General features: G+C 67.8%; 59 protein-coding genes, 1 tRNA gene and 1 pseudogene (1 of these 61 only partly in view). 37 read left to right on the top strand and 24 right to left on the bottom strand.

Going from position 1 to position 54,561, the window contains the following annotated elements:
- Positions 1 to 142: 142 nt before the first annotated feature.
- The 4 genes and pseudogenes from E2E30_RS18605 (at position 143) to coaBC (ending at position 4,873) form a co-directional block, all read left to right on the top strand.
- Entirely contained in the window at positions 143 to 886 is a 744-nt protein-coding gene (locus tag E2E30_RS18605) for a class I SAM-dependent methyltransferase (RefSeq protein ID WP_133191837.1), read from the top strand.
- A gap of 124 nt (positions 887 to 1,010) precedes the next feature.
- Entirely contained in the window at positions 1,011 to 2,546 is a 1,536-nt protein-coding gene (gene ubiB, locus E2E30_RS18600) for a 2-polyprenylphenol 6-hydroxylase (protein ID WP_133191836.1), read from the top strand.
- Positions 2,547 to 2,583: 37 nt separating this feature from the next.
- Positions 2,584 to 3,702, top strand: coding sequence for a hypothetical protein (locus E2E30_RS18595; protein ID WP_133191835.1), 1,119 nt, complete (start codon positions 2,584 to 2,586; stop codon positions 3,700 to 3,702).
- Positions 3,699 to 4,873: pseudogene (gene coaBC / locus E2E30_RS18590) on the top strand (bifunctional phosphopantothenoylcysteine decarboxylase/phosphopantothenate--cysteine ligase CoaBC). Before E2E30_RS18595 ends, coaBC begins: the two are co-directional and overlap by 4 nt.
- A 152-nt stretch (positions 4,874 to 5,025) precedes the next feature.
- Here the strand turns inward: coaBC and E2E30_RS18585 are convergent.
- The gene (locus tag E2E30_RS18585) at positions 5,026 to 5,250 is read right to left on the bottom strand and encodes a DUF3072 domain-containing protein (protein WP_133191834.1); all 225 of its coding nucleotides are present in this window, start codon (positions 5,248 to 5,250) and stop codon (positions 5,026 to 5,028) included.
- A gap of 108 nt (positions 5,251 to 5,358) precedes the next feature.
- Between E2E30_RS18585 and dut the strand changes: the two genes are divergently transcribed.
- From dut to E2E30_RS18555, 6 genes are all read left to right on the top strand, one after another.
- Complete coding sequence (gene dut, locus E2E30_RS18580) at positions 5,359 to 5,817, top strand: dUTP diphosphatase (RefSeq protein WP_133191833.1); 459 nt, start codon at positions 5,359 to 5,361, stop codon at positions 5,815 to 5,817.
- Positions 5,814 to 6,197 carry a hypothetical protein gene (locus E2E30_RS18575; protein ID WP_133191832.1) on the top strand — a complete coding sequence of 128 codons (384 nt, stop codon included), beginning with the start codon at positions 5,814 to 5,816 and terminating at the stop codon, positions 6,195 to 6,197. Before dut ends, E2E30_RS18575 begins: the two co-directional genes overlap by 4 nt.
- A complete protein-coding gene (locus E2E30_RS18570; RefSeq protein WP_133191831.1) occupies positions 6,194 to 6,943 on the top strand; it encodes a HesA/MoeB/ThiF family protein in 750 nt (249 codons plus the stop codon). Before E2E30_RS18575 ends, E2E30_RS18570 begins: the two co-directional genes overlap by 4 nt.
- Positions 6,944 to 6,977: 34 nt before the next feature.
- Positions 6,978 to 8,117, top strand: a complete 1,140-nt coding sequence (gene wecB / locus E2E30_RS18565) for a non-hydrolyzing UDP-N-acetylglucosamine 2-epimerase (protein ID WP_133191830.1) — start codon at positions 6,978 to 6,980, stop codon at positions 8,115 to 8,117.
- A 76-nt stretch (positions 8,118 to 8,193) separates the two neighbouring features.
- Complete coding sequence (wecC, locus tag E2E30_RS18560; protein ID WP_133191829.1) at positions 8,194 to 9,495, top strand: UDP-N-acetyl-D-mannosamine dehydrogenase; 1,302 nt, start codon at positions 8,194 to 8,196, stop codon at positions 9,493 to 9,495.
- A gap of 61 nt (positions 9,496 to 9,556) precedes the next feature.
- Positions 9,557 to 10,297 (top strand): metallophosphoesterase family protein, encoded by a 741-nt coding sequence (locus E2E30_RS18555; protein ID WP_133191827.1) that lies wholly within the window; start codon positions 9,557 to 9,559, stop codon positions 10,295 to 10,297.
- A gap of 156 nt (positions 10,298 to 10,453) precedes the next feature.
- Here the strand turns inward: E2E30_RS18555 and galU are convergent, their stop codons facing one another.
- From galU to rpsU, 4 genes are all read right to left on the bottom strand, one after another.
- On the bottom strand, positions 10,454 to 11,323 hold the full coding sequence (galU, locus tag E2E30_RS18550; RefSeq protein ID WP_133191826.1) for a UTP--glucose-1-phosphate uridylyltransferase GalU: 870 nt from the start codon (positions 11,321 to 11,323) through the stop codon (positions 10,454 to 10,456).
- Between the two features lie 91 nt (positions 11,324 to 11,414).
- Entirely contained in the window at positions 11,415 to 11,972 is a 558-nt protein-coding gene (locus E2E30_RS18545; RefSeq protein ID WP_133191824.1) for an FKBP-type peptidyl-prolyl cis-trans isomerase, read from the bottom strand.
- A gap of 1 nt (position 11,973) precedes the next feature.
- Positions 11,974 to 12,561: an FKBP-type peptidyl-prolyl cis-trans isomerase gene (locus tag E2E30_RS18540; RefSeq protein WP_133191823.1), complete on the bottom strand. Its 588-nt coding sequence runs from the start codon at positions 12,559 to 12,561 to the stop codon at positions 11,974 to 11,976.
- Between the two features lie 79 nt (positions 12,562 to 12,640).
- Positions 12,641 to 12,847: a 30S ribosomal protein S21 gene (rpsU, locus tag E2E30_RS18535; RefSeq protein WP_010162663.1), complete on the bottom strand. Its 207-nt coding sequence runs from the start codon at positions 12,845 to 12,847 to the stop codon at positions 12,641 to 12,643.
- A 153-nt stretch (positions 12,848 to 13,000) separates the two neighbouring features.
- On the opposite strand from rpsU, the gene cysS reads away from it, so the two are divergent.
- Complete coding sequence (gene cysS, locus E2E30_RS18530) at positions 13,001 to 14,428, top strand: cysteine--tRNA ligase (RefSeq protein ID WP_133191822.1); 1,428 nt, start codon at positions 13,001 to 13,003, stop codon at positions 14,426 to 14,428.
- A gap of 203 nt (positions 14,429 to 14,631) precedes the next feature.
- A complete protein-coding gene (locus E2E30_RS18525) occupies positions 14,632 to 15,567 on the top strand; it encodes a D-2-hydroxyacid dehydrogenase (RefSeq protein WP_133191821.1) in 936 nt (311 codons plus the stop codon).
- Positions 15,568 to 15,609: 42 nt separating this feature from the next.
- On the opposite strand, the gene E2E30_RS18520 is transcribed toward E2E30_RS18525, so the two are convergent.
- Both E2E30_RS18520 and E2E30_RS18515 read right to left on the bottom strand, forming a co-directional pair.
- A complete protein-coding gene (locus E2E30_RS18520) occupies positions 15,610 to 15,915 on the bottom strand; it encodes a hypothetical protein (protein WP_133191820.1) in 306 nt (101 codons plus the stop codon).
- A 238-nt stretch (positions 15,916 to 16,153) separates the two neighbouring features.
- Positions 16,154 to 17,422, bottom strand: coding sequence for a hypothetical protein (locus tag E2E30_RS18515; RefSeq protein WP_206365613.1), 1,269 nt, complete (start codon positions 17,420 to 17,422; stop codon positions 16,154 to 16,156).
- Between the two features lie 156 nt (positions 17,423 to 17,578).
- Between E2E30_RS18515 and E2E30_RS18510 the strand changes: the two genes are divergently transcribed.
- Positions 17,579 to 19,165 (top strand): class II 3-deoxy-7-phosphoheptulonate synthase, encoded by a 1,587-nt coding sequence (locus tag E2E30_RS18510; protein ID WP_133191818.1) that lies wholly within the window; start codon positions 17,579 to 17,581, stop codon positions 19,163 to 19,165.
- A 21-nt stretch (positions 19,166 to 19,186) separates the two neighbouring features.
- Here E2E30_RS18510 and E2E30_RS18505 read toward each other — a convergent pair whose 3' ends face one another.
- Complete coding sequence (locus E2E30_RS18505; protein ID WP_010407531.1) at positions 19,187 to 19,333, bottom strand: lmo0937 family membrane protein; 147 nt, start codon at positions 19,331 to 19,333, stop codon at positions 19,187 to 19,189.
- 159 nt (positions 19,334 to 19,492) lie between these two features.
- Here E2E30_RS18505 and E2E30_RS18500 point away from each other — a divergent pair.
- The 3 genes from E2E30_RS18500 (at position 19,493) to E2E30_RS18490 (ending at position 21,141) form a co-directional block, all read left to right on the top strand.
- Positions 19,493 to 19,567, top strand: a tRNA-Glu gene (locus E2E30_RS18500).
- A 171-nt stretch (positions 19,568 to 19,738) separates the two neighbouring features.
- The gene (locus E2E30_RS18495) at positions 19,739 to 19,921 is read left to right on the top strand and encodes a hypothetical protein (protein WP_206365612.1); all 183 of its coding nucleotides are present in this window, start codon (positions 19,739 to 19,741) and stop codon (positions 19,919 to 19,921) included.
- Complete coding sequence (locus E2E30_RS18490) at positions 19,921 to 21,141, top strand: alginate export family protein (protein WP_133191816.1); 1,221 nt, start codon at positions 19,921 to 19,923, stop codon at positions 21,139 to 21,141. Before E2E30_RS18495 ends, E2E30_RS18490 begins: the two co-directional genes overlap by 1 nt.
- A 241-nt stretch (positions 21,142 to 21,382) precedes the next feature.
- Here E2E30_RS18490 and E2E30_RS18480 read toward each other — a convergent pair whose 3' ends face one another.
- Genes E2E30_RS18480 through E2E30_RS18470 form a run of 3 tightly spaced genes read right to left on the bottom strand, consistent with a single transcriptional unit; the run spans position 21,383 to position 23,182 of the window.
- Positions 21,383 to 22,528 carry a glutathionylspermidine synthase family protein gene (locus E2E30_RS18480; RefSeq protein ID WP_133191814.1) on the bottom strand — a complete coding sequence of 382 codons (1,146 nt, stop codon included), beginning with the start codon at positions 22,526 to 22,528 and terminating at the stop codon, positions 21,383 to 21,385.
- Positions 22,525 to 22,935, bottom strand: coding sequence for a hypothetical protein (locus E2E30_RS18475; protein ID WP_133191813.1), 411 nt, complete (start codon positions 22,933 to 22,935; stop codon positions 22,525 to 22,527). The genes E2E30_RS18480 and E2E30_RS18475 overlap by 4 nt, the downstream gene beginning before the upstream one ends.
- A gap of 43 nt (positions 22,936 to 22,978) precedes the next feature.
- The gene (locus tag E2E30_RS18470) at positions 22,979 to 23,182 is read right to left on the bottom strand and encodes a hypothetical protein (RefSeq protein WP_133191812.1); all 204 of its coding nucleotides are present in this window, start codon (positions 23,180 to 23,182) and stop codon (positions 22,979 to 22,981) included.
- A 220-nt stretch (positions 23,183 to 23,402) separates the two neighbouring features.
- On the opposite strand from E2E30_RS18470, the gene E2E30_RS18465 reads away from it, so the two are divergent.
- The 6 genes from E2E30_RS18465 (at position 23,403) to E2E30_RS18440 (ending at position 31,337) form a co-directional block, all read left to right on the top strand.
- Complete coding sequence (locus tag E2E30_RS18465; RefSeq protein ID WP_081476845.1) at positions 23,403 to 23,492, top strand: potassium-transporting ATPase subunit F; 90 nt, start codon at positions 23,403 to 23,405, stop codon at positions 23,490 to 23,492.
- A 13-nt stretch (positions 23,493 to 23,505) separates the two neighbouring features.
- Positions 23,506 to 25,197, top strand: a complete 1,692-nt coding sequence (kdpA, locus tag E2E30_RS18460) for a potassium-transporting ATPase subunit KdpA (protein WP_133191811.1) — start codon at positions 23,506 to 23,508, stop codon at positions 25,195 to 25,197.
- Between the two features lie 14 nt (positions 25,198 to 25,211).
- A complete protein-coding gene (gene kdpB / locus E2E30_RS18455) occupies positions 25,212 to 27,239 on the top strand; it encodes a potassium-transporting ATPase subunit KdpB (RefSeq protein ID WP_133191810.1) in 2,028 nt (675 codons plus the stop codon).
- 10 nt (positions 27,240 to 27,249) lie between these two features.
- Complete coding sequence (kdpC, locus tag E2E30_RS18450; RefSeq protein WP_133191809.1) at positions 27,250 to 27,849, top strand: potassium-transporting ATPase subunit KdpC; 600 nt, start codon at positions 27,250 to 27,252, stop codon at positions 27,847 to 27,849.
- 133 nt (positions 27,850 to 27,982) lie between these two features.
- The gene (locus E2E30_RS18445; RefSeq protein WP_133191808.1) at positions 27,983 to 30,622 is read left to right on the top strand and encodes a sensor histidine kinase; all 2,640 of its coding nucleotides are present in this window, start codon (positions 27,983 to 27,985) and stop codon (positions 30,620 to 30,622) included.
- A 37-nt stretch (positions 30,623 to 30,659) separates the two neighbouring features.
- On the top strand, positions 30,660 to 31,337 hold the full coding sequence (locus tag E2E30_RS18440; RefSeq protein ID WP_133191807.1) for a response regulator: 678 nt from the start codon (positions 30,660 to 30,662) through the stop codon (positions 31,335 to 31,337).
- 46 nt (positions 31,338 to 31,383) lie between these two features.
- Here E2E30_RS18440 and E2E30_RS18435 read toward each other — a convergent pair whose 3' ends face one another.
- The 3 genes from E2E30_RS18435 to E2E30_RS18425 form a co-directional block, all read right to left on the bottom strand.
- The gene (locus E2E30_RS18435) at positions 31,384 to 32,598 is read right to left on the bottom strand and encodes an outer membrane beta-barrel protein (RefSeq protein WP_240698985.1); all 1,215 of its coding nucleotides are present in this window, start codon (positions 32,596 to 32,598) and stop codon (positions 31,384 to 31,386) included.
- Between the two features lie 142 nt (positions 32,599 to 32,740).
- Positions 32,741 to 33,415 (bottom strand): anti-sigma factor family protein, encoded by a 675-nt coding sequence (locus E2E30_RS18430; protein WP_240698984.1) that lies wholly within the window; start codon positions 33,413 to 33,415, stop codon positions 32,741 to 32,743.
- Positions 33,412 to 33,897: an RNA polymerase sigma factor gene (locus tag E2E30_RS18425; protein ID WP_133191806.1), complete on the bottom strand. Its 486-nt coding sequence runs from the start codon at positions 33,895 to 33,897 to the stop codon at positions 33,412 to 33,414. The genes E2E30_RS18430 and E2E30_RS18425 overlap by 4 nt, the downstream gene beginning before the upstream one ends.
- An 87-nt stretch (positions 33,898 to 33,984) precedes the next feature.
- Here E2E30_RS18425 and E2E30_RS18420 point away from each other — a divergent pair, with 87 nt between their 5' ends.
- Both E2E30_RS18420 and E2E30_RS20950 read left to right on the top strand, forming a co-directional pair.
- Positions 33,985 to 35,226: a S8 family serine peptidase gene (locus E2E30_RS18420; protein WP_133191805.1), complete on the top strand. Its 1,242-nt coding sequence runs from the start codon at positions 33,985 to 33,987 to the stop codon at positions 35,224 to 35,226.
- A 69-nt stretch (positions 35,227 to 35,295) separates the two neighbouring features.
- Positions 35,296 to 36,186, top strand: coding sequence for a hypothetical protein (locus E2E30_RS20950; RefSeq protein WP_133191804.1), 891 nt, complete (start codon positions 35,296 to 35,298; stop codon positions 36,184 to 36,186).
- A gap of 383 nt (positions 36,187 to 36,569) precedes the next feature.
- Here the strand turns inward: E2E30_RS20950 and E2E30_RS18410 are convergent, their stop codons facing one another.
- From E2E30_RS18410 to E2E30_RS18380, 7 genes are all read right to left on the bottom strand, one after another.
- Entirely contained in the window at positions 36,570 to 37,349 is a 780-nt protein-coding gene (locus E2E30_RS18410; RefSeq protein ID WP_133191803.1) for an enoyl-CoA hydratase-related protein, read from the bottom strand.
- Positions 37,346 to 37,627 (bottom strand): type II toxin-antitoxin system RelE/ParE family toxin, encoded by a 282-nt coding sequence (locus E2E30_RS18405; RefSeq protein ID WP_165954564.1) that lies wholly within the window; start codon positions 37,625 to 37,627, stop codon positions 37,346 to 37,348. Before E2E30_RS18405 ends, E2E30_RS18410 begins: the two co-directional genes overlap by 4 nt.
- Positions 37,624 to 37,872 (bottom strand): hypothetical protein, encoded by a 249-nt coding sequence (locus tag E2E30_RS18400; protein WP_133191801.1) that lies wholly within the window; start codon positions 37,870 to 37,872, stop codon positions 37,624 to 37,626. Before E2E30_RS18400 ends, E2E30_RS18405 begins: the two co-directional genes overlap by 4 nt.
- Before the next feature lie 32 nt (positions 37,873 to 37,904).
- A complete protein-coding gene (mce, locus tag E2E30_RS18395; RefSeq protein WP_133192191.1) occupies positions 37,905 to 38,321 on the bottom strand; it encodes a methylmalonyl-CoA epimerase in 417 nt (138 codons plus the stop codon).
- A 28-nt stretch (positions 38,322 to 38,349) separates the two neighbouring features.
- Entirely contained in the window at positions 38,350 to 38,904 is a 555-nt protein-coding gene (locus E2E30_RS18390; protein ID WP_133191800.1) for a hypothetical protein, read from the bottom strand.
- Positions 38,904 to 39,926: a cobaltochelatase subunit CobS gene (cobS, locus tag E2E30_RS18385; protein WP_133191799.1), complete on the bottom strand. Its 1,023-nt coding sequence runs from the start codon at positions 39,924 to 39,926 to the stop codon at positions 38,904 to 38,906. The genes E2E30_RS18390 and cobS overlap by 1 nt, the downstream gene beginning before the upstream one ends.
- Before the next feature lie 70 nt (positions 39,927 to 39,996).
- The gene (locus E2E30_RS18380) at positions 39,997 to 40,674 is read right to left on the bottom strand and encodes a winged helix-turn-helix transcriptional regulator (protein WP_240698983.1); all 678 of its coding nucleotides are present in this window, start codon (positions 40,672 to 40,674) and stop codon (positions 39,997 to 39,999) included.
- An 80-nt stretch (positions 40,675 to 40,754) separates the two neighbouring features.
- Here E2E30_RS18380 and E2E30_RS18375 point away from each other — a divergent pair, with 80 nt between their 5' ends.
- Genes E2E30_RS18375 through E2E30_RS18365 form a run of 3 tightly spaced genes read left to right on the top strand, consistent with a single transcriptional unit; the run spans position 40,755 to position 42,655 of the window.
- Entirely contained in the window at positions 40,755 to 41,186 is a 432-nt protein-coding gene (locus tag E2E30_RS18375; protein ID WP_133191797.1) for a VOC family protein, read from the top strand.
- A 25-nt stretch (positions 41,187 to 41,211) separates the two neighbouring features.
- Complete coding sequence (locus tag E2E30_RS18370; protein ID WP_133191796.1) at positions 41,212 to 41,865, top strand: glutathione S-transferase family protein; 654 nt, start codon at positions 41,212 to 41,214, stop codon at positions 41,863 to 41,865.
- A 13-nt stretch (positions 41,866 to 41,878) separates the two neighbouring features.
- Entirely contained in the window at positions 41,879 to 42,655 is a 777-nt protein-coding gene (locus E2E30_RS18365) for a VOC family protein (RefSeq protein ID WP_133191795.1), read from the top strand.
- A 24-nt stretch (positions 42,656 to 42,679) separates the two neighbouring features.
- On the opposite strand, the gene E2E30_RS18360 is transcribed toward E2E30_RS18365, so the two are convergent.
- A complete protein-coding gene (locus E2E30_RS18360) occupies positions 42,680 to 43,300 on the bottom strand; it encodes a J domain-containing protein (protein WP_133191794.1) in 621 nt (206 codons plus the stop codon).
- Positions 43,301 to 43,340: 40 nt separating this feature from the next.
- Here E2E30_RS18360 and E2E30_RS18355 point away from each other — a divergent pair, with 40 nt between their 5' ends.
- The 5 genes from E2E30_RS18355 to E2E30_RS18330 all read left to right on the top strand — a co-directional run bounded on the left by E2E30_RS18355 (position 43,341) and on the right by E2E30_RS18330 (position 46,731).
- Positions 43,341 to 43,655, top strand: coding sequence for a BolA family protein (locus tag E2E30_RS18355; RefSeq protein WP_133191793.1), 315 nt, complete (start codon positions 43,341 to 43,343; stop codon positions 43,653 to 43,655).
- Positions 43,652 to 44,383 carry a glutathione S-transferase gene (locus tag E2E30_RS18350; protein ID WP_133191792.1) on the top strand — a complete coding sequence of 244 codons (732 nt, stop codon included), beginning with the start codon at positions 43,652 to 43,654 and terminating at the stop codon, positions 44,381 to 44,383. The genes E2E30_RS18355 and E2E30_RS18350 overlap by 4 nt, the downstream gene beginning before the upstream one ends.
- Positions 44,380 to 44,823, top strand: coding sequence for an NUDIX hydrolase (locus E2E30_RS18345; protein ID WP_133191791.1), 444 nt, complete (start codon positions 44,380 to 44,382; stop codon positions 44,821 to 44,823). The genes E2E30_RS18350 and E2E30_RS18345 overlap by 4 nt, the downstream gene beginning before the upstream one ends.
- Positions 44,820 to 45,722: a pirin family protein gene (locus E2E30_RS18340; protein WP_133191790.1), complete on the top strand. Its 903-nt coding sequence runs from the start codon at positions 44,820 to 44,822 to the stop codon at positions 45,720 to 45,722. Before E2E30_RS18345 ends, E2E30_RS18340 begins: the two co-directional genes overlap by 4 nt.
- A 121-nt stretch (positions 45,723 to 45,843) precedes the next feature.
- A complete protein-coding gene (locus E2E30_RS18330) occupies positions 45,844 to 46,731 on the top strand; it encodes an alpha/beta fold hydrolase (protein ID WP_133191788.1) in 888 nt (295 codons plus the stop codon).
- Between the two features lie 22 nt (positions 46,732 to 46,753).
- Here E2E30_RS18330 and E2E30_RS18325 read toward each other — a convergent pair whose 3' ends face one another.
- Entirely contained in the window at positions 46,754 to 47,854 is a 1,101-nt protein-coding gene (locus tag E2E30_RS18325) for a DUF2332 domain-containing protein (RefSeq protein WP_133191787.1), read from the bottom strand.
- A gap of 63 nt (positions 47,855 to 47,917) precedes the next feature.
- On the opposite strand from E2E30_RS18325, the gene hisG reads away from it, so the two are divergent.
- The 5 genes from hisG (at position 47,918) to E2E30_RS18300 (ending at position 52,356) form a co-directional block, all read left to right on the top strand.
- Positions 47,918 to 48,580, top strand: a complete 663-nt coding sequence (hisG, locus tag E2E30_RS18320) for an ATP phosphoribosyltransferase (protein WP_133191786.1) — start codon at positions 47,918 to 47,920, stop codon at positions 48,578 to 48,580.
- A 43-nt stretch (positions 48,581 to 48,623) separates the two neighbouring features.
- On the top strand, positions 48,624 to 49,910 hold the full coding sequence (gene hisD / locus E2E30_RS18315; protein ID WP_133191785.1) for a histidinol dehydrogenase: 1,287 nt from the start codon (positions 48,624 to 48,626) through the stop codon (positions 49,908 to 49,910).
- Positions 49,911 to 50,180: 270 nt separating this feature from the next.
- The gene (nusB, locus tag E2E30_RS18310) at positions 50,181 to 50,651 is read left to right on the top strand and encodes a transcription antitermination factor NusB (RefSeq protein WP_133191784.1); all 471 of its coding nucleotides are present in this window, start codon (positions 50,181 to 50,183) and stop codon (positions 50,649 to 50,651) included.
- 2 nt (positions 50,652 to 50,653) lie between these two features.
- Positions 50,654 to 50,830, top strand: a complete 177-nt coding sequence (locus E2E30_RS18305) for a DUF4169 family protein (protein ID WP_133191783.1) — start codon at positions 50,654 to 50,656, stop codon at positions 50,828 to 50,830.
- Positions 50,831 to 50,994: 164 nt separating this feature from the next.
- Complete coding sequence (locus tag E2E30_RS18300) at positions 50,995 to 52,356, top strand: S41 family peptidase (RefSeq protein WP_206365611.1); 1,362 nt, start codon at positions 50,995 to 50,997, stop codon at positions 52,354 to 52,356.
- Positions 52,357 to 53,591: 1,235 nt separating this feature from the next.
- Here E2E30_RS18300 and E2E30_RS18290 read toward each other — a convergent pair.
- Positions 53,592 to 54,561, bottom strand: the 3' portion of a protein-coding gene (locus E2E30_RS18290) for an IS110 family transposase (protein ID WP_133191781.1). The gene runs 86 nt beyond the window's last position; only the last 970 of its 1,056 coding nucleotides appear in the window; the start codon falls outside the window, past its right edge — the gene reads right to left on this strand; it ends in the stop codon at positions 53,592 to 53,594.

Below are 54,561 nucleotides of genomic sequence, written 5' to 3'. Positions count from 1 at the left end.
GGGCGCGCTGACGGAAACAATCAGGCGCTCGTCGGGACGAAGACGCGCTTGGACCGCGGGTCGCTGGATTCACGCGAGACGATTTGTCCGAGCTGCAACGCAGCGGTTTGCGCCGCCGCTTTGCTCGGCTAGAGCGTGCGACATGAACGATCCAAACTCTGGCACCGTCTCCTTCGGCTACGAAGACATCCCCGCCACCGAAAAGACCGCGCGCGTCGGCGGCGTCTTCTCGAGCGTCGCACGCAGCTATGACATCATGAACGATGCCATGTCGGGCGGGATGCACCGCGTGTGGAAGGACCGCTTCGTGCGCCGCGTAAAGCCGCGCGACGGCGAGCAGATCCTCGACATGGCCGGCGGCACCGGCGACATCGCCTTCCGCCTCGCCGAATCGGGCGCGAGCGTCACCGTTGCCGACATCAACCCGCAAATGCTCGAAGTCGGCGTCGACCGCGCGGCCAAGCGCGGGATCGACGGCCTGGTGTGGACCGAGGCGAATGCCGAGACGCTGGTCTTCCCCGACCGCTTCTTCGACGCGTACACGATCGCGTTCGGCATCCGGAACGTGACCGACATCCCCATGGCGCTGCGCGAGGCGAACCGCGTGCTACGGCGTGGCGGGCGGTTCTTCTGCCTCGAATTCTCGACCACGCTGTGGCCGGGATTCGCCGACGTCTATGACGCCTATTCGCACAAGCTCGTGCCAAAGCTCGGCAAGCTGCTCGCGCAGGACGAGGACAGCTATCGCTATCTGATCGAATCGATCCGGCGGTTCCCCGACATGCCGACCTTCGAGGGGATGATCCGCGATGCGGGCTTCGTGCAGACGGGGGTCGAGCCGATGCTAGGCGGGCTGGTCGCGATCCACCACGGGTGGAAGATTTGATGGGGCGCGAAACAAAAGCCCCTCCCCTTCAGGGGAGGGGTTGGGGTGGGGCCGTAACAGGTGCTGCGCTCTGCGAGGCGTCCCCCACCCCCAACCCCTCCCCTGAAGGGGAGGGGCTTACGATATGACCGCCCCCGCAACCCACGTCTGGCGCTTGCTCAAATGGGGCCGCATCCTCGCGCGCCACGGCGCGCTGAGCGGCATCGAGCGCGATCAGAACACCCCGCTGCCGATCCGCCGCCTTGCGCGAATCGCGCGGATCGGCGCGCGCGTGCCGGCGGTGCCGCGCTATGCCGATGCGCTCCAGGCGATCGGCCCCGCCGCGATCAAGCTCGGCCAGACGCTCGCGACGCGCCCCGATATCGTCGGGGAGGCAGCGTCGAACGATCTGATGCGGCTCCAGGACGCGCTCCCGCCCGTCCCCTACGAGACGATCCACGCCGCGATGACGCGCGCCTTCGGGCGCGATCCGGCCGAGCTGTTCGCCTCGATCGATCCCGTGCCCGTCGGCGCCGCGTCGATCGCGCAAGTCCACCGCGGCGTCACCACCGATGGCCGCACCGTCGCGATCAAGGTGCTGCGCCCCGGCGTCGAAGTCGATTTCGCGCGCGCGATCGAGACATATCAATGGGCCGCGGCGCAAGTCGAAGGCTATGGCGGCGAACTCGCACGGCTGCGCCCACGCCTCGTGATCGAAACCTTCAAGCGCTGGACCGCGCGCGAGCTCGACTTGCGGCGCGAGGCCGCCTCGGCATCCGAACTCGCCGACGCGATGACCGCCGAGCCCGATTTCCTGGTGCCCAAGATCGATTGGCAGCGCACCACCGGCAAGGTGCTGACGCTCGAATGGATCGACGGGATCAAGCTGTCGAACCGCCCCGCGCTGGTCGCGGCGGGCTATGACTTGCCGCTGCTCGCCAACACACTCGTCCACGCCTTCCTGCGCCAGGCGATCGCCGAGGGGTTCTTCCATGCCGACATGCACCAGGGCAACCTGTTCGCGCTGCCCGGCAACAAGATCGCCGCGATCGACTTCGGCATCATGGGGCGGATCGACCGGCGCGCGCGCGTCTGGCTCGCCGAGATCCTCTACGGGCTGATCACCGGCAATTATAAGCGCGTCGCCGAAATCCATTTCGAGGCGGGCTATGTCCCGCCGCACCACAGTGTCGCCGAGTTTGCGACGGCGCTGCGTGCGGTCGGCGAGCCGATGCGCGGCATGTCGGTCAAGGATATGTCGATCGGGATGATGCTCGACGGGCTGTTCAACATCACGCGCGACTTCGATATGCAGACGCAGCCGCATCTGCTGCTGCTGCAGAAGACGATGGTGATGGTCGAAGGCGTCGCGACGAGCCTCGATCCCGAGATCAATCTGTGGGACGCAGCGTCACCGTTCGTGCGCGAATGGATCCGCACCGAGCTTGGCCCCGAGGCTGCGGTCGCCGACCGGTTGGTCGCGGATTTCCGCACGCTCGCGCGACTTCCCGACCTGATCCGCAACATCGAACGGCGCTTCCCCAATCCGCCCGGCGCGCCGCCCGAGCCCCCCTTGCGCGAAATCGAGGTCGTGCGGATCGGCGGCGGCTGGCGCTATGCGCTCGTCGCGGTGCTGAGCGCGGGTGCCAGTCTGGGTCTGGGGTGGATGCTGTGGGGGTAAGGCGGCGCCTCCGCTCGCCGCGGCACGACGCGCTGGCGTGAGTCCACGGCCGCCCTTCTGGCTGGCCGAGCCATCGCGCTATGCCGCGCTGTCGCAACCGCGCGCGCGGATCGCCGCGGCTTTGCTCGCCTTGCTGCTGCTCGCGACGCTGCTCGCGCTCGCCAGCCCCGGGCCGCCGCCGGTGAGCCACACGCCCGCGTCGCGCGCCGACGACCAGCGCGACGTCATGCTGTACGAGACGATCGTCCAGGGCATCCGCGGCGGGGGCGATTATTACAGCGTCACCGCGCAGGCGCTGCGCACCGGCGACTATCCGATGCGCCCGTTCGTGACCTTCCGCTTGCCGACGCTCGCGGTCGTCCAGGCCGCGCTGCCGCGCCTTGCGACGATGGCGTTGCTCTACGCGCTCGTCGCTGGCGTCGCCTATGCCTGGTACCTGCGGCTCGGCGGGGTGTTCAATCGCCCCGCGCCGCGCCTGATCGCGCTCGCGCTGCTCGCCAGCGGGCTGATGGCGTTCGTGCAAAGCGATCTCGTCGCCTTCCATGAGATCTGGGGCGGGCTTCTCATCGCGCTGTCGCTCGCGGCACGGCGCGAGGACAAATGGATCGAGGCGGTCGCGATCGGGCTGATCGCGATGCTGATCCGCGAGACCGCCGCGCTCTATGTCGGGGTGATGGTGCTGTTCGCGCTCGCCGAGGGGCGGCGGCGCGAGGCGATCGGCTGGGCGGCGACGCTCGGCGTGCTCGCGATCGTCGTCGCGCTCCACGCGCATGCCGTGGCGATGGTGGTGCGCGAGACCGACCCCGCCTCGCCTGGCTGGGCCGGGCTGCTCGGCTTCGGCTTCTTCGTGAAGACGATGCAGATCTCGACCGCGCTCGATCTTGCGCCGCTGTGGATCGCCGCACCGCTCGTCGGGTTGGCGCTGTTCGGCTGGTCGGCGTGGCGCAGTCCGCTCGCGCTGCGCGCGCTCGGCGTGTTCATTGCCTATGCGCTGCTGCTGGCGCTGTTCGGGCGGACCGACACCTTCTATTGGGGATTGATGATCGCCCCCACACTCCTGATCGGCCTGGCCTTCGCGCCCGACGGCCTGCGCGACCTGATCGCCGCTGCGCGCGAGCCGCGACGGAAAATCATCGTGACGCGGGTGACGCGGTGAAGATCCTGCTGATCGTCGGCGGCGGGATCGCGGCGTACAAGGCGTGCGAGCTGATCCGGCTGTGCCGCAAGGCGGGGATCGGCGTGAAATGCGTGCTGACCGCGGGCGGCGCGCATTTCGTCACGCCGATGACGCTCGCGGCCTTGTCCGAGAACCAAGTCTATACCTCGCTGTGGGATCTCAAGGACGAGGCCGAGATGGGGCATATCCAGCTCAGCCGCGAGGCCGATCTGGTCGTCGTGGCGCCTGCGACCGCCGATTTGATGGCGAAGATGGCGGGGGGAATCGCCGACGATCTTGCGACCACGCTGCTGCTCGCGACCGACAAGGCGGTGCTCGCGGCGCCCGCGATGAACGTGCGGATGTGGCAGCACGCCGCGACGCGCCGCAACGTCGCCACGCTGCGCGGTGACGGGATCACCGTGCTCGAGCCCGACGAGGGTGCAATGGCGTGCGGCGAATTCGGCCCGGGGCGGTTGCCCGAACCTGCGGCGATCTTCGCCGCAATCCAGGTGGCACTCGCCCGGTGAGCGCGCTTGCCGGACTGCATATCCTCGTCACCGCCGGCCCGACGCACGAGCCGATCGATCCGGTGCGCTATCTCGCCAATCGCTCGTCTGGAAAACAGGGCTTCGCGATCGCTGCGGCGCTTGCCGCGCGGGGCGCGCGCGTAACGCTGATCGCGGGGCCGGTGACGCTCGCGACGCCTGCCGGGGTGACGCGAGTCGATGTCGAAACCGCGCTCGAGATGGAGGCGGCGGTGGCGGCGGCACTGCCGGTCGACGCGGCGGTGCTCGTCGCGGCGGTCGCCGACTGGCGCGTCGATAGCGCGGGGCAGAAGATCAAGAAGGGCGCGGGCGGTCCGCCGATGCTCCATCTCGTCGAGAATCCCGACATTCTTGCGGGGCTAGCGCGCAGCCCGCTGCGGCCGCGGCTCCTGATCGGCTTCGCGGCCGAGACCGAACATGTGATCGACCACGCCACCGCCAAGCGCGTGCGAAAGCAAGTCGACTGGATCGTCGCCAATGACGTGTCGGGCGATGTAATGGGCGGTTCGGCGAACACGGTGCATATCGTCACCGCCGACGGTGTCGAAAGCTGGGAGCGGCTGCCCAAGGGCGAGGTCGCCGAGCGGCTTGCCGAGCGGATCGTGGCCGCCCTGACGCACTGACGGGGCGCTTCGCGGTGCGGCGCACCCCTTCCGTCACCCCGGCCCTGTGCCGGGGCCCACCGCGCAACCGCCACAACGGCCAAGGTTCGCGGCACGGTGGACCCCGGCACAAGGCCGGGGTGACGGTTTGTCCGGGGGGGGTCCCCAAACCCTTACAGGTCGAGCTTGCCCTTCAATTCGTCGATCCGCTTCGACGCATCGGCCTTGCTCAGGTCGGGGCTTGGCGGCTCGACATGCGCTTCTTCACTGAGCGTCGTAAGATACGATTCCTGCGCGCCGGTCATTGGGTCACCGCCCGAAACCCACTGGTCGGGGTTCTTCTCGGTGTTCGATCCCGGATGCTCGTCGAGCTTCGGATTGTGCGGGGTGTCGGCCATGGGATACTCGCATGTTTCTGGTATGTTCTGAACCACCGAGACGCCGCGCGGTTCCGTTGCACGCGGCAGGCTTCGACACCGACTGCCAGACTTGCTAAGGCCGTCCGCATGCATACGCCTGCCACGCCGCCGATCACGATTGCGCTCAAGCGCTTGCCGCACGGCGAAGACTTGCCCCTGCCCGCGTATGCGACCGATGGCGCCGCCGGGCTCGACGTCGTCGCCGCCGAGGCGCTGACGCTCGCGCCGGGCGCGCGTGCCGCGGTCGCGACCGGGTTTGCGATCGCGATCCCGCATGGCTTCGAGGTGCAGGTGCGCCCGCGTTCGGGGCTCGCGCTGAAACATGGCATCACGTGCCTCAACACCCCCGGCACGATCGACAGCGATTATCGCGGCGAAGTGAAGGTGATCCTCGCCAATCTCGGGCAGGCGCCGTTCGAGATCGCGCGCGGCGACCGGATTGCCCAGCTCGTTCCGGCCCCGGTTCAACGCGCGATCCTCGACGAAGTCGCCACGCTCGACGATACCGAGCGCGGAACCGGGGGCTTTGGATCGACCGGACGATGATACTTTTCATGCTGCTGCTGCAGGCCGTGGAGCTTCCCGCGGTCCCCGCCGACTGGGCGACGCTCGCGCCGCTGCCCTATGTCGCCGCGCCACGCCTCACGCCGCAATTGACGAGCTTCGTCGCGAGCGAGATCACCGCCAATCGCTGCCCGATGGCCAAGCCCGCCGACGGGCATTACGTCGTCAAGGTCGACGTCGCGACGCTGGTCGGCGCGGACGGGATCGTCCGCCGCACCGTGCCGCACGCGATCAACTGCCCGACGGTCGAGCAATATGCCGCGGGTCTCGTGACGGGGTTCGCGCGCGGCAACCTCGCGCTGCGCGCCGGGACGACCGATCATTGGTACCGCGCGACCATCGTGTTCGACTGGCGCGGATGACGCTCTCCGACGCCGAGCTCGAGCGCTATGCGCGCCACATCGTGCTGCGCGAGGTCGGCGGGGCGGGACAGCTTGCACTCAAGGCAGCGAGCGTCGCGCTGATCGGCGCGGGCGGGATCGGCAGCCCGGCGATCCAGTATCTCGCCGCCGCGGGTGTCGGGCGGCTCGTGCTGATCGACGACGACACGGTCGATCTGTCGAACCTCCAGCGCCAGACGCTGTTCGGCGAAGGTGACATCGGCGCATCGAAAGTCGCCGCCGCAGCGACCGCGGCACGCGCGATCAACGCGCACGTCGCGATCGACGCGCGCCCCGCACGGCTGACGCCCGCCAATGCCGGCGATCTGCTCGGCGGCGTCTCGGTCGTGCTCGACGGCAGCGATTCGTTCGCGACGCGGCTCGCGGTGTCCGACGCGGCACACGCGCTGCGCATTCCGCTGGTGTCGGCCTCGGTCGGGCAGTTCGAGGGCCAGCTCGGCGTCTATCGCGGCTGGGAGCCGGACAAGCCCTGCTACCGCTGCTTCGTCGGCGACGCGCGCGACCGCGCGGGCGACAGTTGCTCCGAGCAAGGCGTGCTCGGCGCGATGGCGGGCGTCATGGGCAGCCTCGCCGCGCTCGAGGCGCTCCGCGCGATCGTCGGCTTCGGCGAGGATAAGGCGGGCAAGCTGCTGCTCGTCGATGCGCTCGCCTTCCGCTTTCGCACGATCGCCTTGCCCAAGGATCCCGGCTGCCCGGGCTGCGGTTAGCAGCACCTTAAGGGTGGCACGCTAGGACAGTCTCATGAAACGCGCGCGCATCCTCGTCATCTTCGGTACCCGCCCCGAAGCGATCAAGCTCTTCCCGGTGGTCGCCGCGCTCAAGGCGGTGCCCGGGCTCGACGTGCGCACCTGCGTCACCGCGCAGCATCGCGGGCTGCTCGACCAAGTGCTGGCGATCGCCGGGCTCACCCCCGACGTCGATCTCGATTTGATGGAGCCGGGCCAGTCGCTCGACCGCCTCACCGCGCGGTTGCTGACCGGCCTGGGCGACGTGATGGACGCCGAAAAGCCCGACCGCGTGATCGTCCAGGGCGATACCGCGACCGCGATGGTCGGTGCGCTCGCGGCCTATTACCGCAAGGTGCCGGTCAGCCATGTCGAGGCGGGCCTGCGCTCGGGCGACATCTACCAGCCCTGGCCCGAGGAAGTGAACCGCCGCATCGTCGCGCCGATCGCCGACCAGCATTTCGCGCCGACGCAGACCGCCGCCGACGCGCTGCTGCGCGAGAATATCGATCCGGCGATGATCCATGTCACCGGCAACACCGTGATCGACGCGCTTCACGCGACGCGCGCGAAGCTTGCGGCGGACCCGTCGCTCGCCGCCGGGCTCGATGACATCGCGACACGCTTTGCGGGCAAGAAGATCGTGCTCGTCACGACGCACCGGCGCGAGAATTTCGGCGGCGGGATGGACAATATCGCGCACGCGCTCGGGCAGATCGCGGAGCGCGGTGACGTTGCGATCGTCTTCCCGATGCATCCCAACCCCAATGTCGTCGAGGCGATGAACCGCGTGCTGGGCGACCGCCCCAACATCGCGCGGATCGATCCGCTCGATTACCCGCACTTCATCCGCGCGCTCGGCTTGTGCCATATCGCACTGACCGATTCGGGCGGGGTGCAGGAGGAAGCCCCCGCGCTTGCCAAGCCCGTGCTGGTGATGCGCGAGACGACCGAACGCCCCGAAGGCGTCGTCGCCGGCACTGCCAAGCTGATCGGCACCGATCCGGAGCGGATCGTCGCCGAGGTCAGCACGCTGCTCGACGATCCCGCCGCCTATGCCGCGATGGCACGCGCGCACAATCCGTTCGGCGACGGCCATGCGAGCGAACGGATTGCCAGCATCGTCGCCAAGGGCTTTGGTGTGGCGACGCCGTGAGCGCACGCCGCGTTTCCGAAATATCAACGCTCCGCGCGCATGAGCCGGAACGTGAGCAAGTAAAGGCGCAGGATCGATGATGTCGCACGCTGACCTGAAGGTCGTTGTCGTTGGTCTGGGCTATATCGGCTTGCCGACCGCTGCGGTGATTGCGCGGACCGGCGCGAGCGTGCTCGGCATCGATGTGTCGGCGCATGTCGTCGAGACGGTCAATTCGGGCAAGGTGCATATCGAGGAGGTCGATCTCGACGGCCTCGTCTCGGGCGTCGTCGCGCGCGGCACGCTGCGCGCATCGACGCAGATCGAAGCCGCCGACGTGTTCGTCATCGCGGTGCCGACGCCGTTTGCCGCCGATCATGCGCCCGATATCGGCTATGTGCTCGACGCTGCGAAATCGATCGCGAGCGTGTTGAAGGCCGGCGACGTGGTGGTGCTCGAATCGACCTCGCCGGTCGGTACGACCGAGAAGGTGCGCGATCTGCTCGCCGAGCTGCGCCCCGATCTCAAGGTGCCCGGCAGGAGCAACGGCGACAGCCCCGACGTTGCGATCGCCTATTGCCCCGAGCGCGTGCTGCCCGGACGAATCCTGGTCGAGCTGATCGACAATGACCGCGTGATCGGCGGCATCACCCCGCGCTGTGCGCGCAAGGCGCTCCAATTCTACCGGCGCTTCGTGCGCGGCGCGTGCGTCACGACGACGAGCCGCGCCGCGGAAATGACCAAGCTCACCGAGAATGCGTTCCGCGACGTCAACATCGCCTTCGCCAACGAACTCAGCCGCGTCGCCGACACGATGGACGTCGATGTGTGGGAGGTAATCCGCCTCGCCAACCGCCATCCGCGCGTCAATATCCTCTCGCCCGGCCCCGGCGTCGGCGGGCATTGCATCGCGGTCGACCCGTGGTTCCTGGTCCATGCCGATCCCGCGAACACGCCGCTGATCCGCACCGCGCGCGAAGTCAACGACGCCAAGATCGATTATGTCGTCGAGCGCGCCGAGGCGATGGTCGCGGCCAATCCCGGCGAGCGCGTCGCCTGCCTCGGCCTCGCGTTCAAGGCCAATATCGACGATTTCCGCGAGAGTCCGGCGTTGAAGGTCGCGCTCGCGCTGGCGGCGCGGTTCGGCGACCGGCTGTGTGTCGTCGAACCCTATACCGACACGCTCCCGCCGAGCTTCGATGGCAGCGGCACGACGCTGATCGACGTGGACAGCGCGATCGAGACGTGCGGGATCATGATCGTGCTGGTCGACCACGACGTTTTCAAATCGGTCCCGCTCGACGAGCGCGCCGACAAGCACGTCTATGACACGCGCGGCATCTGGCCCGATCAGCCGCGCAGCGTTCCGCGCGGCGAAGCGTTACGACTGGCGAGCTGACGCGCGTGACCGCCGATCCGCGCGGTTGCTGCGAGTCGGGTCGCGATGAAAGGTCCAACGATTGCTGACGACTGACCCCCGCCCGCCCAGCGGACCACCCGAATCGCGCGCGTATGCGATCGGCGACGTCCATGGCCGGCTCGACTTGCTCGACGCGCTGCTCGAACAGATCGCGGCGGATCGCCAGGCCCGGCCCTGCGCGCGCGAATTCCTCGTCCTGCTCGGCGACGTGGTCGATCGTGGTCCCGATTCGCAAGGGGTCGTCGCGCGGCTGCGCGGGCTCGATGACCCGACGCTCCACACGGTGTTCCTGATGGGCAATCACGAGGAAATGCTGGTGCGCGCGCTTGGCGCGCAGCCGCAGCGGCTGCGCGACTGGCTCAAGTTCGGCGGCGCCGAATGCGTCGAGAGTTACGGCGTCGATGCAGGCGACGTCGCCGAGCTCGATCCCGCCGCCGCCGCCGCGGTGATCCGCGCTGCGATCCCACGCGGCGACCTCGCCTTTATCGACGGTTTTGCCGACAGCTTCCGCTTCGGCGACTATCTCTTCGTCCATGCCGGCATCCGCCCCGGCATCGCGCTCGAGCATCAGCGGACCGGCGACCTGCGCTGGATCCGCGAGGATTTCCTCGAAAGCCATGTCGCGCACCCACTGTTCGTGGTCCACGGGCATACGATCAGCGAGCGCCCCGACGAGCGAGCCAACCGGATCGGGATCGATACCGGCGCCTATGCCAGTGGCGTGCTGACGGCGCTTTGCATCGAGGGCACTGGGCGACGGTATCTAGCGACTGGGAGCTGACAGCGGGCCATCGCTCAGCTGAAGTGCTAGGCCCTTTCGTCACCCCGGCCTTGTGCCGGCCCCCACCGGGCAGCGTATACTCCGCAGACAGCATGTGCGTCTCGGTGGACCCGGGACGAACCCGGGGTGACGAAGCGTTGGTGCCGTGGATCGCCGCTAGCGCAGCAGATCCACCGCGAACGCGCGTACCGTTTCGCCGATATCCTCGCGCCCGATCGCGACCGACAGATTGGCAGTGACGTACCCGGCCTTGTCGCCGCAATCATAGCGCTTGCCGTCGAAGGTCAGCCCGTGGAACGGCTGGTCGCCGATCATCCGCGCCATCGCATCGGTCAGCTGGATCTCGCCGCCCGCGCCCTTCTCCTGATTTTCGAGCACGCGCATCACCTCGGGCTGGAGGATGTAGCGGCCGATCACCGACAGGTTCGACGGCGCTGTCCCCTTGGCGGGCTTCTCGACCAGCCCCTTGACCTCGGTCAGCGCGCCATTGCGCACGCCGGGGGTGATGACGCCGTACATGTGCGTCTGGTCCTCGGGGACTTCCTGCGCGCAGATCAGATTGCCACCAACCTGCATGTACGCATCGACCATCTGCTTGAGGCAGCCTGGCTTGCCGAGCATGAAATCGTCGGCAAGCAGCACCGCGAACGGCTCGTCGCCGACGATGTCGCGCGCGCACCACACCGCATGGCCAAGCCCCATCGGCTCCTGCTGGCGGACATAAGCGACCGCGCCCGGCGCGAGACGCGTCTGATCGAGCACGTCCAACGACTTGCCGCGCGCCGCCATCGTCGCCTCGAGCTCATAGGCGATGTCGAAATGGTCCTCAATCGCGGACTTGCCGCGCCCGGTGACGAAGATCATCTGCTCGATCCCCGCCTCGAGCGCTTCGTCGACCGCATATTGGATCAGCGGACGATCGACGATCGGCAGCATTTCCTTTGGCATCGCCTTGGTCGCCGGCAGGAAGCGCGTCCCAAGCCCGCCTACGGGAAAAACGGCCTTACGCAGGGGTTTAATCGGCATCGATGTCTTTCGAATTCAAAGCACTTGGTACGCTTGATACGCCGCGTCCGACGCCAAGGAAAGCAACGACGCGCAGTCCGTTGCGGAGCGCTCAGGGCGCGGCGGGCGCTGGCGCGGCAGCCTGTTGCTGCATCTGCTGGAATTGCGCGCCGGAGACGAAATCGAGCAGTTCGATATCGAACGCCAGTACCGATCCAGCCGGGATCGGCCCGGTCGCCCGGTCGCCATAGCCGAGGCTCGGCTTGATCCAGACGCGGTACTTCGCACCCTTCGGCATCAGCTTCAACGCTTCGCTAAAGCCCGGGACGACACCCGAAACGGGCATCGGCGTCGGGCGCGCGCTCTGGTCGAAGGTCCTGCCGTCGATCAGCTTGCCGACATAATTGACCAGCGTGACGTCCGCATCGGTTGGCTTGGCGGGGCCGACGCCGGGGGTGAGCACGCGATATTGCAGGCCCGACGGCGTCGTCACGACGCCCCGCTGCTTGCCGTTGCTGGCGAGGAAGGCTTCAGCCGGGTTCAGCGGCACGGCCGTCGCAGCGGGCTTCGCCTTGACCGCACGGTCCACCACCTTGTGGGTCGCCGCGTGCAGTGGCGCCGCTGGGACAAGAATCGCGCCGATCACGCCGGCAATCGCGAGGTTGCGCATCTCAGCGGCCGGTCGGCGGTCCGCCCGCACCCGGCGGCATGCCACCGGCCCCACCCTGCTGCTGCATCATCTGTTGCTGCTGCTGGATCTGGCGATAGGTGCTCATCGGGATGAATTCGAGCATCTCGACATCGAAGGCGAGCGTCGAATTGGCCGGGATGCCGGGAGGCGATTTGTCGCCATAGGCCAAGGTCGGCTTGAGCCAGATGCGATACTTCGCACCCTTGTGCATCAGCTTGAGCGCCTCGCTGAAGCCCGGCACGACGCCCGCGACGGGCATCGGGGTCGGCTGCTGCGACTTGTCGAATACCGTGCCGTCGAGCAGGCGGCCTTCATAGTTGACCAAAGCGACATCGTCGTCGGTCGGCGACGCGCCGGTCCCCGGGGTCAGTACCTGATACTGCAGACCAGACGGCGTGGTCATGACGCCCGCCGCACGCGCGTTGCGCGCCAGGAAGCTGGTCGACGGATCGACCGGCGTCTGGAACGCCAGCGCGATCGCGGCGATCACCAGCACGGCGATGCCGATCCACAGGTACACCAAAATACCCCGCTTCACGGGCTTTAGCGGGACAGCGGTGATCGACATGGTGGCTCCCGGGCGGGGGTCGTGAGGTCTTTACGGACTTGGGGCAGGCAAAGCGGGCACGACGGCCCGCTTTAACGTCTTACCGTGCGCCGTCGCGTTCCATGCGCTTGCGCTCGAGCTTGCGTGCGCGACGAACCGCAGCGGCACGCTCACGGGCGCGCTTCTCGCTCGGCTTTTCGTAATGCCGGCGCAGCTTCATCTCGCGATAGACGCCCTCGCGCTGCAGCTTCTTCTTGAGCGCGCGCAGCGCCTGGTCGACATTGTTGTCGCGTACGATGATTTGCATAAAACCGAACAGCTCCGAATCGATAGAAAAGCGCCGCCGCAAACCCACGGCCCGCGTCGCAAGGCAGGCGCCCTACACGGGAGGTGCCCAACTTTCAAGCGATCCGTCACCTTTTACGTGACTTTGGGCTCGCCCGGTCTGTAAGCGAGCGGGATGACCGCAACCCCGCTCACGCTCTACAACAGCCTCACGCGCAGCCTGACGCCGTTCGTCCCGATCGATCCGGCGCTGGTGCGGGTCTACACCTGCGGGCCGACGGTCTACAATTATCAGCATATCGGCAACATGCGCGCCTTCCTGTTCGCCGACACGCTCGGGCGCGTGTTGCGCTGGAAGGGGTATCCGACCAAGCATGTCATCAACATCACCGACGTCGGCCATCTGACCTCGGACGCCGATGCCGGCGACGACAAGATGGAGAAGGCCGCTGCGGCCGAGGCCAAGTCGATCTGGGAGATCGCGGCGCACTATACGCAGGCGTTCAAGGCCGACGTCGCGCGGCTCAACATCGATCCGCCCGCCGAATGGACCGTCGCGACCGAGCACATCCCGCAGATGATCGCCTTCGCGCAAGCGATCGAAAAGGACTGCTACCTGATCGAAGGCGGGCTCTATTTCGATACGACGCGCGTGCCGAACTATGGCAGCCTGGCGCGTGCGGTTTCGGACGAGGGCGAAAGCCGGATCGACCCCGTCTCGGGCAAGCGCCATCCACAGGACTTCGCGATCTGGCGGCGCTCGCCGCCCGGCGAGCAGCGCCAGATGGAATGGGAGTCGCCGTGGGGGCCGGGCGCGCCGGGCTGGCATCTCGAATGTTCGGTGATGAGCCGCCAGCATCTCGGCCATCCCTTCGACATCCACACCGGGGGAATCGACCACCGCGAGATCCACCATCCCAACGAGATCGCGCAGAACCAGTCCTTCTGCGGCTGCGACGACAGCGGCGCACGGATCTGGATGCACAACAATTTCCTGGTGGACCGCGGCGCCAAGATGTCGAAGTCGACCGGCGACTTCCTCCGCCTGCAGACGCTGGTCGACTCCGGCGTCCATCCGCTCGCCTATCGCCTGATGTGCCTCCAGGCGCAGTATCGCAGCGAATTGGAATTCACCTGGGAGAACCTCGCCGCCGCCTTCACGCGGCTCAAGCGGCTGGTGATCGCGCGCGACGCCTTGCGCGCGCGCGATGATTACGTGCTCAAGGGCGATCCCGAGCCGTATCTCGCGCAGCTCGACGCCGCGGTGAGCGACGACCTCAACACCCCGCGTGCCCTGATCGCGCTCGACGAGATGCTCGCCGACAAGCGGCTGTCGCCCGCGACGCGACTGCGTGCGCTCGAGGATTTCGATGCGGTGCTCGGGCTCGAGCTCGTCACGCTCAAGCGTGCGGCGCTGCGGCTCTGCCCGATCGATGCGACGCTCGACGAAGCCGCGATCGATGCGCAGCTCGCGGCACGCAAGGATGCGCGTGCGGCAAAGGATTTCGCGGCATCGGATGCGATTCGCGACGCGCTCGCCGCAGCGGGCGTCGAAGTGATGGACGGCGATCCGCTCGGCTGGGACTGGAAACTCGCGCTCTGAACCCGTCGCCCCGGCGCAGGCCGGGGCCGCTTCGTATTCGCGCGCGTCGGTTCGACCAACGGGGCGGCCCCGGCCTTCGCCGGGGCGACGACGAAACGATCCGCAAGCGGAGCGCACCGCTTCCCTTCTCGCCCGTGCGCGCTACGCTCTTGCGCTATCGAGGGCGACGGTACTTGCTCACCGCGCCTATTTGGAGCCTCGCCATGAAAGTCGTCCTCCCCGCCCTCGCCCGCGCGCTGCTCGAGCCCAAGCTTCCCGCCGGGCTCGACATCAGCTGGGTCATGACGCGCGAAGAGGCGACCGCGGCGATGGCCGATGCCGATATCGGCTGGGTCGACCTCTATCCGCACGGGCTGACCGAGGAAGCCGTCGCCGCTGGCACCGCGCTCAAATGGCTGTTCACCGCGATCGCCGGGCTCGATTCGCTCGATCTGCCTGCATTGGCGCGGCGCGGGACGATCGTCACCAACGGCACCGGGATCAACGCGATCGCGGTCGCCGAATACACCGTGCTCGGCATCCTCGCCGCGGCGAAGCGCTTCGACCAGGTGGTACGGATCGCCGACCGCCACGAATGGCCCGATTCGGCGCCCGGCCGGATCGAATTGTTCGAAAGCCGCGCGCTGATCGTCGGCTATGGCGCGATCGGCACGCTCGTCGCCGAGCGGCTGCGCGCGTTCGGCGTCGCAGTGACTGGCGTCACGCGTTCGGGGCGCGACGGCACGCTGACCCCCGATGCGTGGAAGGCCCGGCTCGGCGATTATGACTGGGTGATTCTCGCCGCCCCCTCGACCGACACGACCAAGGCGATGATCGGCGCCGAAGAGCTCGCCGCGATGAAGCCCAGCGCCTGGCTGATCAACATCGCGCGCGGCGACATGATCGACCAGGACGCGCTGATCGTCGCGCTCACCGCAAAGACGATCGCCGGCGCCTATCTCGACACCGTCACGCCCGAGCCGTTGCCCGCCGACCATCCGCTGTGGTCGGCGCCCAACACGATTCATTCGATGCATCTGTCGGGCCGCAGCCAGACCAAGATGTTCCAGCGGGCGGCTGCGCTCTTCCTGCGCAACCTCGATGCGTTCCTGGCGGGTAGGCCGATGGAAAACGTGGTCGATCTCGACGCCGGTTATTGAGGCGACAACGGCGCCCGATCCATTCGGGCGCCGTCCTGGCGATCAATAGCCGTCGTTGCGCCAATCGCGACCGCGGCCCCAGCCGCCATGTTCGAAGCGCTCGCGCTGCCAGTGGCGGCGGCGGGCCTGCTCCTGCCAGCGACGATGCTCGATCCAGCGCTGACGGGCATAGCCCCCGCCGCGATAGCCGCGATCGTCATACCGGCGGTCGCCGCGGTCGTGGTAGCCGTCCTGATACTGCAACTGGCTGTTCCAGCCATCATAGCGCTGTGCCGAAGCCGCGCCGGGGATGATCGCCAGCAGGGCCGTCAGGCCGAGCGACGCCGGAAGGATCAATTTACGAAACATGCGCGAACTCCTCGTCGGCAAGAGGCCGATCGCCATCGTCTAGCAATCGCGCGATGCGCCGAGGCTGAACGCAGGATGCAGCCAAGGTTAACGTCGCCGATCGCCAAAACGACGAACGCCCCGCCATTGCTGACGGGGCGTTCGAATACACCAAGCAACGTTTTAGGGTTCGCCAGAGTCTTCGGCACCGAGCGTCGGCACGTCGAGAATCTCGACGCGCAACCTCACACGGCGCGTCTCAACAGCCGCCAAGCCCGGTGACCGCACCGAGCAGGCTTGGCTTGCAGCGTTTCCGCGGGCGTTCGCTGCTCGATCGGTCGCCGTTCGAGCGCTCACCGCCCGATTCGTCGTCCATTTCGGGCATGCCGGGGAAGAAGGTCGCCGAGGTGCGGAAGCGCACGCGCGCGCTCCATTCCTGGTTCCACGGTCCCGTCGCGGGCCGCTCGGGATAGACGAAGGTCGATTCGGGACCGTAGCCGATCAGCGTCCCGAACATCATCTCGCCCGCCGCCTGCTTCACTTCGGCGGGCACGACGCAATTGGTCTGCGTCGGTGCGAGCAACGTACCATCTGAGACGAGTCGCTGCGCTGTCGCCGGGCTGATCCAGTCCCACAGCGCACCACCGAATTCGCGGCTGGTCGAGGACGACCACCAGACGATGTCGCCGGTATCGCTGTTGCCGCGCCGCCCGGCGTCCTTCGCCCCCATCAGCCAGGCGTAATAGCCCGTCGCCATCGGCACCCCGTTCCATGACAGCTGGACCGCCCCATCGGGGCCGCCCCCGGTGCGGACGTGGAGCCCCTGCAGATAGTCCTGCTGGAGGTTGAAATTGATCGACGGCGCAAAGGTCGATTGGACGCGGTGATCGCCGAGCAGCGACCCGCCCTGCGGCTGCCGGCCCGAGCGCGGGTTGGGCCATTCGGCATAGCTGCGGCTGTTGGCGAGCGTCGGCCCGCGATCGACCGGAACGCGCGCGCTGAACAAATCGGGCGGCATCTGCCCCGCCGCGAGCTTCGCGAAATCGATCACGACCGGCTGGCCCGGCCGCGCATGCGCGCCGCATCCCCAGAAGATCAGCAAGCGCCCCTTGGGTCGCTCGAACGATTCGGGCACATCCTCGCGCCCGCCGGTGCGCTGGGGTGCGAGCAGCGGGACCGACGCGCCCATCGCTGCTTGCGGGAGGAAATAATGGTCGCCCTGCGCGGCGCCAGTCGCGGCAAGCGTCGAGCCGAGACGCAAGCGGAGTTCATGCTGGTCGCCGCCGCGGCGCCCGCCCATTCCCGCCATCATCTCGCCGATGTTGGGTCGGCCGCCACCGCCGGCCATGCCACCCATCCCGCCAAGGCCCGTCATCGTCCCGACATCCATTGCATAGCGCGCCTTGGGCCCGGTGACGGTCTGGGTCGATGCGGGTCTGGGCGATTTCGGAGCGGGCTTGCGCTGGGCGAGGACCGAAGTTCCCGTCAACACCGCTGCTGCGGTTGCGACCACGATCAGACGGCGCATAATACCCCCCATTGAACGGCGTCGAAACAATAGTCCCAAATCGGTCGTAAATCCAGCGGGGTTTCAGGAGTGCCGAACGCGCTTGCTTAGCCTGATTTACCCCAACAGGGAAAATCATGCTTGCCCCAGTTACCCTTGCTGGGTAATGCGTTGGCCATGACGACGATGGCCGGCCTCAAGATCAAACGCTTCCGCGAAGAACGCAGCCTTACCCGCGCCGCGTTCGGGGCGTGGTACGGCGCGCCGGGCTCGACCGTCCAGGGCTGGGAAGAGGATGGCAAGCGCGCCAGCGGCCCGGTCGTCAATCAGATCGCCGCCAACGCCATCGCCAGCCACGCCGATTGGTACGTACAGATTCGCACGGAGAATGACATGAGCAGCTGGGCCCCCGATAGCTGGACGCGCGCCGACGCGCGGCAGATGCCGACCTATCCCGACGCTGCCGCGCTCGACGCCGCGACCGACCAGCTCGCCTCCTTCCCGCCGCTCGTCTTCGCAGGCGAGGCGCGCAACCTTACCGCCGATCTCGGCCGTGTCGCCGAGGGCAAGGCGTTCCTGCTGCAAGGCGGCGACTGCGCCGAATCGTTCGCCGAGCATAGCGCGAACAATATCCGCGACACCTTCCGCGTGATCCTGCAGATGGCGGTGGTGCTCACCTTCGCCTCGAAGCTGCCGACGGTGAAGCTCGGGCGCATGGCGGGCCAGTTCGCCAAGCCGCGCTCGGCCGATACCGAGACGATCGGCGACGTGACGCTGCCATCCTATCGCGGCGACATCGTCAACGACATCGCCTTCACCCCCGAGAGCCGGCAGAACGACCCGCAGCGGATGATCCGCGCGTATTCGCAATCGGCCGCGACGCTCAACCTGCTTCGCGCGTTCGCAACGGGCGGGTACGCGAATCTCCACCAGGTCCACCGCTGGACGCACGATTATATGGGCCGCAGCCCGTGGGCCGAGAAATACAGCCATGTCGCCGACCGGATCGGCGAGGCGCTCGACTTCATGGAAGCGTGCGGGATCAGCCCCGAAACGGTGCCGCAGCTCGCGCAGACGCAATTCTACACGAGCCACGAGGCGCTGCTGCTGCGCTACGAACAGGCGCTGACGCGGCAGGATTCGCTGACGGGCGACTGGTACGACACGTCGGCGCACTTCCTGTGGATCGGCGACCGCACGCGCTTCGAGGGTTCGGCGCATGTCGAGTATCTGCGCGGCATCGGCAATCCGATCGGGATGAAGTGCGGCCCGAGCCTCGAGCCCGACGCACTGCTGCGGCTGCTCGACACGCTCAACCCCAACCGCGTCCCCGGCCGGATGACGCTGATCACGCGCTATGGCCACGACAAGATTGAAGCCGGCCTGCCCAAGCTGGTGCGCGCTGTGTTGCGCGAGGGGCATCCGGTGGTGTGGAGCTGCGACCCGATGCACGGCAACACCGTCAAGGCCGCGACGGGTTACAAGACGCGGCCGTTCGACCGGATCCTGGCCGAGGTGCGCGGCTTCTTCGCGGTACACCGCGCCGAAGGCTCGATCGCGGGCGGCATCCATGCCGAGATGACGGGGCAGAATGTGACGGAGTGCACCGGCGGTGCGGTCGACGTCACCGAGCAGTCCTTGGCGGACCGCTATCATACGCATTGCGACCCACGGCTGAATGCCGGTCAGTCGCTCGAGCTCGCTTTCCTGCTGGCCGAAATGCTCAACGAGGAAATGGCCGAACGGCGGCGCGCGGCGGCCTGAGCCGCCCCGCGCCGCCGGGGATCAAAGCGCGCTGCGGCCCTGCAGCAAGCGGACGACGACGACGATCAGCGCGATGACGAGCAGCAGATGGATCAAGCCACCGCCGATATGCACGGCAAACCCGAGTGCCCAGAGAACGAGCAGAACGACGACGATAGTCCAAAGCATCGGAGAACCCCTTTATTTGCAGCCGGAAATTCAAACCGCATCTGAAACGAAAACGTCCGTCCGCGCGGCAAGTTCCGCTTCATCGGTGAATTGCCCCGGCTCGACCGCACCGTCTTGACGCCGCGTGCGCCGATGCGTATTGCGCCGTCTCGCGCAAGCGGCCCCTTCGTCTAGCGGTTAGGACGACGCCCTCTCACGGCGTAAGCACGAGTTCGATTCTCGTAGGGGTCACCAGCGCCGTATAGCGTGCCAGCCACGCCACATTCTCTTCGCCCTTTTCAGCTCGTTACGGCTCAGCGCTACGTGTTCGGCAAATTGCCTGTCGTCGAAACCGTATAGCTTGGCGCCGCATCGGCATGGGGGATTGCGAGGCTCGAACCGTAGCGCTTCCGCAGCGAGATCGGCGTGATGACCGGCTTTGGCGGCTTCGGCGGCGGGATCGGCGGCTTCGCCAAGCGATGGACCGGCCGCGCCTCGCCTGGCTTCCTGATCTTTGCCGCGCTAGCGGTCCCGGCCTTGGTCGGCATCCTTGCCATCAAGACCCACTGGCGCGGCACGTGGACGGCCGCCAACGGAGCACGAATTTGATGCGCGCGATCTCGGTATCCCTTCTTTCGCTGGGAGGGCTGGTGGCGACCCCGGCTCTTGCAGACCCCCTCGTCTTCACGCCCCTGATCGACGCGCAGCTGCGCTACGAACATATCGAACAAGCACCGCTGACCAAGGATGCCAATGCCGTCACGCTCCGCCTGCGCAGCGGCTTCGAGGCGAAGCTCAGCGACTTCAGTCTCCTCGCCGAATCCGAAGCCAATCTCGCGATCGACCCGAGCTACAATAGCGGGCTCAACGGCAAGACCGCCTTTCCCCAGGTCAGCGACCCGCAGACGATCGAACTCAACCGGCTCCAGCTGCAATATCGTGGGCTGCAGCACACGGTCGTCACCGTCGGGCGGCAAGTGATCAATCTCGACGACCAGCGCTTCGTCGGCGCGGCGGCGTGGCGCCAGAACGAGCAGACCTACGATGCGGTTCGCGTCGAATGGTCGGGGATCAAGAACCTCAAGGCCGATCTGACCTATGCCAACACCGTCAACACGATCTACGGGATCGACGGCGGCAACCGCTTCGGACCGACGCGGCTGGGGCATATCGGCGGCGACAACGTCTTCGCCAATCTGGGCTACAAGACCCGCCTCGGTACGCTGACCGGCTTTGCCTATCTGGTCGACCAGGACCAGGCGCCGGTGTTCGTCGAATCGAGCCAGACCTATGGCGGACGCTTCGCCGGCGCCTATCCGCTGAGCAAGACGGTGACGCTCACCTACCTGGCGAGCTTCGCCTCGCAGAGCGACTATCACCGCAATCCCAACCGCTATCACGCCGACTATTATGCCGGCGAGGTCGGCGTCGCGGTCACCGCGCTGACGCTGACGGGGGGCTATGAAGTGCTCGGCGCGGACCAGGGCGTGGCGGTCACCAGCTTCCAGACGCCGCTCGCCGCGCTCCACAAGTTCAACGGCTGGGCCGACAAGTTCCTCGTCACGCCGCCCAACGGCCTGCGCGATGCCTATGGGTCGGTCAGCTATGGCTGGAAGAAAGTAGCCGGGCTCGACGCGATCGCGCTGAGCGCGGCCTATCACCGCTTCGACAGCGATCGGCTCGGCCAGCATTACGGCAACGAGGTCGATGCGCAGGTCAGCGTCAAGCAGGGCCGGTACACCGCGCTCGTCAAATATGCCGATTACCGCGGCGACCGCTTCGCGACCGACACCAAGAAATTCTGGCTTTCGCTCAACTGGGTATATTGAGACGACGACTGCGCATTTGATCGTGATCGGTAACCGAAGGGCGGGCCGCCGCGCGGTATCGCATCACGATCTTCGGTGCGGCGCCCGATGGAAACGACAACCCCACGCTCGGGCCGCGTCGAGCGCGATGACACGCTGATCCTCGCGACCGGCTCGGACCCGTTCGTCATCCCGGTGCCGCGGCATGATTTGCAAGGCGTCGTCTATGTCGGCGCCATGCGCGGCGGCGCCGGCCGGGCTGTCAGCCTTCGATCACGTGTGGCACGAAGCGCGCCGTGTTGCCGGTGATGAGGCCATCCTCGCGAATCCCGATTCCCGCCGGTGTGCCGTCGACAACCCAACTGCCGATGACCGGAAACACACCGGGCGCCGTCTCGGGCAAGGGGTATAGCGCCTGATAGACGTATCCTTCGTCGCCATAATCGCCGTCGGTTTGCGCGACGACGGTGCCGGCCCTGCGGATCGACACGTTCGCCCCTTCGCGCGCGAGCAGCGGCTTGGCGACGGCATCGCCGCTCGGCGCCGTCATCGTCGCCGCGAGCAGGTTCGGGTGATCGGGGAACAGGTCCCACAGCACCGTGAGAATCGCCTTGTTCGACCAGAGCATCTTCCAGATCGGCTCGATCCAGACCACCCCGTCGGCAAGGCTTGTGACCAGATGCGGCGCGAACGCTTCGTTCACCAGCCATTCCCACGGATACAGCTTGAACAGCGCGGCGATCGGCTGGTCGTCCAGATCGACGAAGCAGGCGCGGTCGCTGTCCCAGCCGAGGTCGTCGATCACGATCGCGCCGGTCTCGATCCCGGCCGCCTCGGCGGTATCGCGCAGATACGACGTCGTGATCGTATCTTCGCCGGCGCTGTCGGCGACATGGGCGAACAGCACGCCCGGCGGCAGCAGCGGCGCGATGTCGGCCCATTTCGCGACGAGCATGTCGTGCAGGCTGGTGAACTGGTCGAGCTGCGGGAAGCATTCCTCCTTCCAGCTCCATTGCACGACGGCCACCTCGAGCAGCGACGTCGGCGTGTCGCAGTTGAACTCGAACAGCTTGGGCGGGCTCTTGCCGTCATAGCCAAGGTCGAAACGGCCATAGTTGAGCGCCGGGGGTTCGGCATTCCACGCATCGCGGATCGGCTGGTGGAAGGCGCGCGGGATGCCGAAGCGGTCGAGCAACGCCTGGTCGTCGACGATCGCCTGGCCGGCGAGCAGCAGCAAGCGGTAGAGCTCGGCGGTGCTCGCCTCGAGCTCGGCGATCTGCGCGCCGGTGAAGGCGTAATAAGCGCTTTCGAACCAGTACGGATCGCCGGCCGCGGTGTGCCAGATCAGCCCGTCCGCCTCGACCTTTGCGCGCCAGTCTGGCCGCGCGGCGATGTCGCGCCGGATCATTCGCCCGCGCCGCCATGGCCGCCACCAAAGCCCCTGGCCGACGCGCCGAAGCCGCCGCGCGAAATCGCCGCGGCGCGCGTCATCGCCGCTGCCGCGGGTGCACGGAAATAGGGCGTGTTCGCGCTGCGTTGAAACGACCCGCCCCCGACGCGATCACCGTAATACGGGATCACGCTGCTGCGCGCGAGATAGTACCACAGGAAGGCGTTTGCGGCCCCACCGCCCCCGCCGCCTGCGACACGCTGCTGCTGGCAGTTCGCGTCGGGGACACGCTGCCCGTTGCGGTCGGTACAGATCGCGGTGGCGCGTTGCGCGGTCTCGCCCCAATCGTCGTCGTTCTGCTGGCTGCACGCACCTGCAAGCAACGCCGCGGCAATCGCCGTCGTGATCCTCAACTCGGTCTTCATCTCGATCCCCGTCCCAGTCGAACCCGGTGCGCGTGCGGACGCGTCAGTGTTGCGGCGCCCAGAACATCCGGTGGTGCCCGGGGCGATTGGTTGTTCCGCCGAACGCCCCGATGAAGATTCCGCCGCGGGCGCCTTCGGATACCGTTTTCGCCGGGGGCGATACCCGGTGGTGCGTGTGCCGGGCGCCGATCGCTGCAGGCATCCCTATCCCAAGTGCGGTAACCGCCACCAAAGCCAGCGTCTTCATGATCCCCTCCAAGCGACGGGTTCGTCGCCCCGGCGATAGGTGCGCGCATTCGCCGTTCGCGGTCAATCCGCAACACGCCCGCGCCGACACGCGCGCATCACGGCACGCGCGCCGCGCCACTTTACGGTGTCTTTATGCGAATCGATCGTCTTCCACCGCGCGCGCTAACGCCGATCCGCCGCACAGCGACCGCCTGAAAACCATAACAGGCGGGCTCTCCATGTCCTTCGACCTTATCCTCGGCGGCATCGTCGCCGTCTTAGTCCTTATCTACCTGCTCGCTGTGCTCGCACAGCCCGAGCGGTATTGAGGAGCGCGGCACCATGACGCTTGCCGGCTGGAGCATGATCCTCCTCTTCGTTGTGCTGATCGTCGCGCTGGCCAAACCGGCCGGCGCCTGGATGCACGCCCTGTATGCGCGCGAGACGCTGCCGTTGGGCTTTGTCGAACGCGGCTTCTACAAGCTCGCCGGGATCGACCCCAAGGCCGAGCAGAGCTGGGTCGGCTATGCCGCCTCGCTGATGATGTTCAACCTCGGCGGGATCGCGTTGCTGTTCGCGATCCTCAAGCTGCAGGGCGTACTGCCGATGAACCCGCAGGGCTTCACCGGCATGGAGACGTTGCTCGCGTTCAACACCGCGGTCAGCTTCGTCACCAACACCAACTGGCAGAATTACGGTGGTGAATCCGCGCTGTCGAACCTCAGCCAGATGGCGGGGCTGACGGTGCAGAACTTCCTGTCGGCCGCGGTCGGCATCGCCGTCGCCTTCGCCTTCATTCGCGGCTTCGCGCGCAAGCAGGCGAGCGGCATCGGCAATTTCTGGGTCGATGTGACGCGCGCGACGCTCTACCTGCTGCTGCCGATCTCGATCGTCCTCGCGCTGATCTATGTCGTGCTGGGCGTGCCGCAGACCTTCGGGCCGTCGGTCGTCGCGACGACGCTCGAAGGCGCCAAGCAGACCATCGCGGTCGGCCCGGTCGCCTCGCAGCTCGCGATCAAGATGCTCGGCACCAATGGCGGCGGCTTCTTCAACGCCAACTCGGCGCATCCGTTCGAGAACCCGACCGCGCTCAGCAACTTCCTGCAGATGCTGTCGATCTTCGTGCTCGGCGCGGGGCTGACGCTCACCTTCGGCAAGGCGGTCGGCAATGTCCGCCAGGGCTGGGCGATCCTCGCCGCGATGCTGCTGCTGTTCGTCGCCGGTGTCGCGGTCGCGTACGGCGCGGAAGCCGCGGGCAACCCGATCCATCACGCGCTCGGCGTCGCCGGCGGGAATATGGAGGGCAAAGAAGTTCGCTTCGGGATTGCGGCCACCGCGCTGTTCGCGGTCGTCACCACCGCCAGCTCGTGCGGCGCCGTGATCGGCATGCACGACAGCTTCACCGCGATCGGCGGGCTTGTTCCGCTGTTCAACATGCAACTCGGCGAGCTCGTCATCGGCGGCGTCGGCTCGGGGCTTTATGCGGTGCTGATCTACTGCATCCTCGCGGTGTTCATCGCCGGACTTATGGTCGGCCGCACGCCCGAATATGTCGGCAAGAAGATCGAATCGCGCGAGATGAAGCTCGCGGTGATCGCCATCGCCGTCCCGCCGCTCGCCATCCTCGGGCTGACCGCGGTGGCGTGCGTCACCGGTGCGGGGCTTGCGGGGCCCGCCGCCAAGGGCGCGCACGGGTTCAGCGAGATCCTCTACGCCTTCACTTCGGGCGCGGCCAATAACGGCTCGGCGTTCGGTGGCCTCAGCGGCAACACGCCGTTCTACAACCTGCTGCTCGCGCTCGACATGTTCGTCGGCCGTTTCGGGGTGATCCTGCCCGTCCTCGCGATCGCCGGTGGCCTCGCCGCCAAGCGGCGCGTGCCCGAGGGCGCGGGGTCGTTCCCGACCACCGGGCTGCTGTGGATCGGCCTGCTCGCGGCGATCATCGTGATCGTCGGTGGCCTCACCTTCCTGCCCGCGCTCGCGCTCGGTCCGATCGCGGACCAGGCACAAGTCGCCGCCGGCACCTTGCTCTAAAAGGTCATAGCCCCATGGCAAACCAGAACGCTTCGCTCTTCACCGGCCCGCTGCTTGCCGCAGCGGCCCGGGATGCCGTCCTCAAGCTTGATCCGCGCAAGCTGATCAAGACCCCGGTGATGTTCGTGACGGCAATCGTCGCCGGCCTGTCAACGATCCTCCTCGTTAAGGGGCTCGTCACCGGCACCGGCCACCCGCTGTTCGAAGGCCAGTTGGTCTTCTGGCTGTGGCTGACTGTGCTGTTCGGCAATGTCGCCGAGGCGCTCGCCGAGGGGCGCGGCAAGGCGCAGGCCGCGTCGCTGCGCGCCACCAAGGCCGAACTCCGCGCCAAGAAGCTGATCGGCGTCGCGGGCGCCTGGGAGATGGTCGATGCGACCAGCCTGCAAGTCGGCGACGAAGTGCTCGTCGAAACGGGCGACCTCGTCCCCGCCGACGGCGAAGTCATCGCCGGCGTGGCCTCGGTCAACGAAGCCGCGATTACCGGCGAGAGCGCGCCAGTGATCCGCGAGGGCGGCGGCGACCGCTCCGCCGTCACCGCGGGGACGCGCGTGATTGCCGATGCGATCACGGTTCGCGTGACCGCAGGCGCTGGCCAGGGCTTTCTCGATCGCATGATCGCTCTCGTCGAGGGGGCGCAGCGCCAGAAGACGCCGAACGAGATCGCGCTGACGATCCTGCTCGCGGGGCTCACGCTGATCTTCCTGATCGCGGTCGGCACGCTGCCGGCGTTCGCCTCCTATGCGGGCGGGATGCTCGCCATTCCGGTGCTCGTTGCCTTGTTCGTCACGCTGATCCCGACGACGATCTCGGCCTTGCTTTCGGCGATCGGCATCGCAGGCATGGACCGCCTCGTCCGCTTCAACGTGCTCGCCAAGTCGGGCCGCGCGGTGGAAGCCGCGGGCGACATCGACACGCTGCTGCTCGACAAGACCGGTACGATCACGATCGGCGATCGCCAGGCGACCGCCTTCCTCCCCGTCCCCGGCGTCACGGTCGCCGAACTCACCGCCGCCGCCCGCCTCGCCAGCCTGTCGGACGAAACGCCCGAAGGTCGCTCGATCGTCGTGCTCGCCAACCAGGACGGCGGCGCCGCCGTCGCGATGCCGGCGGGTGCCGAGGAGATCAAGTTCACCTCGCAGACGCGCGTCTCGGGTCTCCAGATCGGTGACCGCGCGCTCGTCAAGGGCGCGGTCGATGCGATCCTCAAGCGGCTCCCCGATGCGCCCAATGGCGAGGCGCTTCGGAAAATCTCCGACGAGATCGCGCGCGGCGGTGCCACCCCGCTTGCGGTTGCCGATGGCAATCGCCTGCTCGGCGTCGTGCAGCTCAAGGACATCGTCAAGGCGGGCATCCGCGAGCGTTTCGGCGAGCTGCGCCGGATGGGGATCCGCACGGTGATGATCACCGGCGACAACCCGCTCACCGCCGCGAGCATCGCCGCCGAAAGCGGGGTCGACGATTTCCTCGCCGAGGCGACGCCCGAGGACAAGCTCGCGCTGATCCGCAAGGAGCAGGAAGGCGGCAAGCTCGTCGCGATGTGCGGCGACGGCACCAACGACGCGCCGGCGCTCGCGCAGTCGGACGTGGGTGTCGCGATGAACACCGGCACGCAGGCCGCTCGCGAAGCGGGCAACATGGTCGATCTCGACAGCGATCCGACCAAGCTGATCGAGATCGTCGGGCTCGGCAAGCAGCTGCTGATGACGCGCGGCGCGCTGACCACCTTCTCGATCTCGAACGACGTCGCCAAATATTTCGCGATCCTGCCGGCGATCTTCGTCGCGCTCTATCCGGGCTTGGGCGGGCTGAACGTGATGCGGCTCGCGAGCCCCGAGAGCGCGATCCTGTCGGCGATCATCTTTAACGCGCTCATCATCCCGGCCTTGGTGCCGCTCGCGCTCAAGGGCGTGAAGTACCGCCCTGCTCCGGCCGGCACGCTGCTCGCGCGCAACCTCGCCATTTACGGCGTCGGCGGGCTGATCGCCCCGTTCATCGGCATCAAGGCGATCGACCTCGTCGTCGCCGCTTTGCACCTTGCTTGAGGATCTCCAGATGTCGACCGAAACGCTTCGCGCGCTGCGCCCCGCCGCCGTCCTGCTGCTGCTGATGACGCTCGTCCTCGGCCTGCTCTACCCCGCCGCGATCACCGGCGTCGCGCAAGTCGCGCTGCCGGTGCAGGCCAATGGCAGTGTACTGAGCAACGCCAAGGGCGAGCCGATCGGCTCCGCGCTGATCGCGCAGAATTTCACGGGTCCGACCTATTTCCATCCGCGTCCCTCTGCCGCCGGCAAGGATGGCTACGATGCGAGTTCGTCGGCCGCGACCAACCTCGCGCCGGGTTCGAAGGACCTGCGCGATGCCATCGCCAAGCGCGTTTCGAGCGCGCGCGCGGAAGGGATGACCGGGGATCTCCCCGCCGACCTGGTCACCACGAGCGCGTCGGGGCTCGATCCCGATCTGAGCCCCGAGGCGGCGTTGCTGCAAGCCCCACGTGTCGCCAAGGCACGCGGCCTCGCTGTCGCCAAGGTCAAGTCGCTGATCGAAGCGCAGACCGACACGCCGGTGCTCGGCATCATCGGCGAGCCTCACGTCAATGTCCTGCTGCTCAATCGACAGCTCGCTACCCTTTCCGCTACCACGCCGGGTCAATGACCCTGACGCGCCTCCCCTTCTACCGTCACCCCGGGCTCGTCCCGGGGTCCACCGTGCCGCGCATGCTGCCGCTGCTGCGCGCGCGGCACGGTGGGCCCCGGAACACGTCCGGGGTGCCGGAAGGGGCCGCGCGATGACCGACACCCGCCCCTCCCCCGACGCGCTGCTGAAAGCCGCCCGCCGCGAGGGACGTGGCCGCCTCAAGATCTTCCTCGGCGCAGCACCCGGTGTCGGCAAGACCTTCGAGATGCTGCGCGAGGGCGCCGAACTGCTGCGCAGCGGCACCGACGTCGTCGCCGGCGTGATCGAGACGCACGGCCGCGCCGACACCGACCGGCTCACCGCCCCGTTCGAAATCCTGCCGCGCGCGAAGATCGAGCACGGCGCGCACACGCTCGAGGAATTCGACCTCGACGCGATGCTCGCGCGGCACCCCACGGTCGCGCTGATCGACGAATTCGCGCACACCAATGCGCCGGGCAGCCGCCACCCGAAACGCTGGCAGGACATCGAGGAGCTGCGCGAGGCCGGCATCGACGTGCTCAGCACGCTCAACATCCAGCATGTCGAGAGCCTCAACGATGTCGTCGCCGGCTTCACCCGCGTCCGCGTGCGCGAGACAGTGCCCGATGCGGTGCTCGACGATGCCGAGATCGAAGTCGTCGACGTCCCCCCCGACGAGCTGATCGCGCGGCTGAAGGAGGGCAAGGTCTATATCCCGGCCGAGGCGACGCGCGCGCTCGGCCATTTCTTTTCCAAGTCGAACCTGTCGGCGTTGCGCGAACTCGCGCTGCGCCGCGCCGCGCAGACCGTCGATCGCCACTTGCTCGACCATGTCGCGAGTCTCGGCGAGAGCGGCACCTGGGCGGGCGGCGAGCGGCTCGTCGTCGCGGTCGGCGACCAGCCGGGGAGCGACGTGCTGATCCGCTCGGCCAAGCGGCTCGCCGATGCGCTGCATGCGAGCTGGACCGCGGTGGTGGTCGAGACGCCGCGCTCCGCCACGCTCTCGGCGCCTGCGCGCGCGCGGATGGCCGCGGCGCTCGACCTCGCCACCGGGCTCGGCGCGACGATCGCGACGGTCCCAGCGGGCAACGTACTCGAAGGGCTGTGCGCGCATATCCGCGAGGCACGCGCGACCGCGGTGGTGATCGGCAAGTCGCGCCGCTCGTGGTGGTTCGAGCTGCGCCACGGCTCGGTGGTCGACCGGCTGGTGCGCGCGCTCGACGGCGTGGCGATCCACGTCGTCCCCGTCGCGGAAGCCAGCGAGACGCGGCGCGAGACGCCGACGACGCGTCCGATCCTGGCGCGCGGCAGCGCGATCGGCCTCGCCTTCGTCGCCGCGAGTACCGCGCTGTCGCAGTTGCTGCTGCCGGTAGTCGGGGCCGATGCGATCGACTTGCTCTATCTGCTCCCGGTGATCGCCACCGCGACGCTCTACGGCCTGCGCTCGTCGCTGATGGCGAGCGTCGGCGCGGCGCTGGCGTACAATTTCTTCTTCCTGCCGCCGCTCTACACGCTGACGATCACCGACCCGCACAATGTCGTCACGCTGACGGTGTTCGTCATCGTCGCGGTGGTGGCGAGCCAGCTGGCGGGACAGGTGCGGCGCGAGGCCAATGTCGGCGCGCGCACCGCGACCGAGAATGCCGCGCTCGCCGCGTTCGGCCAGCGCCTTGCCGGCGTCTCCGACGAGAACGGCACCGCGACCGCGACGTGCGAGGAGATCGCCGCGTTGCTCGGCGTCTCGACGATCCTGCTCGCCAATCGCGACGGCCGCCATGTCGCGATCGCCGCCGCGCCGTCGATGGTCGAGCTGAGCCCGATCGATACCGCCGCCGCCGAATGGGCGTTCGACCGCGGCGAGGTCACCGGGCGCGACAGCGGCACGCTCACCGCGAGCGAGTGGCAGTTCCATCCGCTCAAGACCGCTTTGGGCGTGCTCGGCGTGCTCGGCGTCGCACGCGAAGGCGGCGACCCGATCCCGGCGGACAAGCGCGTGCTGTTCTCGACCTTGGTCGGTCAGGCCGCGCTGGCGCATGAGCGGCTCCAGCTCGAGGCGCAGGCACGCGAGGTCAATGCGCTCAAGCAACGCGACGATCTGCGCGCGACTTTGCTGTCGTCGATCGGGCACGATCTCAAGACGCCGCTCACCGCGGTCGTCGCCGCCGCCGACGAACTCGCGGTCGCGCACGGCACCTCCCCCGCCACCGCCACGCTCAAGAGCGAGGCGCGGCGGTTGCGGCGCGTGTTCGACGATCTGGTCGAGATGACGCGGATCGAAGCGGGCGCGCTCGTCGTCAAGCGCGAGGCGACCGACCTGACCGACGCCGTCGCCGCCGCCGCGCGCGATTTGCGCGCCGAGCTGGCGCGGCACCGGCTGGTGCTCGACGTGCCGCCGACGCTGCCGCTCGTCGAGGCCGACCCGCGGATGCTGCATCACGTGCTGATCAACCTGCTCGGCAACGCCGCCAAGTTCGCCCCCGCCGATACCGACATCGTGATCGAGGGCCGCCGCACGCCCGACGGGCTGACGCTCGGCGTGCTCGATCAGGGGCCCGGCCTGCCGGTCGGCAGCGAAGCGCATCTGTTCGACCGCTTCACCCGCGTCGACGGCAATGATCGGACCGGCGGCACGGGGCTCGGCCTCGCGATCGTCCAGGGCTTTGCGCAGGCGATGGGATTGCGCGTCAGCGCCGCCAACCGCGACGACGAGGGTTCGGCGTTCGTCGTCACCTGGCCGAATGCCCTGATCCGGCGCACGACATCGGAATGAGGCCCATGAGACGACAGGTGATCGCGGTGCGGCTCCCATGACCGGCCAGATTTTGATCGTCGACGACGAAGCGGCGATCCGCCGACTGGTGCGCGGCGCTATCGAGCGCGGCGGGCTAAGCGCGGAAGAGGCCGCCAACGCCGCCGAGGCGCTCACCTGTGCGCGGCGCCCGGGCTGCGAGCTCGTCCTGCTCGACCTGGGGCTTCCCGATCGCGACGGAATCGAACTCATCCCCCATCTCAAGGCGCTCGAGCGTACCGTCATCGTCCTCACCGCGCGCGACGCGATCACCGAGAAGGTCGCGGCGCTCGATCTGGGTGCCGACGACTATGTGGTAAAGCCGTTCGACACCGACGAACTGCTCGCCCGCGTCCGCGTCGCGCTGCGCCGGCACACTGTGTCCGCGGTCGGTCAGAACCGTCTCCGTGCGGGGCCAGTCGAGATCGACCTTGCCGCGCACCAGGTCTGGCGCGACGGCGCGCCGGTCAAACTGACGCGCAAGGAGTTTGCGCTGCTTGCCGAACTCGCGCGCCATGCCGGCAAGCTTCTGACGCACACGCATCTGCTGCGTCGCGTGTGGGGCGACGGACATGTCGAGGATGTCGCCTATCTCAGGGTCGCGATCCGCGCGCTCAGGCTAAAACTCGAAGCCGATCCCGCAGCACCCAGCTTCCTCCTGAACGAGCCGGGGATCGGCTATCGCTTGATTGCGTAAAGTGCGCGGGGCGGCAGCCTGGAGCTGGCCGCCCCGCGCCCGAGCGTCAGAACAGAAAGCCGGTTTCGAGCAAGCCGCGAACTTGATCGCGCCGATTGGCATCGGCCCCGAAGCCCAAACCGGGTTCGAGCTTGCCGATCCGGGTATAGGAGACTTCGCCCCGCGCGAAGAAGATCCCCTTCTGATAGGTCGGCGTGAAGGTCGCCGACCAGGCATCGCTGTGCGGACCGTAAAGCAGGTTGGTCGGCACACAGGCACTCGCCAGCCCGCAATCCTTTCCCGAAGACTTCAGATACTCGCCGCGCGCGGCCAGCGAGAAGCCCTTGGCAAGCGTATATTTGGCGAGCAGGGCGCCCCCGAACGTCGCTGCCGAGCGGTTGAGACCCAAAGCGTCGTCGCGCTCGACCCGGTTGTATTGGAGATAGGGGGTAAGGGTGAGCGGCCCCTTGCTGTAGGTGTAGATGATATTGAAAATGCTGCCGTTGTTTTGCGCCAGCGGCGTTGCATAAGACGCGTGCCGCGACCGCGAGACGCTGCCCGCGCCGATCAGCGTAAGCGTGTTCGAGCCGTCGAACGCATAGGCCACAGTCCCCGAGACCCAGTTGAACTTGCCCGAATAATAGCCGTCGTTGAGCGAGACCGCCGCGCTCAGCTTGCCATGCGCGTAATTGACCTGCGCACCGCGGCTGATCGAGGGTTCCTGGTTCCAGAGAAGTCCGCGCTCGACGTTCATGTTCTGGAAGGTGAAGGTCGATTCCGCACCGATCATGGTCGGCAGCAGGCCCGCGGTGATCGACAGATCCTTGCTGAGCACGGCCTTGGCATAGGCCACGGGAACGGGACCGAAGAGCAGGTCCTGCGCCTTGCCCGACCGAAGGTACGACGTGCCGAGCGCGGGCAGCGAATAGGCGCCGGCCTGTACATAGAGCTGGAGCGGACCGGTGGTGGTCTGGATCTCGACCTGCGCGTTCGAAATGTCGGCCGCCGTATCCGACGTCACGGTGCCGGCCGCGTTCGTCACATGGCTTTGCGCGATCGCGAGACCGCTGACTTGGCCGGTGACCGTCACCTCGCCAAAGGGTCCGGCATTCACCGCGATCGGATGCGGATTAGGGGCGAGCGGCCCGGAGAAGCCGGGCGACGCCGCCGGATCGGCGAAGGCGGCAGACGACGCGAAAAGCAGCGCGCCACCGCCGACCAGCGCGAGACGGCGCGGGGTGAGCGCGCCGCGAGCCCGCGTCGCTAGTATACAAAAACGCACGTGTGGAATCCTTTGCCGGGGTCGATGCCCAGCGCGGTATCGATCCCGCCGTAAAGATTCCCGAGGGAAGTCAGCCGCTTTCCATAAAGAACGCGTATACCTTCGCGCTACCGCGTGAGCGCACTCACCAGCGCCTGACGCATCACCGCCACCCCCCGGCCCGCGCGGTGCGCTCGGCGGTCGCGTCGAGCGGATCGCCTGCCATCAGCGCTTGCGCATCCGCCATCAGCGCCGCGTCGCTCGATCCGGCCTGGCGGTACTCGGTCGTCGCGCCGGTCGCGCCGTTGCGCGTCTGGCGCAGCGCCCAGCCTGTCGCGTCATGGCAGGCGATGCCGTCGATCGCGGTCGCGCTGAAGACGCGGCAATAGCGGCCTGCCTGGTCCTTGAAGCTGACCGGAACGCGCACCGCGCCCGCAGCCGACGCCAATTGCGTGTCGAGGGCGGTCGCGAGCGGTCCCGCTGCATACAGCCGACCGCCCTGGGTCGTGACCGGGCCGCGATCCCAGCCGAGCCCGACCGAAACGCCGATCACCAGGCACGCCGCCATCGCAATCGCCTCGCGCCAGCGCGTCGCGATCGGGCGCCGCACCGGCAGCGCAACCGGCGCCGCACCGATCAGCGCCGCGAGCCGATCGGGCACTTCTTCCGCGGCGACCGGCGCAAACCGGCCCGCAATCCGCGCGCGGAGTTCGCGGTGGCGCTCGACTTGCGCGGCGAGCGCCGGATCCTGCGCGATCGCGCGCTCGACGCGCTTGGCGCTGAGCGGGTCGAGCTCCCCATCGGCATAGGCCATCAGAAGTTCGGGATCGACCGTCACGCCGCTTCTCCCAAGTGCGCCATCAGCGCCTGGCGCCCGCGCACCAGCCGCGAGGTCAGTGTTCCCATCGGAATGTCGAGCACGGCTGCCGCCTCCTTATATGCGAGCCCCTCGACCAGCACGAGCGCGACCGCCTCGCGCTGTTCGTCGGGCAGGACCTGCATCGCGCGGTCGATTTCGCCGAGCGCGACGCGCGCCTCGCCCCCGCCGTCGCTGCCGACGCCGAGCCCGGCCGCTTCGGCGACAAAGGTCTGCGCCGCGCGGCTTCTCGCGCGCGTCGTGTCGATCCAGCTATTGCGCATGATCCGGTACATCCAGCTATCCATCCTCGTGCCCGCCTGCCACTGCGCCCGCGCCAGCAACGCCTTCTCGACCGTCACCTGGCACAGATCGTCGGCATCCGCCGCGTCGCGGGCGAGCGCGCGGGCGAACCGCCGCAAGCGCGGCAGCAGTTCCAGCAGATCGTCCTCGAACGCGGCCAAAGGTGTTTTCCTTCTCGAGCGGATGAAACGGATGGCGTCGCCCGTTTAATCCACGCACAGGCCAAAAGGCCAATACGGGGATCCGCCTTGCCCAAACGACTCGTCCTGCTCGCCGCGATCCTGCCGCTCGGCCTCGCTGCGGCACAGGCGCAATTGCTGCCGCAAGTGCCGGTGGTCGGCGCATTACCGCGCATCGAGGGGCTCGCCGACAGCGCGCTGCGCCTGCCCGCCGCCGCGATCGACCGACTCGACGACGTCCGCCGCGCGACGATCGACCGGCTGGTGCGCCAGCATCCGCGCGAGATCGCGCGCGATCCCGACGGGTTCGCGGCACGCGCCGGAGAGATCGTCGTCGATGCGCCGAGCGACGCCTGGCTCGCCGCCGCGCAAGCCAAGGGCTATCGGCTGCTCGAACGCGGCGACATTCTCGGCGTCGGCTTCGCGCGCCTGGCTGTCCCGGCCAACCGCTCGCTGAAAGCGGCGATCGGCGATCTGCGCCAGCTCGGCGATGCCGAGGTCAGCGCGGACCAGCTGCATTTCGCGAGCGGCATCGCGCCTGTCGCTGCCGCGGCGGCCGCGCGCGGTGCGGGGCCGCTGGTCGGGGTGATCGACGGTGGCGTCGCGGGGGCGGCGCTGTCGAGCGGATTTGCGACCGGCGCCCCGCGCGCGAACGACCATGCCACCGCGGTCGCATCGTTGATCGCCGGATCGGGGATCGCCGGATCGGGCAGCGTGCGCGGTGCCTTGCCCGGCGCGCGGATCGCCTCGGCCGACGTCTATGGCGCCGATCCCGCCGGCGGCAACGCGACCGCGATCGCCAAGGCACTCGGCTGGATGGTCGCGCAGCGCGTCGCCGTCGTGACGATCAGCTTGGTCGGCCCGGACAACCCGCTGCTCGGCCGCGTCGTCGCGGCGGCGCAAGCGCGCGGGCTGATGATCGTCGCCGCGGTCGGCAATGACGGCCCGGCCGCACCGCCGAGCTACCCCGCCTCCTATCCCGGCGTGATCGCGGTGACCGGCGTCGACGCGCGCAACCGCGTGCTGATCGAGGCGGGGCGTGCGCGGCATCTCGATTATGCCGCGCCCGGCGCCGATTTGCGCGCCGCCGCGACCGGCGGCCGCAGCATGACGGTGCGCGGCACCTCGTTCGCCGCGCCGCTGGTCGCCGCGACGATCGCGCGCGTGTACCCGGCGCTCGATCCCACTGCGATGCCCGCCGCGCTCGCGCAGGTCGATGCCGGTGCAGTCGATCTCGGCGCGCGCGGGCCCGATGCCAAATATGGCCGCGGGCTGGTCTGCGGGACGTGTCGCACGCCACCCGCGAAATAATTTTCGCCCAGCGCGGGATTAAATCGCAAGCGGGTCCCGTTCTCCCTGCAGCAGCAACGGAGACTCATCATGATCAAGACCCTGTTTGGTACCGCAACGCTTGCCCTCGCGATCGCGGCGTCGCCCGCTTCGGCGCAGCTTCTCGGCGGCGGTGGCGGCGGTGGCCTCGGCGGCGCGCTCGGTGGTTCGCTGGGGGGCGGATTGGGCGGCGGATTGGGCGGGCTGAGCGGCTCGACCAACGGCATGCTCGGCAGCACGCTCGAGCGCGGACCGCTCAGCAGCGACAGCGTCACGCGCAGCACGCATTCGACGCGCACGAGCAAGACGGTCGATACGCGCAAGGGCACGGTGAACGCCTCGAACACCACGAGCAGCGCGTCAGCGCTCGATTCGACCAACCGCATCGGCGACCGCTCGCTCACCGGTAGCGGAAGCGGGAGTGCTTCGCTCGGCGGCAGCGTCGACGCGCAACTGGTCGGCACCGACGCGGTCCGCAGCACCGCGGGCCAGGCGACCGGCGCGGTCCGCTCGGGCGCGGATCGTGCGGTCGGCGCGACGCGCAGCATCGCCGATCGCGGTCGGAGCGCTGCGGGCACCGCAACCTCGCGCGCGACCGGCGCGGTCACTGCGGTCGGGGCTTCGGCCAACGGCATGGCCTCGGGCGCGGCATCGACGATGGGCAATCCCGCCAACGCGAGCGGCAGCCTCGCGCTGGCAGGATCGGGTGCGGCGAGCGCCGGAGCCTTCCCGGTCGCGCCCGGCATGGCGATCCGCGACACTGCAGGGCGCGCGATCGGCACGGTCCAGTCGGTCCGCGCAAGCGCGAACGGCGCGCTGAGCGATGTGCTGGTCCGCGTCGGCAATCGCGTCGCCACGCTTCCTGCGGCCAATTTCTCGGGGTCGGGCGACGTGCTCGTCTCGGCGATGGGCAAGAGCGACATCAAGAACGCCGCGCAGTAACGCGCGCGGCATCGATCACGGCATCGATCACGGCGAGGAGCGTCCGGCTTTCACCAGCCGGGCGCGCCTTTTCCGTACCGCGTCCCGCGATCATCCGCAGCACGCGATCGGCTCGCCATCGGCGATCAGGCCGAGCGCTTCAGCCTCGGGCGTCGGGATCATCATCGCGCGCGAGGATCACACGATCCGGCGATCTGGTCGCGCATGACGTCGCTGCTGTCGGTCGCCGCGCCAGTGACCGCACAGGCGCCTGCCCCCGATCCGATCGTGTTCGCCCCCGTTTGCCGACGTCGAGGCAGCGGTGGCCGGGCAAGCCCGCGATGCGAGGCGGGTCCTGACCCCCCACGCGCTCTACGGCGTCACGCTGCGCTGATCGCCGCGGCTCAGGCGCCCTTGAAGGCGGCTTTGCGCTTTTGCAGGAAGGCGATCCCGCCCTCCATCGAATCGGCCGATCCCCGCGCGGTGCGCTGGTTCTCCGCCTCCTGCAGCATCGCCGCGGCATAATCGCCTTCATACGCGCTGCGGATCTGGCGGCGCATCAGCCCGATCGCGACCGTCGGCCCCGCCGCGAGCCGCTCGGCCAGCGCGAACGCCGTCGCATCGAGCGCGTCGTCGGCGACGACGCTGTGGATCATCCCCCAGTCGAGCGCCTTGGCCGCGGGCACCTTCTCGCCGAGCAGCATCATCTCGCTCGCCCGCGCCTTGCCGATCAGGCGCGGCAGCATCCAGCTCGCGCCGCCATCGGGCACCAGCCCGATATTGACGAACGCCTGGAGGAAATACGCCGTCTCGCTCGCCACGCAGAAATCGGCGGCGAGCGCCAGGCTGCAGCCGATCCCCGCCGCCGGCCCGCGCACCGCGCTGACGACGGGCACCGCCAGATCGGCGATCGCCGCCATCGTCGGATTGTAGCTCTCCGTCAGCGCCGCGAACGTCGCATTGCCCGGATCCTCACTACCGAGCGCCCCGCCGCCGACATCGGCCCCCGAGCAGAAAGCGCGCCCCGCCCCGGCGATCAGCACCGCCCGCGCGCCGTCGAGCGACGCCAGCGCCGCGCGCAATTCGACGAACATCGCGGGCGGCGCAGCGTTCAGCCGCTCGGGCCGGTCGAGCGTGAGGACAAGCACGTCGCCGCGCCGTTCGGACTGGATCATCGTGGTCATGGTGTTTCCCTGTTTTCGCGGGCGTGGTGGACGCGGATGATAAGAATCACGTCATCCGCAAGACGATATCTGAGGATGCATTGCAGGTTCACCAGCGATATCTCACGGTGCCCGTTGTCGCTGATACGACGCCCCATGTTCGGAAAAGCCGCCAGCAGCTCCGCGCGTTGGCGAAGCTCATCTTCCAGTCGCTCGGCCAGGCCGATGTCGCGGTCAGCGGCAAAGAGCCAGAGCCGCTGCACATCGGCAGTGGCACGCGCCGACCACCGTACCTTCACAGGCCGCGTTCGGCCCGCCAACGCCGCTTGGTCTCCGCCAGATGCTCCCAGACTTCATCGGTGGTGTAGACGCGCCCGGCGGCGATGTCGGCCTCCGCGTCTTCGATCCCTGCCCAATAGTCTGGATCAGCGTGCACGCGGGCGACCATTGCCTGAGCCTCGGGCGACCAGATCTGCTGGCCATGCTCGTCGAGCGGACCGATGGCATCATCGACCGGCTGGAGCTTGGGATTAGGGTCGTTCACAGTCCGAACATACGCCGAAACCCAGCGCCACGCTAGCCGTGCGCCGGCGTCTCCATCAGCTCGACCAGCAGCCCGCCCATGTCCTTGGGATGGACGAAAACGATCGGCGTGCCATGCGCGCCGATCCGCGGGGTCCCGAGCACGGTCGCACCCTTGGCCTTCAAATCGGCGACCGCGACCTGGATGTCGGGCACCTCGAAACAGACGTGATGCTGCCCGCCCGCCGGGTTCTTGCGCAGGAACCCCGCGATCGGCGAGGTTTCGTCATACGGCTCGATCAACTCGATCTGCGTGTTGGGCGTGTCGATGAAGCAGACCTTCACGCCTTGCGCGGGCAGGTCGAACGGCTCCCCGATCTGCGTCGCGCCAAGCAAGTCGCGGTACAGCGCGATCGAGCGCTCGATCGAGGGCGTCGCGACGCCGACATGGTTGAGGCGCCCAAGCGTGATGGCGGCGGAATCGGTCATCGTAACGGCCTTATTCGTCTTCGGGAGCAGGGGCTTTCTTGGCCGTCGCCGGATCGGCGGGCACGCGCGGCGCGGGCGCCAAGACGCGCGCCGGCGCCTTGCCGAATTCATAGCCGCACGCCGAAAGCACTTGCCGGATCGGTGCTGGCCCCGGTCCGACAAACACCGCATCGACCGGCTTGTTGTCGGGATCGATCACCCGCACGCGGATCGACTTGCCCCCCGCGATCATCGCTGCGAGATTGGTGACGACGACATCGTCGCTGATGAACGCGCCGCTCCCCGGGAACTGCCAGTTGGTGCCGAGCCAGCCGCCGTCATCGACATTGATCGACACCGGCCGCGGCAGCGCGGCGGCAAAGCCGGCCTTGGGGATGAACTGGAGCGAGACGATCTTCTCGCCCGTCGTGTCGCAGCGCACCACCAGCCGCGCGCTGTTGTCGGTCGACCAGGCCGAGCTCGAGGTCGCGATCGTCTTGCCGCTTGGACGCGTCTGCACCGCCCAGGGTGCTGGCGTGGCCGGAGCGGCGGGCGCTGCCGCCTGGAGCAGGAGCAGCGCCAACATCACTTTGCGCCGGCCTTGGTGGGCGCACCGACGACGCTCTCGGGCAGATCCTTGCCGAACACGCGCTGGTAATATTCCGCGACCAGGCTGCGCTCGGTCTCGTCGCACTTGTTGAGGAACGACAGCCGGAACGCGAAGCCGACATCGCCGAAGATCAGCGTGTTCTGCGCCCAGGTGATGACGGTCCGCGGGCTCATCACGGTCGAGATGTCGCCGTTCATGAAACCACGGCGCGTGAGGTCGGCCACGCGCACCATGTTGTCGACTTGGCGTTTGCCCTCGGGCTGGTCATACTCGCCCGACTTGGCGAGCACGATCTGCGCCTCGACGGCGGCGGGCAGATAGTTGAGCGTGACGACGATGTTCCAGCGGTCCATCTGGCCCTGGTTGATCTGCTGCGTGCCATGATACAGGCCCGACGTATCGCCGAGGCCAACCGTGTTGGCGGTCGCGAACATGCGGAAGAACGGGTTCGGGCGGATCACGCGGTTCTGGTCGAGCAGCGTCAGCTTGCCCTCGGTCTCGAGCACGCGCTGGATCACGAACATCACGTCGGGGCGGCCCGCGTCATATTCGTCGAACACGAGCGCGGTCGGCGTCTGCAGCGCCCACGGCAGCAGACCCTCCTTGAATTCGGTGACCTGCTGGCCGTCCTTCAAGACGATCGCATCGCGGCCGACGAGATCGATGCGGCTGATATGTGCGTCGAGGTTGATGCGGATGCACGGCCAGTTGAGGCGCGCAGCGATCTGCTCGATATGCGTCGACTTGCCGGTGCCGTGATAGCCCTGCACCATCACGCGGCGGTTGAACGCGAAGCCCGCGCAGATCGCGAGCGTCGTGTCCTTGTCGAAGACATAGGCCGGGTCGAGATCGGGCACGCGCTCGTCGGCGAGCGAGAAGGCCGGGACTTCCATGTCCGAATCGATCCCGAACAGGTCGCGGACTTTCTTCATCTGGTCGGGCGCGTCGAGGATCGTCGTCTCGCGGCTGTCGGGCTGGGTGTTCGGAATCGTGGTCATGCTGAAAATGCTCTGCAAGAAGGTCGCCCCTCCCTAGCCGGTCGGATCGCGCCAAGTCGAGACGCGAGTTTCACGCAATCTTGGGGGGCAGCGCAAACAGCGTGCAGAAATGCGCCGCACGCGCCACATCGCCGCTGACCGAAAGCCGCCCGCCCGCGACCACCGCGGCGAGCGGCGTCGTACCGAACAGCGCCGGCAAGAACGCGTTGGGCTCGCCCGCCAGCACCGCGTCCGCTTGCGCGGTCCCGTCGCGGGCGAGCGTCAGACCGCCATCGCCGATCGCCGCCACATAGCGCTCGCTCCCCAGCGAAAATCCGATCCGCGCGGCAAAGCCCTCTGCTTTTGCGGGATCGAACATCATCCGCAGCGCGAGCATCAGCGCGACGCGCGAGAACGGCAGCGACGGGTCGTGCGCGGGCGAGCGCAGCGCCCAGCGGCCGAGCGCCATGACGATCGGCTCGGCCTCATAGCCCCACGGCGTCAAGGCGTAGACCTGCACATTGGCCGGCGGCGGCAGCGTCTCGCGCGTCAGCACGCCCGCCGCCTCGAGCCCCTGCAGCCGCTGCGTCAGCACGTTCGCGCTCAGCCCCGGCAATCCGCTGCGGATCTCGCCGAAGCGCCGCGGGCCGAGTAGCAACTCGCGGATCACCAGCAGCGACCAGCGCTCGCCGACGAATTCGAGCGCGAGCGCGGTGCCGCACGCATCGCCATACCAGCGCTTGCTCGTCCCACTGGGTGCTTCAGTCACGTTTGCTAACTTCATGGTTGCAATTTGTAACTATCGACAGCATCCTTTGCAAACGTCGAATCGCACCGGAGAGTGGCGCCATGACACAGCGGATCTTCATCAGCCTGCCGGTTGCCGACGTGGCGGCGTCCACCGCATTTTACGAGGCGATCGGCTGCACCAAGAACCAGGCCTTCTCCAGCGATGCCGCCGCCTCGATGGCGTGGTCCGACACCATCACCTTCAACCTGCTCAGCCACCCGGTCTATCGCGGCATCTCGCCCAAGCCGCCGGGCGATGCGCGCGCGACCGGCGGCCCGCTCTTCGCGCTGGCGCTCGACTCGCGCGAAGCAGTCGATGCCTTCGCCGCCGCTGCGATCGCGGCGGGCGGACGCGAAGTCCACGGCGCCGAGGACGAAGACTTCATGTATTCGCGCGGGATCGAGGATCCTGACGGCCACGGCTTCGGGCCGTTCTGGATGGACGCGGCGGCCGCGCCCGCCGCGCCTCCCGAGGCGGCGCTCGCCGACTGATCCGGCCAATCGAGGAGCGCTATCGATGACTCCGACCATCACCACCTTCGCCTGGGTACCCAAATTTGCGCGCGGCCAGGTCCGCGATCTTCGCGCGCGCTGGGCGTTCGAGGAAATTGGCGAGCGCTACACGGTCGATCTGATCCGCGACGCCAAGACGCCCGAGTATCGCCGCCTGCAACCCTTCGGCCAGGTGCCGATCTATCGCGACGACGGCGTCGCGCTGTTCGAATCGGGCGCGATCGTGCTGCACATCGCGCGCCGCGGCGCGGGGCTGCTCCCCGACGATGCCGCGGGCCGCGCGATCGCCGAGCAATGGGTCATCGCCGCGCTCAATTCGGTCGAGCCGGCGGTGATGGATCTGGTGCGCTGCGACCTGTTCGAGGCCGACAAGCCGTGGTCGGCGCAACGCCGCCCGAGCGTCCTGGAAACGGCGCGCGCGCGGCTCGGCGGGGTGGCGATGGCGCTCGGCGACCAGCCCTATCTCGGCGGCGACGCCTTCACCGTCGGCGACCTGATGATGGCAGCAGTGTTGCGCATCGGCCCGACCGACGAACTGTTCGAAGGCCTCCCGACGCTCGCCGCCTATCTCGCGCGCTGCACCGCGCGGCCCGCCTTCGAACGCGCGCTCGCCGACCAGCTCGCGGTGTACGCCGAGCAAGCCGTCCCCGCCGTATGAGGAAGCCCGAGCGATGACCAACCTGCATGGCACGCCGATCTGGTACGAATTGGTGAGCGCCGATCCGCCCGCGTCGAAAGCGTTCTACGATCATGTCATCGGCTGGCAGATCGGCGAACCCGCCCCCGACATGGACTATCGCATGATCGAGACCGGCCACGGACTCGTCGGTGGCGTGATGCGGCTCACGCCCGAAATGGCTGCCGGCGGGGCAAAACCTGGCTGGCTGTTCTACATCGGAGTCGACGATGTCGATGCCTCGGCCGAGGCGATCAACGCCGCCGGCGGCGCGGTCCTTATGGGCCCGTGGAGCATCCCCGGCGTCGGCCGTATGGCGGTGGTCACCGATCCGCAGGGCATTCCGTTCTACATCATGCGCGGCGACAGCGACGAAGACAGCACCGCCTATGACCGCAGCGGCATGGGCAAATGCAACTGGAACGAGCTGATCACCCCCGATCAGGACGCCGGCGACGCCTTCTACCGCCACATCTTCCACTGGAGCTATCCCGACGTGATGCCGATGGGCCCGATCGGCGAGTACCGCTTCATCGCGGTCGGCGAGCAGACCTTCGGCGCGACGATGCGAGATTCCGGCGAAGCGCAGCACCCCGGCTGGCGCTTCTATTTCCGCGCGCCCGATATCGAGGCCGCCGTCGTGCGCGTGGCCGAGGCGGGCGGCAGCGTCCTGTCGGGTCCGATGGACGTGCCCGGCGGCGACCGCATCATCGTCGCGATCGATCCGCACGGCGTCGTGTTCGGCGTGGTCGGTCCGGGGGCGACGGGCTGAGCGTCGCGATCGCGCCCGGCCGCATCACGCGAACGCCGGTGCGCCCTTCAGCTGCGTATAGGCGGCAATCACCTCCTGCAGCTTGGTCTCGAAACCGCGGTCCCCGCCGTTGCGATCGGGATGATATTTGCGCACCAGCTCGGCATAGCGCTCGCGCAACCCCCGCCGGTCGACATCCGCCGCCAGCCCGAGCACCTTGAGCGACCGCCGGTCGACCTCCGACAACGGCCGCCCGTCCTTGCGCGCCGGCTCGGCCGCGCGCCGGAAGCGCGCGCCGATCGCATCGAGCGGATCGCTGAAATCGCCCCATTTCGGCGGCACGTCGGCGCCCGAATGCGCAAAGGCGCGCGTCTCGCGCTCCCATCCGGCAAACGGGCGCTGCTGCGCGTGGATTTCCTCGGCGCTCATGCCCGTAAAGAAATTGTAGCGCGCATTGAACGCGCGGACATGATCGAGGCAGAACCAGCGATACGGTCGCGGCCCGTCGCCGCTCATCCGCGGCGAATCGCCTGCGGGCGCGCGGAATTCGCCCGCTTCGTCGCACCCCGGTTCCTCGCACACGCGCCCGGTCCCCTCGACCCGGCCGTGGAAGCGCGGGGCGGGCCGCTCTCTCGCGCCATCTTTCTTGTCGTCCTCGCGCGCCACGCGGGGCTCCCTAACTGCAAAAACGGCCTATATAGGCGCGATGACCGACCCTGCCACCGCCCCCGCCCCGATTCCTGGCGCACCCCCGCGCCCGCTCGTCGATGATATCCGCGAGCGCCTGGTCGCCGCGCTCGCCCCCACCGCGCTCGACGTGTCGAACGACAGCGCCCAGCATGCCGGCCATCTCGGCGACGACGGCACCGGCGAATCGCATTTCAGCGTGAGCGTCGAATCGGCCGCCTTTGCCGGCCTGTCGCGCGTCGCGCGGCAGCGCCTCGTCAACACCGCGCTCGCCGACCTGCTGCGCGACCGGATCCACGCGCTTGCGATCCGCGCGCGGGCGCCAGGCGAATGAGCGCGCGCTACAAGCTGTGGTACTGGCCCGATCTGCAGGGGCGCGGCGAGTTCGTTCGGCTCGTGCTCGAGGCGGCGGGGATCGGCTATGACGATTGCGCGCGGCAGCACGGCGCCGAGGCGCTGCTCGACGACATGGAACGCCACGCCGCGGCGCGCGGGCCGTTCGCGCCGCCCTATCTGGAACTCGACGGAATGGTGATCGCGCAAGTCGCCAACATTCTGCTCTACCTCGGCGACCAGCACCATATCGGGGGCGCAACAATCGCCGACCGGCTGTGGCTCAACCAGCTCCAGCTGACGATCGCCGATGTCGTCGCCGAGGCGCACAACGTCCATCACCCGCTCGACGGCAACGCCTATTACGAGGACCAGCAAGACGCCGCGCTGATCGCCGCGGCCGCGTTCCGCGAAGATCGCATCCCCAAGTTCCTCGGCTATTTCGAACGCGCGGCGAAGGCCAATCCCGGCGAATGGCTGATCGGCGATCGCTGGAGCTATGGCGACACATCGCTGTTCCAGCTGGTCGAAGGCCTGCGCTACATGTTTCCCAAGCGGATGGCGGCGATCGAAGGCGCGTATCCGGCGGTGCTCCGCATCCACGATCAGGTCGCCGCGCTGCCGGGCATCCGCGCCTATCTCGAGAGCGACCGGCGCATCGCGTTCAACGAGCAGGGCATTTTCCGCCACTATCCCGAGCTCGACGCCGCCGGAGACGAGCGGGCATGAGCCGCGTCCCCCGCCCGGCGGCGCGCATCCTGCTGCTCGACGAAGCCGATCGCGTGCTGCTGTTCCGCTTCGATCCCGACGATCGCCCGCCCTTTTGGTGCACGCCGGGCGGGGCGGTCGATCCGGGCGAGAGCTATGAAGCCGCCGCGCGCCGCGAGCTGCGCGAGGAGACCGGGCTCGATCTCGATTGCGGGCCGCAAGTGCTGCAACGCCATGTCGAGTTCCTGACGATCGAGGGCATCGAAGTCAGCGCCGACGAGCGCTATTTCCGCGTCCGCGCGCCGCACGATGCGGTCGACACGAGCGGCCATACCGCGCTCGAACAGCGCGTGATGACGCGCTTCCACTGGTTCACGCGCGCCGATCTCGCCGCTGCCACCGAACCCTATTTCCCCGAGGATCTCCCCGCGATCCTCGACGCGCTGGAGGGCTCCGAATGACCAACGACGACCTCATCCTGCAGACGATCACGCCCGTCACGCACGATCTCGGCGGCTTCAAGGTCCACCGTACCTTGCCGTCGCGACCGCGCACGATGGTCGGGCCGTTCATCTTCTTCGACCAGATGGGCCCGTCGCGGCTCGGCATGGGCGAAGGGATCGACGTGCGGCCGCACCCGCACATCAATCTGTCGACCGTCACCTATCTGTTCGGCGGCGCGCTCGGCCATCGCGATTCGCTCGGCAGCGACGTGGTGATCGAGCCCGGCGCGGTCAATCTGATGACCGCCGGCCACGGCATCGTCCATTCCGAACGCACCCCCGACGCCGAGCGCGCGACCGGACCCGAGCTGTCGGGCATCCAGACCTGGCTCGCCATGCCCGAGAAGGACGAGGAGATGGCCCCCGCATTCGAGCATGTCGCCCGCGCCGATCTGCCGACGGTCGAGGTATCGAACGCCCGCGCGCGGATCGTGATGGGGAGTCTCTGGGGCGCCACCGCGCCGACCACCACCTATGCCAGCACGATCTACGCCGACATCGTCCTCGACGCGGGCGGGTCGATCCCGATCGACGCCGAAGCCGACGAGCGCGCGCTCTACATCGCGCTCGGCGAGGCGACCTTGGATGGGATGACGCTCGAGCCGATGACGCTCTACGTGCTCAAGCCCGGCACCGCGGCGACGCTTCGCTCGACGACGGGCGCGCGCGCGATGCTGTGCGGCGGCGAGGCGTTCACCACGCCGCGCCACGTCTGGTGGAACTTCGTCTCCTCGAGGCGCGATCGGATCGACGAAGCCAAGCGCGCCTGGACCGCGGGGGAATTTCCCAAGGTGCCGGGGGACAACAAGGAATGGATCCCGATTCCGGCCATTCCCAAGACGGTCAGCTATCCGTAATGCCTCTCCCCTCCCGCTTGCGGGAGGGGCTGGGGGTGGGCTCGCGCTTTCGAAACGAACCGCATGTGGAGGCCGGGCGCCCACCCCCGACCCCTCCCGCAAGCGGGAGGGGAGTATCAAAATGACCACCTTCACCCTGAACCGAATCGCCCTCCCGACCGGCGTCGAACTCGACGTCGCCACCGCCGGCTCGCCCGAGCATCCGCCGATCATCCTGCTCCACGGCTTCCCCGAATCGCACCGCACCTGGCGCCACGTCATCCCGCAGCTCAGCGCCGATCATTTCGTCATCGCCCCCGACCAGCGCGGCTTCGCCCGCTCGTCCAAGCCCGCCGCGATCGCCGACTACACCCCCGACAAGATGGTCGCCGACCTGCTCGCGCTCGCCGATCACTTCAAGCTCGCGACCTTCACGCTCGTCGGCCACGACTGGGGCGGCGCGATCGCGTGGATGGCGGCGTTGCAGAACCCCGGCCGCATCACCCGCCTCGTCATCGTCAACGCGCCGCACCCCTTCGTCTTCCAGCGCACGCTGTTCGACGACATGGCGCAGCGCGAGGCGAGCCAGTACATCACCGCCTTCCGCAATCCCGGGTTCGAGACCTATATCGACAGCATCGGGCTCTCGAATTTCTTCGACAGCAGCTTCCTGCGCCACACCGATTTCTCAAAGATCGCCGATGAAAAGCCGGTCTATCTCGACCAATGGTCACAACCCGGCGCGATGACCGCGATGCTCAACTGGTACCGCGCGAGCCCGATCCTCGTCCCGGCAATGGACGAGACCCCGCAGCGTCCGGCGTTCCTCGACGGCGCGTTCCCGCCGGTGACGCAGCCGACGCTGGTGGTGTGGGGTCTCGGCGACGCAGCGCTGCTGCCGAGCCAGCTCGAGGGGCTCGAGACGCTGGTGCCCGATCTCACGCTGGTAAAGGTCGATGCCGGGCATTTCGTCCCGTGGGAAAACCCCGACGCGATCGTCGCCGCGATCAAGGCGTGGGAAGCCACCTAAATCCTCCCCGGCACGGGGAGGATCAAACCCTTACCCGCGCCGCCTCCGGCAAATCCACCAGCGGCGCAGCCCCCGCGCCAGCCCCCGTATCGATCCACGCCCCATGCGCATGGCTCGTCGCCACCGTCGTCCACTCCGCGCGCCCCGGCCACCACCGCGCCCGCACCACCTGGTGCCCGACCGACCGATCGGGCTCCATCGCCACCCAGCCAAGCGGCCGCTCGACCGTCGCACGCGCGCCCGCTGCGGCCATCGCCACGCGCACGCGCTCGGCCACCGGCTCGGGCAGATACTGCCACACCACCGAATGCATCAACACGCGCGTCACGCCTTCCGCCTGCGGCTCGGCGAGCCGCGCCTCGATCCAGTCGGCCGCATCCGCCCGCGCGAGCGCTACGCCATCCGCGCGCACCATCTCCACCGCCGCGCGCACCCGCGCCAGTCGCTCGGGCGTCTCGGGCCAGACATAGGCCGCGAGCCGCGCCGCCACCGCCGGATCGGTCGCATCGATCGGCGCGACGTCGCACCCGCGCACCGACACGATCTCGAGCGGCACCGGATCGGGCGGCGGCCCGCTCCAGCGCGGCGTGATCGTCACCGGCGAGTCGGTCGGCCCGAACGCCACGCCGCCAAGATCGAAGCGATACCGCCCGATCAGCAGATTGAGCCCCGCACTCGACCCGATCTCGAGCACCTCCACCCGCGGCCCGCTCGCCCGCGCAATCTCGAGCAACCCGAGCAGCAGCGCCGCCGACCGCCCCGGCTCGTTGGTCTGCGGCGGCCCGTCGAGCCACGGCAGCAACGCCGCCTCATGCACGGCGAGTACCCGCTCGATTGTCGCAAGAATCGCACCCTGCTCGGTCACCGCCCCGGAATACACCGCCGCCAACCCGGCATCGCCCCCCGCCTGCACCAACGCATGCAGCCCCCCGAACAGCCGCAACGGCAAGGCATCGCGCGTCGGCTCGCCCGCCCAGTCGAGCACCCGCGCCCCGATGACCGATCGCCGCGTCAGCCCGTCGACGAGCGCGGCGCACATCCGGCCATAGACCGGCGCGGCATTGGCCTCGCAATACTGCTGCTGGATCCGGAACGCGTCACGATTGGTCTGCTCATCGGCCATGATCGATTTTCTCCGTCGGTCGCGTTGTTGCGCCCACCCCCGCCGCCAAGTAAAGCCCGCGGCATGGCAGACCCGATCATCATCGCCGTCCCCAAGGGCCGCATCCTCGCCGAAGCGATCCCCTTGCTCGAACGCGCCGGAATCGTCCCCGAAGCCGCGTTCAGCGACGAGAACAGCCGCGCGCTGCGCTTCACTACCAACACCCCCGGAATCGACCTCATCCGCGTCCGCGCGTTCGACGTCGCGACCTTCGTCGCGCACGGTGCGGCGCAGCTCGGCATCGTCGGGTCCGACGTGCTCGCCGAGTTCGATTATTCCGAGCTCTACGCGCCGGTCGATCTCGGCATCGGCCATTGCCGCCTGTCGGTCGCGGAGCCCGCCGACATGGCCGCAAATGACGATCCGCGCGGCTGGAGCCATGTCCGCGTCGCGACCAAATACCCCCACGTCACCGAAGCGCATTTCGCGCGCCGCGGCGTGTCGGCCGAGTGCGTCAAGCTCAACGGCGCGATGGAGCTGGCGCCGCTGCTCGGCCTCGCGCCGCGGATCGTCGATCTGGTGTCGTCGGGCCGCACGCTGAAAGAGAACGGCCTGGTCGAGGTCGAGGTGATTTGCGAGGTCACCTCGCGGCTGATCGTCAACCGCGCGGCGTTCAAGACGCGTGGCGAAGTCGTACCGCTGGTCGAGGCGTTCCGGCAGGCTGTTGCACAGGAGATGGCGGCATGAGCGCGTTTACGACTCGCCTGGCTGAAAGGGAGGGGAGGATCTTATGATCAAGCTCACCACCACCTCGCCCACCTTCGCGGCCGACTTCACCACGCTGGTCAACGCCCGCCGCGAAGCCGATGCCGACGTCGCGCGCGACGTCCGCGCGATCATCGCGCGCGTCCGCGACGAAGGCGGTTCCGCGGTCCACGCCTATACGCAAAGCTTCGACCGCCACGATCTCGACGCCACCGGCTGGCAGATCGACCCCAGCGAATGGCGCGCCGCCTATGACGGCCTCGCCCCCGACCTCCGCACCGCGCTCGAGCTCGCGGCAGAGCGCATCGCCACCTATCACGAGAAGCAGAAGCCGCAGGGCACCGACAGCACCGACGCCAACGGCATCCGCACCGGCGCGCGCTGGAATGCGATCGAACATGCCGGGATCTACATCCCCGGCGGCCGCGCGGCCTATCCGAGCTCGGTGCTGATGAACGCGATCCCCGCCAAGGTCGCCGGCGTCGATCGCATCGTCATGGTCACGCCGACCCCCGATGGCGAAGTCAACCCGCTGGTGCTCGCCGCCGCGCACATCGTCGGCGTCGACGAGCTGTGGCGGATCGGCGGCGCGCAGGCGATCGCCGCGCTCGCCTACGGCACAAACCGGCTCCGCCCGGTCGACGTCATCACCGGCCCGGGCAACGCCTGGGTCGCCGAGGCCAAGCGCCAGCTCTACGGCGTCGTCGGCATCGACATGGTCGCAGGTCCGTCCGAGATCGTCGTCGTCGCCGACGGCGAGAACCGCGCCGACTGGATCGCCGCCGATCTGCTCAGCCAGTCCGAGCACGACCCGACCAGCCAGTCGATCCTGTTCACCGACTCGGCCGAATTCGCCGACGCCGTCGCGGCGCAAGTCGACGCCCAGATCGAGACGCTCGCAACCGCGAAGGTCGCGCGCGCGGCATGGGACGCGAACGGCGCGATCATCGTCGTGCGCACGCTCGAAGAGGCGCTCCCACTGGTCGACCGCCTCGCCGCCGAGCATCTCGAGCTCGCGTGCGACGATCCGCAAGCGCTGTTCGACAAGCTGCGTCACGCGGGCTCGGTGTTCCTTGGCCGCCACACGCCCGAGGCTATCGGCGATTATGTCGCGGGGCCGAACCACGTGCTGCCGACCGGGCGGCGCGCGCGCTTCGCCAGCGGGCTGTCGGTGCTCGATTTCATGAAGCGCACCAGCTTCCTGCAGCTCGGCCCCCAAGGCCTCGCGGCCATCGGCCCAGCCGCGGTAGCGCTGGCCGAAGCCGAAGGCCTCCCCGCCCACGCCAGATCGGTCGCGCTCCGCCTCCCCTAACCTCCTCCCCTCCCGGGAAGGGAGGGGCTGGGGGTGGGTCGGCCTCCCGGGCGAGCGGCACTCTGACGCAAGCGGTGTCCATCCTCGCTCCTAGGGCACGCGTCACGCCCGACTACGGGCCGCCCCATCCCCGACCCCTCCTTTCCAAGGAGGGGGGGCTCGCGGGCAACCGTCGCCCGAACCAACCAACCCCGCCCCCTCCAGGGAGCCGAGACGCGCCCACACACACCAATCTTCCCGTTCCCCGCTTTTTCCCCTAAGGCGCGCCGCATGTCCTCCCACGCCACTCCCCGCACGGCCGCCCGCTCCAAAGCGCGCGCCGCCGCCCGTCTCGCCGCCGTCCAGGCGCTGTACCAGCACGACATGGAAGCAACGCCCGTCGCGCAGCTGCTCAACGAGTTCCACAACCACCGCCTCGGCGCGACGATCGAAGACGCCGAATATGCCGAGCCCGAGGTCGATTTCTTCGACGATGTCGTAAAGGGTACCGAGGCGCGCCTCGCCGAGATCGACACGACGATCGCCGCCAAGCTCGCCAAGGGCTGGAACCTCGCGCGGCTCGACAAGGCGATGCGCGCGATCCTGCGCGCGGGCACCTACGAGCTGCTCGCGCGCGCCGACGTGCCCGTCGGCACCGTCATCACCGAATATGTCGACGTCGCGCACGCCTTCTTCGACAAGCGCGAGGCGGGCTTCGTCAACGGCCTGCTCGACGGTATCGCCAAGGACGTCCGCGCCTAACCATGGGCGAGGTCGTCAACCTCCGCCGCGCGCGGAAAGCCCGCGCGCGCGACACCGCCGAGACGACCGCCGCCACCAACCGCGCCGCGTTCGGCCGCAGCAAGGCCGAACGCGCCGCGACAGCGCACGACGCGGCACGCGCCGAACGCGCGCTCGACGGAGCCAAACGCGAGGAATGACCCTGCGGTCGCGACCGCCGGGCGATCCCCATGCTTCCGCGCGCCTCGCCGCCAGGCGGCAGGAGGATGCGCGCTCGGAAACAGAGTTTGGGAAAGCAAAACACCCGTAACTGTATTGCCGCAGCAAGACACCGCGCTTATGGTTCGATAGAAAGGCGATGGCGGTGACACTGACGAGTAAGCTCATCCGATATGCCGCGTGTGCGACGCTCGTCGCAGCGGGCATGTCTCCCGCCTTGGCCGGCCAATGGGTGCCGATGGCAACTGCGGGCAAGGCTGCCGACGGTGTTTGGCGATCCCGCGGCTACGGGCATATCCTCGTCGTGCGCGGCGGGGCGCGCACGCTGTATCACGTCGCCGGCGCGTTCTGTTATCGTGATCCGACCGGCGACACCGACGACGACACGTATCGGCTCGTGTCGATCGTAAGCCCGACGCACATCGTATTCGCCGCCTCGGCCGACCAGACGCGCTATGGCTTCGATCGTATCGCCGCGCTTCCGCGGCGCTGCACCGTGCAACGAGGTTGGACGGCGCACGATCTTGGCGAGGTGATCGCAGCCACCTTTGCCGATCTGTATCCCGGCTTCGGCCGACGCGGACGAACGTTGGGCACGCTCACCGCTGCGCTTGCCACTCCGGTTACCTCACCCCCCGACCTCGGCTTTTTCCAGCGCACGACCCGGGCGCTCGCGCGGCTCGACGATGCGCATGTGGGCTTGCAGGCCACGATCGCCGGTGTCGATCACGCTTTCGAAGGCGGTGAAGCGCCAACCATATCGAGCGCACGAGCCAACCCGGCATTGGGGGCCGATCCCGCCGAGAGGGAGCGAGCCTGGTCCAAATCCTATCGCGAGGGGATTATCCGTCTGCTCGACGGCGGCGGGCATCAGGTCGCGAACCGCCGCATCCTGTGGGGCACGACGGGTCGCATCGGCTACCTCAACATCGTTGCGATGGGCGCGTTCGACAAGGATGCTCCACCCGACGACATGCGCGCACTGGACGCGGCGCTCGATGATGCCCTCACCGCCTTTCAAGGGCTTCCGGCGGTGATCGTGGACGTGACCAACAACCGGGGCGGGTATGATGCGATCAGCCTCCACATCGCCGGTCGGTTCGCGAGCGAACGCCGGTTAGCCTTCTCGAAACGAGCGGTCGGCGCGAAGGGCGCCTATCAGCGGTTCGAAGTCGTGCCGAGCGATCGCGTGCGGTATCTCGGCACGGTCGCGCTGCTGACCAGCGACGTGACGGTCAGTGCGGGCGAAACCTTCACGCTGGCGATGCGGGCGCTGCCAAACGTGAGGCAGATCGGCGGAAGAACGCGCGGCGCGCTGTCCGATCAGCTCGCCAAGCCTTTGCCGAATGGCTGGACGTTGATGCTGCCGGCCGAGGACTATCGCGATCCCGCTGGCCGGTCGCAGGAAGGTGTCGGCATCGATCCCGCGCGATCCTTGCCGCCCTTCGCTCCCGATCACCAGACGATGATCCGGCGGGTCGTGCAGAGCCTGTCGCCTCCGCGCTGAGCGGGCATGATCCTGCCTTCCCGTTTCGGCATCCTTCCTGGAAAAGGCAGCAACGCCGCGCAGCGTCGGCGATCGCCATCCGCCTTCCCCAAAGCGGCCGGGCGGTCTCCACCCCGTATCGCCGTTTCGCCGTGTCGCCCTCGAGACCGCGCGAGCATCGCCTGAAAGCCGACCGGCAGTGATCAGGCGGCAAAGCGGTCGGTCTCAAATCGCACCAGAAGTACTTATCGGGCGGCGATTGGCGGCTTCCCAAAACCGGACCTTCCGTAAGGCCCGCGATTGGCCTATTCAGCGAGAATGGTCGCACAACCTGAACTGTGGAAGCAACTGGCAGGGCGTCTCGGCATCGTCACCGTCGCGCCGTTTGATCTTAAGATCAGAGGCCAGAGCATCAGGTTTACCGCTCTACTCCCGCAATTCGGTGGGAGCGCCGGTCTTGTCGCCGACCCGCGATGGGAAGCGATTGAGCCTTATGTAGAAGCCCTCACTGAGGCAGGCTTTGGCTATTCCGCGGTGACATTAGACGAGACTATCGACGCCGAATCGGCTCGCGATATGTTGCGAGATTGGAAGTGGTCCGGGGGTGCGGAAGCGCCAGACTGGTTGTAAGCACGCCTCCACAATCATCGTCCGCTATTGTTGCCAATCGTCCGAAAGCGGTCCGACCGCTCCCCACCCATTGTATCCTTTGACGCCACCTGACGACTGTTCCTTAACGTCCAACAGCGTCGTCCCCGCCGGCTTCGCCTCACTCACACACCGCACGCTTTGCCCGCGACGATCAGCAGATAGTCACACGGCCCGGTCGCCAACGGAAACTCGCGCACTGCAATGCCAAGGGACGCAGTGCGGTTCATATCGACACGGTCTTGCACGACCCAACCCGCCACCGCGAGCGGCCGGCGATGACCTCACGGGCCCGCGTTTCAGAAGTCATGTACATGCGCGACTTATCGTCACAGTCGTTCGACTGAGCAGGTCACGTCAATTTGCTTTCAGAGAAGCTGAAGCGCGACGCCAATCAAGCGTTTAGGGTGCATGATGGATGCCGGGCGTTGAGAACGTGCTTGAGACACGTGCCGATGCCTTTAGCGTGTGGCTTGGACATCCGCATCGGCCACCCGGCATCGCAAATCTAGTACGTCCATTTTCGATGGGCCAGCTCCAGCATGTGATGCAGGATCACCGTCCTACGATTTTGCTCGAAGACTGGCCCACCGCTCCTTGGTGAGAGTTCAAGTCGGATAGGGTCGAAAGTCGTCACCTGACTTCCAAATGCTGAGCATGATGACTGCCAGCTTTCTAGCCACTGCTAAGCGAGCTTTTCCATAGCCCTTTTTGCCAACCAGTGTTCGGCCCCAATCGCGTACGGCACTGTCGCCCGCAGCGCGTGAAATCATCACCCCTGCAGACAGGACGAGGTGCCCGCGCGCAAGAGTGTCACCCGCCTTAGTGATACCTGATCGCCTCAGCTCCAAGCCGCTCTGTTTCAGCTTCGGTACCATGCCCAAATATGGGCCGACGCTGGCTGTGTTCGAGAACCGGTGGGGATCTCCGATCGTGCTGTAAAAAGATATCGCGCAGATTGGTCCGACGCCTGGAATTTTTAGGAAGCGCTGCACTTCGGGAATATCCGCTGCAACTCGCGCGAGTCGCTTGTCCGATTGCTCCACGAATCTGGATTGGGCCTCGTGCAATTCGAGCAGCGACCGGGTCGCAGAAGCAGCGTCCTGTCCCGCCACTCGCTCGATAATCTGCAGCTCAGCCTCTACCCGCTTGCGGAGTCTCTTCCCCGACTTGAGTTGCCGGGTCGCGCTGCCTTGGTTCCTCAGCATTGAACGTAGCGCATTCCGCGAAGCCGTCCGCTGGTGGACGAGCTGATTGCGGATAATTAGCTGATCCCGAATTCGCTGGCACTCCACGTCCCTAATGTATGAGCGCAAATGTGCGTGCCGATCCTGTCGAGCGATCTCCGCAATGCCGCGCGCATCGTTTCTGTCAGTTTTATGATGCCTGATCGACAGGAATCGACTCACTTTTCCGGCATCAAGCAAGACAATCGGCAAACCCAATGCAGCAAGTTTTCTGACCAAGCTATGAGCCGCGCCCGCCTCCATTGCGACTGCAGCGATGCCATCCCGCGGAAAGGGGGATAAACACTGCGCAATCTCACTTGCGTCTGATGTAGACGTACGTTCCAACAGC

The sequence above is a fragment of the Sphingomonas sp. AAP5 genome (genome assembly GCF_004354345.1).
Classification (GTDB): Bacteria; Pseudomonadota; Alphaproteobacteria; order Sphingomonadales; family Sphingomonadaceae; genus Sphingomonas; species Sphingomonas glacialis.
The sequence above is the reverse complement of the archived record's forward strand: the minus strand, read 5'-3'. Positions and strand labels throughout refer to the sequence as shown.

Bases quoted from the DNA above. Each gene is read 5' to 3' on its own strand.
- E2E30_RS18605 (WP_133191837.1), top strand. From the start codon at position 143: ATGAACGATCCAAACTCTGGCACCGTCTCCTTCGGCTACGAAGACATC.
- ubiB (WP_133191836.1), top strand. From the start codon at position 1,011: ATGACCGCCCCCGCAACCCACGTCTGGCGCTTGCTCAAATGGGGCCGC.
- E2E30_RS18585 (WP_133191834.1), bottom strand. From the start codon at position 5,250: ATGGCCGACACCCCGCACAATCCGAAGCTCGACGAGCATCCGGGATCG.
- dut (WP_133191833.1), top strand. From the start codon at position 5,359: ATGCATACGCCTGCCACGCCGCCGATCACGATTGCGCTCAAGCGCTTG.
- E2E30_RS18575 (WP_133191832.1), top strand. From the start codon at position 5,814: ATGATACTTTTCATGCTGCTGCTGCAGGCCGTGGAGCTTCCCGCGGTC.
- E2E30_RS18570 (WP_133191831.1), top strand. From the start codon at position 6,194: ATGACGCTCTCCGACGCCGAGCTCGAGCGCTATGCGCGCCACATCGTG.
- wecB (WP_133191830.1), top strand. From the start codon at position 6,978: ATGAAACGCGCGCGCATCCTCGTCATCTTCGGTACCCGCCCCGAAGCG.
- wecC (WP_133191829.1), top strand. From the start codon at position 8,194: ATGATGTCGCACGCTGACCTGAAGGTCGTTGTCGTTGGTCTGGGCTAT.
- galU (WP_133191826.1), bottom strand. From the start codon at position 11,323: ATGCCGATTAAACCCCTGCGTAAGGCCGTTTTTCCCGTAGGCGGGCTT.
- E2E30_RS18545 (WP_133191824.1), bottom strand. From the start codon at position 11,972: ATGCGCAACCTCGCGATTGCCGGCGTGATCGGCGCGATTCTTGTCCCA.
- E2E30_RS18540 (WP_133191823.1), bottom strand. From the start codon at position 12,561: ATGTCGATCACCGCTGTCCCGCTAAAGCCCGTGAAGCGGGGTATTTTG.
- rpsU (WP_010162663.1), bottom strand. From the start codon at position 12,847: ATGCAAATCATCGTACGCGACAACAATGTCGACCAGGCGCTGCGCGCG.
- cysS (WP_133191822.1), top strand. From the start codon at position 13,001: ATGACCGCAACCCCGCTCACGCTCTACAACAGCCTCACGCGCAGCCTG.
- E2E30_RS18525 (WP_133191821.1), top strand. From the start codon at position 14,632: ATGAAAGTCGTCCTCCCCGCCCTCGCCCGCGCGCTGCTCGAGCCCAAG.
- E2E30_RS18520 (WP_133191820.1), bottom strand. From the start codon at position 15,915: ATGTTTCGTAAATTGATCCTTCCGGCGTCGCTCGGCCTGACGGCCCTG.
- E2E30_RS18515 (WP_206365613.1), bottom strand. From the start codon at position 17,422: ATGCGCCGTCTGATCGTGGTCGCAACCGCAGCAGCGGTGTTGACGGGA.
- E2E30_RS18510 (WP_133191818.1), top strand. From the start codon at position 17,579: ATGACGACGATGGCCGGCCTCAAGATCAAACGCTTCCGCGAAGAACGC.
- E2E30_RS18505 (WP_010407531.1), bottom strand. From the start codon at position 19,333: ATGCTTTGGACTATCGTCGTCGTTCTGCTCGTTCTCTGGGCACTCGGG.
- E2E30_RS18490 (WP_133191816.1), top strand. From the start codon at position 19,921: ATGCGCGCGATCTCGGTATCCCTTCTTTCGCTGGGAGGGCTGGTGGCG.
- E2E30_RS18480 (WP_133191814.1), bottom strand. From the start codon at position 22,528: ATGATCCGGCGCGACATCGCCGCGCGGCCAGACTGGCGCGCAAAGGTC.
- E2E30_RS18475 (WP_133191813.1), bottom strand. From the start codon at position 22,935: ATGAAGACCGAGTTGAGGATCACGACGGCGATTGCCGCGGCGTTGCTT.
- E2E30_RS18470 (WP_133191812.1), bottom strand. From the start codon at position 23,182: ATGAAGACGCTGGCTTTGGTGGCGGTTACCGCACTTGGGATAGGGATG.
- E2E30_RS18465 (WP_081476845.1), top strand. From the start codon at position 23,403: ATGTCCTTCGACCTTATCCTCGGCGGCATCGTCGCCGTCTTAGTCCTT.
- kdpA (WP_133191811.1), top strand. From the start codon at position 23,506: ATGACGCTTGCCGGCTGGAGCATGATCCTCCTCTTCGTTGTGCTGATC.
- kdpB (WP_133191810.1), top strand. From the start codon at position 25,212: ATGGCAAACCAGAACGCTTCGCTCTTCACCGGCCCGCTGCTTGCCGCA.
- kdpC (WP_133191809.1), top strand. From the start codon at position 27,250: ATGTCGACCGAAACGCTTCGCGCGCTGCGCCCCGCCGCCGTCCTGCTG.
- E2E30_RS18445 (WP_133191808.1), top strand. From the start codon at position 27,983: ATGACCGACACCCGCCCCTCCCCCGACGCGCTGCTGAAAGCCGCCCGC.
- E2E30_RS18440 (WP_133191807.1), top strand. From the start codon at position 30,660: ATGACCGGCCAGATTTTGATCGTCGACGACGAAGCGGCGATCCGCCGA.
- E2E30_RS20950 (WP_133191804.1), top strand. From the start codon at position 35,296: ATGATCAAGACCCTGTTTGGTACCGCAACGCTTGCCCTCGCGATCGCG.
- E2E30_RS18410 (WP_133191803.1), bottom strand. From the start codon at position 37,349: ATGACCACGATGATCCAGTCCGAACGGCGCGGCGACGTGCTTGTCCTC.
- E2E30_RS18390 (WP_133191800.1), bottom strand. From the start codon at position 38,904: ATGTTGGCGCTGCTCCTGCTCCAGGCGGCAGCGCCCGCCGCTCCGGCC.
- cobS (WP_133191799.1), bottom strand. From the start codon at position 39,926: ATGACCACGATTCCGAACACCCAGCCCGACAGCCGCGAGACGACGATC.
- E2E30_RS18375 (WP_133191797.1), top strand. From the start codon at position 40,755: ATGACACAGCGGATCTTCATCAGCCTGCCGGTTGCCGACGTGGCGGCG.
- E2E30_RS18370 (WP_133191796.1), top strand. From the start codon at position 41,212: ATGACTCCGACCATCACCACCTTCGCCTGGGTACCCAAATTTGCGCGC.
- E2E30_RS18365 (WP_133191795.1), top strand. From the start codon at position 41,879: ATGACCAACCTGCATGGCACGCCGATCTGGTACGAATTGGTGAGCGCC.
- E2E30_RS18355 (WP_133191793.1), top strand. From the start codon at position 43,341: ATGACCGACCCTGCCACCGCCCCCGCCCCGATTCCTGGCGCACCCCCG.
- E2E30_RS18350 (WP_133191792.1), top strand. From the start codon at position 43,652: ATGAGCGCGCGCTACAAGCTGTGGTACTGGCCCGATCTGCAGGGGCGC.
- E2E30_RS18345 (WP_133191791.1), top strand. From the start codon at position 44,380: ATGAGCCGCGTCCCCCGCCCGGCGGCGCGCATCCTGCTGCTCGACGAA.
- E2E30_RS18340 (WP_133191790.1), top strand. From the start codon at position 44,820: ATGACCAACGACGACCTCATCCTGCAGACGATCACGCCCGTCACGCAC.
- E2E30_RS18330 (WP_133191788.1), top strand. From the start codon at position 45,844: ATGACCACCTTCACCCTGAACCGAATCGCCCTCCCGACCGGCGTCGAA.
- E2E30_RS18325 (WP_133191787.1), bottom strand. From the start codon at position 47,854: ATGGCCGATGAGCAGACCAATCGTGACGCGTTCCGGATCCAGCAGCAG.
- hisG (WP_133191786.1), top strand. From the start codon at position 47,918: ATGGCAGACCCGATCATCATCGCCGTCCCCAAGGGCCGCATCCTCGCC.
- hisD (WP_133191785.1), top strand. From the start codon at position 48,624: ATGATCAAGCTCACCACCACCTCGCCCACCTTCGCGGCCGACTTCACC.
- nusB (WP_133191784.1), top strand. From the start codon at position 50,181: ATGTCCTCCCACGCCACTCCCCGCACGGCCGCCCGCTCCAAAGCGCGC.
- E2E30_RS18305 (WP_133191783.1), top strand. From the start codon at position 50,654: ATGGGCGAGGTCGTCAACCTCCGCCGCGCGCGGAAAGCCCGCGCGCGC.